Source organism: Paenibacillus sp. 481 (genome assembly GCF_021223605.1).
In the GTDB taxonomy this organism is placed as follows: domain Bacteria; phylum Bacillota; class Bacilli; order Paenibacillales; family Paenibacillaceae; genus Paenibacillus_B.
In genome coordinates this window covers 2,477,843-2,535,513 of the sequence record NZ_CP075175.1, presented here as the reverse complement: position 1 = coordinate 2,535,513, position 57,671 = coordinate 2,477,843, and the positions used below count along the sequence as shown (strand labels likewise).

The 57,671-nt window shown below is 45.0% G+C and carries 57 protein-coding genes and 3 pseudogenes (2 of these 60 running past the window's edge); 31 read left to right on the top strand and 29 right to left on the bottom strand.

Annotated features, from left to right (window positions below):
* The 3 genes in view from cydD to KIK04_RS11090 are tightly spaced (each overlapping or abutting the next) and all read right to left on the bottom strand, a layout consistent with a single transcriptional unit that may run on beyond the window.
* A protein-coding gene (gene cydD, locus KIK04_RS11100) for a thiol reductant ABC exporter subunit CydD (protein WP_232278282.1) crosses the window boundary here: on the bottom strand, positions 1 to 1,505 show its 5' portion. Its footprint begins 304 nt before the window's first position; 1,505 of the gene's 1,809 nt are visible here — the first part of the coding sequence; its start codon is at positions 1,503 to 1,505; the stop codon falls past the left edge of the window.
* Positions 1,505 to 2,521, bottom strand: coding sequence for a cytochrome d ubiquinol oxidase subunit II (cydB, locus tag KIK04_RS11095; protein WP_232278281.1), 1,017 nt, complete (start codon positions 2,519 to 2,521; stop codon positions 1,505 to 1,507). The genes cydD and cydB overlap by 1 nt, the downstream gene beginning before the upstream one ends.
* A complete protein-coding gene (locus tag KIK04_RS11090) occupies positions 2,505 to 3,917 on the bottom strand; it encodes a cytochrome ubiquinol oxidase subunit I (RefSeq protein WP_232278280.1) in 1,413 nt (470 codons plus the stop codon). Before KIK04_RS11090 ends, cydB begins: the two co-directional genes overlap by 17 nt.
* Before the next feature lie 306 nt (positions 3,918 to 4,223).
* Between KIK04_RS11090 and KIK04_RS11085 the strand changes: the two genes are divergently transcribed.
* The 4 genes from KIK04_RS11085 to KIK04_RS11070 all read left to right on the top strand — a co-directional run bounded on the left by KIK04_RS11085 (position 4,224) and on the right by KIK04_RS11070 (position 8,517).
* Positions 4,224 to 4,838, top strand: a complete 615-nt coding sequence (locus KIK04_RS11085) for a PH domain-containing protein (protein ID WP_232278695.1) — start codon at positions 4,224 to 4,226, stop codon at positions 4,836 to 4,838.
* 685 nt (positions 4,839 to 5,523) lie between these two features.
* Positions 5,524 to 6,729 carry an MGDG synthase family glycosyltransferase gene (locus KIK04_RS11080; protein WP_232278279.1) on the top strand — a complete coding sequence of 402 codons (1,206 nt, stop codon included), beginning with the start codon at positions 5,524 to 5,526 and terminating at the stop codon, positions 6,727 to 6,729.
* Between the two features lie 192 nt (positions 6,730 to 6,921).
* Entirely contained in the window at positions 6,922 to 8,178 is a 1,257-nt protein-coding gene (locus tag KIK04_RS11075) for a serine hydrolase domain-containing protein (protein WP_232278278.1), read from the top strand.
* Between the two features lie 207 nt (positions 8,179 to 8,385).
* Positions 8,386 to 8,517, top strand: coding sequence for a DUF4023 domain-containing protein (locus tag KIK04_RS11070; protein WP_232278277.1), 132 nt, complete (start codon positions 8,386 to 8,388; stop codon positions 8,515 to 8,517).
* A 166-nt stretch (positions 8,518 to 8,683) separates the two neighbouring features.
* On the opposite strand, the pseudogene KIK04_RS11065 reads toward KIK04_RS11070, so the two are convergent.
* Positions 8,684 to 8,833: pseudogene (locus KIK04_RS11065) on the bottom strand (ABC transporter); the annotation flags it as partial.
* A gap of 200 nt (positions 8,834 to 9,033) precedes the next feature.
* Here KIK04_RS11065 and KIK04_RS11060 point away from each other — a divergent pair.
* Together KIK04_RS11060 and KIK04_RS11055 are read left to right on the top strand one after the other, a co-directional pair.
* Entirely contained in the window at positions 9,034 to 9,372 is a 339-nt protein-coding gene (locus KIK04_RS11060; protein WP_232278694.1) for an ArsR/SmtB family transcription factor, read from the top strand.
* Between the two features lie 79 nt (positions 9,373 to 9,451).
* Complete coding sequence (locus KIK04_RS11055; RefSeq protein WP_232278276.1) at positions 9,452 to 9,970, top strand: SRPBCC domain-containing protein; 519 nt, start codon at positions 9,452 to 9,454, stop codon at positions 9,968 to 9,970.
* A gap of 209 nt (positions 9,971 to 10,179) precedes the next feature.
* Here KIK04_RS11055 and KIK04_RS11050 read toward each other — a convergent pair whose 3' ends face one another.
* Positions 10,180 to 11,010, bottom strand: coding sequence for a GNAT family N-acetyltransferase (locus KIK04_RS11050; protein ID WP_232278275.1), 831 nt, complete (start codon positions 11,008 to 11,010; stop codon positions 10,180 to 10,182).
* Between the two features lie 126 nt (positions 11,011 to 11,136).
* Here KIK04_RS11050 and KIK04_RS11045 point away from each other — a divergent pair, with 126 nt between their 5' ends.
* Complete coding sequence (locus KIK04_RS11045) at positions 11,137 to 11,592, top strand: MarR family winged helix-turn-helix transcriptional regulator (protein ID WP_232278274.1); 456 nt, start codon at positions 11,137 to 11,139, stop codon at positions 11,590 to 11,592.
* Between the two features lie 26 nt (positions 11,593 to 11,618).
* On the opposite strand, the gene KIK04_RS11040 is transcribed toward KIK04_RS11045, so the two are convergent.
* A complete protein-coding gene (locus KIK04_RS11040; protein ID WP_232278273.1) occupies positions 11,619 to 11,819 on the bottom strand; it encodes a cold-shock protein in 201 nt (66 codons plus the stop codon).
* A 447-nt stretch (positions 11,820 to 12,266) separates the two neighbouring features.
* Between KIK04_RS11040 and KIK04_RS11035 the strand changes: the two genes are divergently transcribed.
* Entirely contained in the window at positions 12,267 to 13,178 is a 912-nt protein-coding gene (locus KIK04_RS11035; protein WP_232278272.1) for a TauD/TfdA dioxygenase family protein, read from the top strand.
* Positions 13,179 to 13,353: 175 nt separating this feature from the next.
* Here the strand turns inward: KIK04_RS11035 and KIK04_RS11030 are convergent, their stop codons facing one another.
* A complete protein-coding gene (locus KIK04_RS11030; protein WP_232278271.1) occupies positions 13,354 to 14,064 on the bottom strand; it encodes a hypothetical protein in 711 nt (236 codons plus the stop codon).
* Positions 14,065 to 14,283: 219 nt separating this feature from the next.
* On the opposite strand from KIK04_RS11030, the gene KIK04_RS11025 reads away from it, so the two are divergent.
* The 4 genes from KIK04_RS11025 (at position 14,284) to KIK04_RS11010 (ending at position 18,776) form a co-directional block, all read left to right on the top strand.
* A complete protein-coding gene (locus KIK04_RS11025) occupies positions 14,284 to 15,177 on the top strand; it encodes a lipoate--protein ligase family protein (RefSeq protein ID WP_442951166.1) in 894 nt (297 codons plus the stop codon).
* A gap of 285 nt (positions 15,178 to 15,462) precedes the next feature.
* Positions 15,463 to 16,677 carry an esterase-like activity of phytase family protein gene (locus KIK04_RS11020; RefSeq protein WP_232278270.1) on the top strand — a complete coding sequence of 405 codons (1,215 nt, stop codon included), beginning with the start codon at positions 15,463 to 15,465 and terminating at the stop codon, positions 16,675 to 16,677.
* A 311-nt stretch (positions 16,678 to 16,988) separates the two neighbouring features.
* Complete coding sequence (locus KIK04_RS11015; RefSeq protein ID WP_232278692.1) at positions 16,989 to 17,081, top strand: DMT family transporter; 93 nt, start codon at positions 16,989 to 16,991, stop codon at positions 17,079 to 17,081.
* Between the two features lie 357 nt (positions 17,082 to 17,438).
* Complete coding sequence (locus tag KIK04_RS11010) at positions 17,439 to 18,776, top strand: sodium-dependent transporter (protein WP_232278269.1); 1,338 nt, start codon at positions 17,439 to 17,441, stop codon at positions 18,774 to 18,776.
* Between the two features lie 143 nt (positions 18,777 to 18,919).
* Here the strand turns inward: KIK04_RS11010 and fahA are convergent, their stop codons facing one another.
* From fahA to KIK04_RS10985, 5 genes and pseudogenes are all read right to left on the bottom strand, one after another.
* A complete protein-coding gene (gene fahA, locus KIK04_RS11005) occupies positions 18,920 to 20,200 on the bottom strand; it encodes a fumarylacetoacetase (protein WP_232278268.1) in 1,281 nt (426 codons plus the stop codon).
* Positions 20,201 to 20,297: 97 nt separating this feature from the next.
* The gene (locus tag KIK04_RS11000) at positions 20,298 to 21,281 is read right to left on the bottom strand and encodes a hypothetical protein (protein ID WP_232278691.1); all 984 of its coding nucleotides are present in this window, start codon (positions 21,279 to 21,281) and stop codon (positions 20,298 to 20,300) included.
* Between the two features lie 424 nt (positions 21,282 to 21,705).
* Positions 21,706 to 22,059 (bottom strand): annotated as a pseudogene (locus KIK04_RS10995) (ArsR/SmtB family transcription factor); the annotation flags it as partial.
* Position 22,060: 1 nt separating this feature from the next.
* Complete coding sequence (locus tag KIK04_RS10990; RefSeq protein WP_232278267.1) at positions 22,061 to 22,489, bottom strand: SRPBCC family protein; 429 nt, start codon at positions 22,487 to 22,489, stop codon at positions 22,061 to 22,063.
* Between the two features lie 208 nt (positions 22,490 to 22,697).
* Positions 22,698 to 23,330, bottom strand: a complete 633-nt coding sequence (locus KIK04_RS10985) for a polysaccharide deacetylase family protein (protein ID WP_232278266.1) — start codon at positions 23,328 to 23,330, stop codon at positions 22,698 to 22,700.
* 156 nt (positions 23,331 to 23,486) lie between these two features.
* Between KIK04_RS10985 and KIK04_RS10980 the strand changes: the two genes are divergently transcribed.
* The 3 genes from KIK04_RS10980 to KIK04_RS10970 all read left to right on the top strand — a co-directional run bounded on the left by KIK04_RS10980 (position 23,487) and on the right by KIK04_RS10970 (position 26,501).
* Entirely contained in the window at positions 23,487 to 24,203 is a 717-nt protein-coding gene (locus KIK04_RS10980) for a glycosyltransferase family 2 protein (protein WP_232278265.1), read from the top strand.
* Between the two features lie 247 nt (positions 24,204 to 24,450).
* Positions 24,451 to 25,167: a glycosyltransferase family 2 protein gene (locus tag KIK04_RS10975; protein WP_232278264.1), complete on the top strand. Its 717-nt coding sequence runs from the start codon at positions 24,451 to 24,453 to the stop codon at positions 25,165 to 25,167.
* Between the two features lie 287 nt (positions 25,168 to 25,454).
* A complete protein-coding gene (locus tag KIK04_RS10970) occupies positions 25,455 to 26,501 on the top strand; it encodes an LLM class flavin-dependent oxidoreductase (RefSeq protein ID WP_232278690.1) in 1,047 nt (348 codons plus the stop codon).
* Between the two features lie 191 nt (positions 26,502 to 26,692).
* Here KIK04_RS10970 and rlmN read toward each other — a convergent pair whose 3' ends face one another.
* Together rlmN and KIK04_RS10960 are read right to left on the bottom strand one after the other, a co-directional pair.
* Positions 26,693 to 27,796 (bottom strand): dual-specificity RNA methyltransferase RlmN, encoded by a 1,104-nt coding sequence (gene rlmN, locus KIK04_RS10965; protein ID WP_232278263.1) that lies wholly within the window; start codon positions 27,794 to 27,796, stop codon positions 26,693 to 26,695.
* 142 nt (positions 27,797 to 27,938) lie between these two features.
* Positions 27,939 to 29,384 carry an ATP-binding protein gene (locus KIK04_RS10960; RefSeq protein ID WP_232278262.1) on the bottom strand — a complete coding sequence of 482 codons (1,446 nt, stop codon included), beginning with the start codon at positions 29,382 to 29,384 and terminating at the stop codon, positions 27,939 to 27,941.
* A 207-nt stretch (positions 29,385 to 29,591) separates the two neighbouring features.
* On the opposite strand from KIK04_RS10960, the gene KIK04_RS10955 reads away from it, so the two are divergent.
* The 3 genes from KIK04_RS10955 (at position 29,592) to KIK04_RS10945 (ending at position 33,039) form a co-directional block, all read left to right on the top strand.
* Positions 29,592 to 30,998, top strand: a complete 1,407-nt coding sequence (locus KIK04_RS10955; protein WP_232278261.1) for a choice-of-anchor I domain-containing protein — start codon at positions 29,592 to 29,594, stop codon at positions 30,996 to 30,998.
* A 320-nt stretch (positions 30,999 to 31,318) separates the two neighbouring features.
* Positions 31,319 to 31,651, top strand: a complete 333-nt coding sequence (locus KIK04_RS10950) for a PadR family transcriptional regulator (protein ID WP_232278260.1) — start codon at positions 31,319 to 31,321, stop codon at positions 31,649 to 31,651.
* The gene (locus KIK04_RS10945; protein ID WP_232278259.1) at positions 31,648 to 33,039 is read left to right on the top strand and encodes an FtsW/RodA/SpoVE family cell cycle protein; all 1,392 of its coding nucleotides are present in this window, start codon (positions 31,648 to 31,650) and stop codon (positions 33,037 to 33,039) included. The genes KIK04_RS10950 and KIK04_RS10945 overlap by 4 nt, the downstream gene beginning before the upstream one ends.
* 98 nt (positions 33,040 to 33,137) lie before the next feature.
* Here the strand turns inward: KIK04_RS10945 and KIK04_RS10940 are convergent, their stop codons facing one another.
* Complete coding sequence (locus KIK04_RS10940; protein WP_232278258.1) at positions 33,138 to 33,974, bottom strand: YitT family protein; 837 nt, start codon at positions 33,972 to 33,974, stop codon at positions 33,138 to 33,140.
* A gap of 118 nt (positions 33,975 to 34,092) precedes the next feature.
* Positions 34,093 to 34,917, bottom strand: a complete 825-nt coding sequence (locus KIK04_RS10935) for a hypothetical protein (protein WP_232278257.1) — start codon at positions 34,915 to 34,917, stop codon at positions 34,093 to 34,095.
* Between the two features lie 236 nt (positions 34,918 to 35,153).
* Between KIK04_RS10935 and KIK04_RS10930 the strand changes: the two genes are divergently transcribed.
* From KIK04_RS10930 to KIK04_RS10920, 3 genes are all read left to right on the top strand, one after another.
* Positions 35,154 to 35,840 (top strand): helix-turn-helix domain-containing protein, encoded by a 687-nt coding sequence (locus KIK04_RS10930; RefSeq protein WP_232278256.1) that lies wholly within the window; start codon positions 35,154 to 35,156, stop codon positions 35,838 to 35,840.
* Entirely contained in the window at positions 35,815 to 36,216 is a 402-nt protein-coding gene (locus KIK04_RS10925; RefSeq protein WP_232278255.1) for a toxin-antitoxin system TumE family protein, read from the top strand. Before KIK04_RS10930 ends, KIK04_RS10925 begins: the two co-directional genes overlap by 26 nt.
* Positions 36,217 to 36,444: 228 nt before the next feature.
* On the top strand, positions 36,445 to 37,536 hold the full coding sequence (locus KIK04_RS10920) for a saccharopine dehydrogenase family protein (RefSeq protein ID WP_232278689.1): 1,092 nt from the start codon (positions 36,445 to 36,447) through the stop codon (positions 37,534 to 37,536).
* Between the two features lie 78 nt (positions 37,537 to 37,614).
* Here the strand turns inward: KIK04_RS10920 and KIK04_RS10915 are convergent, their stop codons facing one another.
* A complete protein-coding gene (locus KIK04_RS10915) occupies positions 37,615 to 38,592 on the bottom strand; it encodes a ring-cleaving dioxygenase (protein ID WP_232278254.1) in 978 nt (325 codons plus the stop codon).
* Positions 38,593 to 38,779: 187 nt separating this feature from the next.
* Between KIK04_RS10915 and KIK04_RS10910 the strand changes: the two genes are divergently transcribed.
* The 3 genes and pseudogenes from KIK04_RS10910 to KIK04_RS10900 all read left to right on the top strand — a co-directional run.
* Entirely contained in the window at positions 38,780 to 39,970 is a 1,191-nt protein-coding gene (locus tag KIK04_RS10910; RefSeq protein ID WP_232278253.1) for an NAD(P)/FAD-dependent oxidoreductase, read from the top strand.
* Between the two features lie 59 nt (positions 39,971 to 40,029).
* Positions 40,030 to 40,923 carry an RNA polymerase sigma factor SigJ gene (gene sigJ, locus KIK04_RS10905; protein ID WP_232278252.1) on the top strand — a complete coding sequence of 298 codons (894 nt, stop codon included), beginning with the start codon at positions 40,030 to 40,032 and terminating at the stop codon, positions 40,921 to 40,923.
* Positions 40,898 to 41,239: pseudogene (locus KIK04_RS10900) on the top strand (PD-(D/E)XK nuclease family transposase); the annotation flags it as partial. The gene sigJ and the pseudogene KIK04_RS10900, both read left to right, overlap by 26 nt.
* A gap of 251 nt (positions 41,240 to 41,490) precedes the next feature.
* On the opposite strand, the gene KIK04_RS10895 reads toward KIK04_RS10900, so the two are convergent.
* From KIK04_RS10895 to KIK04_RS10885, 3 genes are all read right to left on the bottom strand, one after another.
* Positions 41,491 to 42,570, bottom strand: coding sequence for a saccharopine dehydrogenase family protein (locus tag KIK04_RS10895; protein WP_232278688.1), 1,080 nt, complete (start codon positions 42,568 to 42,570; stop codon positions 41,491 to 41,493).
* A gap of 131 nt (positions 42,571 to 42,701) precedes the next feature.
* Positions 42,702 to 43,019, bottom strand: a complete 318-nt coding sequence (locus KIK04_RS10890) for an ArsR/SmtB family transcription factor (RefSeq protein ID WP_442951150.1) — start codon at positions 43,017 to 43,019, stop codon at positions 42,702 to 42,704.
* A 181-nt stretch (positions 43,020 to 43,200) separates the two neighbouring features.
* Entirely contained in the window at positions 43,201 to 43,557 is a 357-nt protein-coding gene (locus KIK04_RS10885) for a nucleotide excision repair endonuclease (protein WP_232278251.1), read from the bottom strand.
* 181 nt (positions 43,558 to 43,738) lie between these two features.
* Between KIK04_RS10885 and KIK04_RS10880 the strand changes: the two genes are divergently transcribed.
* From KIK04_RS10880 to KIK04_RS10870, 3 genes are all read left to right on the top strand, one after another.
* Positions 43,739 to 44,227: an RNA polymerase sigma factor gene (locus KIK04_RS10880; RefSeq protein WP_232278250.1), complete on the top strand. Its 489-nt coding sequence runs from the start codon at positions 43,739 to 43,741 to the stop codon at positions 44,225 to 44,227.
* A 2-nt stretch (positions 44,228 to 44,229) separates the two neighbouring features.
* On the top strand, positions 44,230 to 44,958 hold the full coding sequence (locus tag KIK04_RS10875) for a zf-HC2 domain-containing protein (protein WP_232278249.1): 729 nt from the start codon (positions 44,230 to 44,232) through the stop codon (positions 44,956 to 44,958).
* Positions 44,959 to 45,442: 484 nt separating this feature from the next.
* The gene (locus KIK04_RS10870) at positions 45,443 to 45,715 is read left to right on the top strand and encodes a CD3324 family protein (protein ID WP_232278248.1); all 273 of its coding nucleotides are present in this window, start codon (positions 45,443 to 45,445) and stop codon (positions 45,713 to 45,715) included.
* 160 nt (positions 45,716 to 45,875) lie between these two features.
* Here the strand turns inward: KIK04_RS10870 and KIK04_RS10865 are convergent, their stop codons facing one another.
* Positions 45,876 to 46,733 (bottom strand): LysR family transcriptional regulator, encoded by an 858-nt coding sequence (locus KIK04_RS10865; protein ID WP_232278247.1) that lies wholly within the window; start codon positions 46,731 to 46,733, stop codon positions 45,876 to 45,878.
* 132 nt (positions 46,734 to 46,865) lie between these two features.
* On the opposite strand from KIK04_RS10865, the gene KIK04_RS10860 reads away from it, so the two are divergent.
* Together KIK04_RS10860 and KIK04_RS10855 are read left to right on the top strand one after the other, a co-directional pair.
* Positions 46,866 to 47,387, top strand: a complete 522-nt coding sequence (locus KIK04_RS10860) for a GNAT family N-acetyltransferase (RefSeq protein ID WP_232278246.1) — start codon at positions 46,866 to 46,868, stop codon at positions 47,385 to 47,387.
* Between the two features lie 233 nt (positions 47,388 to 47,620).
* The gene (locus tag KIK04_RS10855; protein WP_232278245.1) at positions 47,621 to 48,640 is read left to right on the top strand and encodes a phosphotransferase enzyme family protein; all 1,020 of its coding nucleotides are present in this window, start codon (positions 47,621 to 47,623) and stop codon (positions 48,638 to 48,640) included.
* Between the two features lie 101 nt (positions 48,641 to 48,741).
* Here KIK04_RS10855 and KIK04_RS10850 read toward each other — a convergent pair whose 3' ends face one another.
* The 8 genes from KIK04_RS10850 to KIK04_RS10815 form a co-directional block, all read right to left on the bottom strand.
* Positions 48,742 to 49,035, bottom strand: a complete 294-nt coding sequence (locus KIK04_RS10850) for an RNA polymerase alpha subunit C-terminal domain-containing protein (RefSeq protein ID WP_232278244.1) — start codon at positions 49,033 to 49,035, stop codon at positions 48,742 to 48,744.
* A 64-nt stretch (positions 49,036 to 49,099) separates the two neighbouring features.
* Positions 49,100 to 49,771 carry a YdeI/OmpD-associated family protein gene (locus KIK04_RS10845; protein WP_232278243.1) on the bottom strand — a complete coding sequence of 224 codons (672 nt, stop codon included), beginning with the start codon at positions 49,769 to 49,771 and terminating at the stop codon, positions 49,100 to 49,102.
* 263 nt (positions 49,772 to 50,034) lie between these two features.
* The gene (locus KIK04_RS10840) at positions 50,035 to 50,859 is read right to left on the bottom strand and encodes a Cof-type HAD-IIB family hydrolase (protein ID WP_232278242.1); all 825 of its coding nucleotides are present in this window, start codon (positions 50,857 to 50,859) and stop codon (positions 50,035 to 50,037) included.
* Between the two features lie 93 nt (positions 50,860 to 50,952).
* Complete coding sequence (amyS, locus tag KIK04_RS10835; protein WP_232278686.1) at positions 50,953 to 52,488, bottom strand: alpha-amylase; 1,536 nt, start codon at positions 52,486 to 52,488, stop codon at positions 50,953 to 50,955.
* Between the two features lie 330 nt (positions 52,489 to 52,818).
* Entirely contained in the window at positions 52,819 to 54,024 is a 1,206-nt protein-coding gene (locus tag KIK04_RS10830; protein ID WP_232278241.1) for a hypothetical protein, read from the bottom strand.
* Positions 54,025 to 54,037: 13 nt separating this feature from the next.
* Complete coding sequence (locus tag KIK04_RS10825; protein WP_232278240.1) at positions 54,038 to 54,871, bottom strand: hypothetical protein; 834 nt, start codon at positions 54,869 to 54,871, stop codon at positions 54,038 to 54,040.
* Positions 54,868 to 55,557 carry an ABC transporter ATP-binding protein gene (locus tag KIK04_RS10820; protein ID WP_232278239.1) on the bottom strand — a complete coding sequence of 230 codons (690 nt, stop codon included), beginning with the start codon at positions 55,555 to 55,557 and terminating at the stop codon, positions 54,868 to 54,870. Before KIK04_RS10820 ends, KIK04_RS10825 begins: the two co-directional genes overlap by 4 nt.
* A gap of 53 nt (positions 55,558 to 55,610) precedes the next feature.
* Positions 55,611 to 55,988 carry a GntR family transcriptional regulator gene (locus KIK04_RS10815; RefSeq protein ID WP_232278238.1) on the bottom strand — a complete coding sequence of 126 codons (378 nt, stop codon included), beginning with the start codon at positions 55,986 to 55,988 and terminating at the stop codon, positions 55,611 to 55,613.
* 309 nt (positions 55,989 to 56,297) lie between these two features.
* Between KIK04_RS10815 and KIK04_RS10810 the strand changes: the two genes are divergently transcribed.
* Both KIK04_RS10810 and KIK04_RS10805 read left to right on the top strand, forming a co-directional pair.
* Positions 56,298 to 57,170 carry a phosphotransferase family protein gene (locus tag KIK04_RS10810; protein ID WP_232278237.1) on the top strand — a complete coding sequence of 291 codons (873 nt, stop codon included), beginning with the start codon at positions 56,298 to 56,300 and terminating at the stop codon, positions 57,168 to 57,170.
* A gap of 61 nt (positions 57,171 to 57,231) precedes the next feature.
* Positions 57,232 to 57,671: the 5' portion of an HAD family hydrolase gene (locus tag KIK04_RS10805; RefSeq protein ID WP_232278236.1), read on the top strand. The gene runs 229 nt beyond the window's last position; 440 of the gene's 669 nt are visible here — the first part of the coding sequence; the start codon lies at positions 57,232 to 57,234; its stop codon lies off the right edge, out of view.

The window sequence follows — 57,671 nt, the reverse complement described above, 5'->3', positions numbered from 1 at the left end:
TCCTGGCCGCCGCTTAGTTGGCGGCCTCCGTTGCCGATAAGCTCATCGCAACCGTTAGGCAAGCCGGCTACAACTTCGGCAAGCCCTGCGGCTTGAATCGCTCGCTCCACCTCTGCCGGCGAAGCATCTTGTGCATAGAAGCGAACATTGTCCGCTACTGAGCTATGAAAGACGTACGGATGCTGCGGAATATAGGTCGTCAGCTTGCGCCACTCCGCATCGGTCAAAGCATTATCAGGTACTCCACCGTCTTTCCCGACTTTCCCATCCTTCCATTCCACATGGCCCGATGTCGGACGTATAAATCCACTAAGCACGTCTATAAGCGTAGACTTGCCTGCACCGCTGGCACCGATAATGCCAACCTTGCTCATGCCTTTAATTTCAATAGACACGTCGCACAAAGATGCTCGTCCTGACTGCTCATGCTGAACGCCGATGTTGTGCAGCACAAGCGAGCTTTCTTTCGTCCATGTCAAACCCGACACGTCTGTCTTGCTCGTGCTGTTATCCGCCGTGCTTGCACGAACATATACGTCGCTCCCGCCTTTATCTTCCCGACCAATAATAGACTCAATCGCCTTGCCCGCCTCTTTTCCTTTGAGGGTGGCATGATAATCCGCCCCGACCATACGGACGGGCAAAAAATACTCCGGCGCCAATATAAGCACAAGCAGCGCCGTATCCAACATAAGCTGCCCCTCAATAAGCCGCAGCCCCAAGCTGACCGCCACCGATGCGACCGATAACATCGTAAAGAAATCGAGCGCGAACGAGGATAAGAATGCTACGCGCAACGTTCGCATCGTTGCCGAGCGATACTGATCGCTGACGCGTCCGATCATATCGCTGTGGGCACGACTCTGACCGAGAAACTTCAGCGTCTCCAAGCCGCGCAGCGAATCGACAAAATGATTCGATAGCACGCGGTATGACTTCCACTGCTGATCCATATGCTTCTTCGCAGCGAGACCGACCAGAATCATAAATACGAGCAAGATCGGCATCGTTACAGCTAGAATTAGAGCTGCTATCTGGTCCCGCATGCATACATAACCGAGTACAACGAGCGGCGTAATCGCCGTTCCGACCATGCGGGGAATAAACAGCTCTAAATACGTACGGAACTGGGTCACTCCATCCAAGACGAGCGTCACGATATTACCCGTTCCTTCCGTCTGGGCGAACCGTGGGCCGAACTGAAACAGCTTGTCCATCAGTTTCCGACGCAGCTCCCGAGCCGTCCCTTCTGCATAACGGTAAGCTACCTTCTGTTGAATCAAAGCCGTTACCTGACGCACGACGAACCCTGCCACGAACAGTCCGATACTGCTTGCTTGCTCCTCCAACGACTCGCCAGCAAAGAGCGCGGACACAACGTCAGCCAGTCCAATTGCCACCGCAATAATGGACGCACTATGAACTAGCGTAAGGAGTGTCATCACAAGGAGAACAGGCTTTATTCCTTTGTAGTTGAGTAGGTTATGCTTACCGTGTTTGCTCATCAGTGCTCCAGATGTCCTTTCTCATGAACGCGTTTCTTGAAAATAATATAGCTCCAAATTTGATAACCAAGTACGAACGGCAGCAGCGTAAGCGCCACAATCGTCATTATTTTCAGCGAGTAAGCCCCAGAAGCCGCGTTATGAATCGTTAAGTCAAATGCACGATCAATGGAACTGATCATCACCCGTGGGAACAGGCCGATAAATACCGCTGCTACTGCTAATACAATAACCGTACCTGTCATACCAAAAGCCCAACCATCTCGCTTCTTCGACATAAAGAAACCTGCAAGTACAAACGCCACCACACCCGCAACCGCCATACCCGTCAAAATAGCGCCTCGAACTTCAAACACATCCGTCATCATGTATGTCATGACACCGAACAGGACAAGTAATGCCGCTAACGGAATAAGTAGCTTCTGTCCAAGCTGACGCGCCCGCTCTTGCAAGCTGCCGACCGTGCGAAGCGTCGTAAACATTAACCCATGCACAAGGCAAAGCATTGTCACCGTGATGCCACCAACGAGTGTGTAGCCGTTCACCATATCGAACAATCCAGCATTCATTTGCATCTCGCCATCAATCGGAAGCCCTTTGATTAAGCCCGCAAAGACGACCCCGAATAAGAACGGCGGCAGCAAGCTGCCAAAGAAGATAGCGTGGTCCCAGTTTTTAACCCAACGCTCTGTCTTGCCCTTCCCACGGAACTCAAAGGCAACTCCACGTGCGATCAAGGCGAGCAACAGCACGACAAAAGGCGTATAGTACCCGCTGAACAACGTCGCATACCAGTTCGGGAAGGCAGCAAACATTGCCCCGCCTGCGGTTATTAGCCACACTTCATTCGCATCCCAGAACGGGCCGATTGAATTAATAAGTACACGACGCTCCCCATCTGTCCGCGCCAGGAAGCGCGTTGACATACCGACGCCGAAGTCGAATCCCTCTAAGAAAAAGAAACCTATGAACAGTACAGCGACAAGAATAAACCACAACTCATTTAGCGCTAACATGTTGTCCCTCCTTGTCATACGGATCATTCATTGTTGTTTCAACCTTATCCAGTGCGCTCGGCCCTTTTTTAATGACCCGTAAAAATAGTGTTACGAGCACTATGCCCAAAATCGTATACATGCCCGTAAACGAAACAAGTGAAAATAACACTTCGCCTGAGCTAACATTCGGCGATATACTATCCTCGGTGCGCATCAACCCGAACACTGTCCATGGCTGACGACCGATCTCCGTCATAATCCAACCAGATGCATTTGCAATATGCGGCAGGAAAATACCGACTACCATCATGCGCATAAACCATTTGTTAGGCCGCTCCAACTTCTTGCGTGCCGATAAATAAACGCCGTACATCGCCAGCAGAATCATCGCTGTCCCGCAGCCAACCATGATGCGGAAGCTCCAGAACGTTGTGCGTACCGGAGGAATGTAGTTGCCCGGACCATACTGCTGCTCATATTCGGCTTGAATTTCCTTCATACCTTTTACTTCGCCGGAGAACTTGCTATAAGACAAGAAGCTAAGCAAGTATGGAATTTTGAGTTCAGCCGTATTTTCCTGCTTCTCTGGATCGATAGCCGCGAACACCGTCCACGGCGCCGGATCTGTACTTGTTTCCCATAAGCCTTCACTCGCTGCCATTTTCATCGGCTGTGTCTTCACTAAATACTGGGCTTGCTCATGACCGAACAACGCGACTAACAAAGAAGTGATCAACGCGATGACGATACTGATTTGGAATGACTTTTTAAAGAAATCGAAGTCTTGTCGCTTCAACAGCTTCCATGCACTCACGCCCGCAATCAGAAATGCTCCTGTCGCCAAGGCCGAGAATACGGTATGCGGGTACTCGACTAGCATCTGACCGTTCGTAATTAAGGCGAAGAAATCATTCATTTCTGCCCGACCATTATTCATTTCAAAGCCGACTGGTCTTTGCATAAATGAGTTTGCTACCAAGATCCAAAATGCTGACATCATCGTCCCGAACGATACGAGCCAAATACACGCGAGATGAACCTTTTTCGATAACCGATCCCAACCAAATATCCATATACCAATAAAAGTAGACTCCATGAAAAAGGCTAGCAGCGCCTCGATCGCCAACGGCGCACCAAACACGTCCCCAACAAATCTAGAGTAATTCGACCAGTTCATCCCGAACTGAAACTCTTGTAGGATACCGGTAACAACACCGACAGCGAAGTTAATGAGAAACAGCTTGCCCCAGAACTTCGTCATCTTTTTGTACTTCTCTTCTCCTTTGACAACGTACATCGTTTGCATAATTGCAATAAGAAATGCCAATCCGATTGAAATCGGCACGAAAATAAAGTGAAAAATCGTTGTCGCTGCAAACTGAATACGTGACAGCATAACCATGTCTAAATCCATTGCTATCCCAGCCACCTTTCCCCCTAGTTGTTCGACAAGACCATAGGTCTTGATGTCTAAATATCTCGTTTCATGTATCATTGTGTCAGATTGGGTAGGTGTTAAATGTGATTTTTATCACATAAGATATGATTAGGCATGATTAAAATGTGAACTTTCGCACAGTCGTTCATTCCGCCTCTTTTTCAACCCCCGTTCAACAAAATGTTAGGAGTTCTTTCAAAATTTATGATATGGTAGAAGGGTCATTCAGGATCATTCGAATCCGTGTAGACACCACTTCAGAAATGAGAGGAATGGTCATTGATGTTTGGAAAAGTAGCTTCGGATTTACTAGGATTAAGCGACGTAGGGGCAGTCATTAAGCCAGAAAACTATGACAAAGTTGATGCTGACGATTACGTCATGCATGAAGATAACGAGAAGATTTTCTTCCTAATTAAATCCAAAACAGATGAGTACTGCTTTACAAACCAAGCACTCATTCATCTCGACGGCACAAGTGCGACCAGCAAAAAGCGTACGCTGCATCGTTATAGCTACAGCAATCACTCGATTTCTAGCGTATTGCTCGAAACGGCTGGCACGGTCGATTTGGATGTGGAACTCAACTTTAAGATCGGCGCTCTCGCTTTCAAGATCGACATCCACAAAAAGCACATTGAAGAAGTGAAAGACTTGTACAAGGCGCTCATTAAGATTTCGGAAATTACGTACGAGAACAACTTAACGTTGCAATTTGCGAAGCAGAGCTTAGAGCTGGCGTCCACGACTGTGGGGAAAATTAATAAGCTCGAGGGCAATTTGGTTGAGCAGTTCGGTGCATTGAACCAGACTGCATTTTCATGGCTCGTCAATACGCAAAGGCAATATCGAGTCAAAGATTTCGGCTTCGTATTTGAAAAATATATTAATCAATAAAGCATGCGAGGGATGTCTCAACTGTCATTTGATATGACGGCAAGACATCCCTCTTTCCATTTTAGCGAACAAACAGAACTCGTTTCTTTGCGGGGATGGGAAGCCCCAAAAATGTAGTCCCTCATCTGCTACTTGCCTACTCCATTAACTTCCGTTCCTAAACACCTTTATTAACATGCTTTAAATGGCATAATATAATAGAGCTACTGAGATACTCGTCATCACGATAGGAACTGAAATCAATCCTTTACCCGAATCATCTATAAAAAAATAGAACGAAAACATACATGAACATCATACGATCGTAGCAATTTCAATCAGAAACAGATGCATGATATACGCTCCCTTTCTCCTAATTAAATATAGTCCACTACGGAAACAATAATGATTCATAAGACGTTTATGTATTTATAGGGATCTAATGTGGAAGTTATTAGGATTTACACTTATAAAATTTGTTACAATGAAGAAGAAATTGGTGAAATAATAGGTGTATGGATGACCTAGTGAACTTAAATGGAAAAACTGTATTCTATTGTCTGATCAAGCCCGACGAAAGTCTAGGTTCAGAACCGAACCATAGTCCGTTCCTCACATCCCGCCAGTTGATTACGATATAACTAAGAATGAATCGGACATTACGCCGGATAGCGGTGCTTAAATAGACAAAAGGGGTTGTATAACGATGTTGAATGGGATTAATATGCCATTACCAACACAGAAAGCGAAAGTGCTTGTCCTGACCGGTTCAATTGGCCACGGGCATTTGCAAACGGCCAACGCCATTCGCGAGATAGCCGAGAAATGGTTCCCACATGAGGCTGATGTTCATGTTGTTGATTATATGGAGCAAGTGTCTCCTTACTTACACGAGGTAAGCTCGTACTGTTTCGTGCAATGGGTGAAATTATTCCCGAGCATGTATGGCTACTTATTTGAAAAGACACGCAGAGATCGCAAGCTGTCGCAAATGTTAAAAAGCGTACGCTTCAGCAGCCTGCGACCGTTAGAGAAGCTGATCAATCAGATGCAACCTACGGTCATCGTCAGCACGTTCCCAGCCGCGAGCGCAGCTGTATCCAAGCTGAAAGAGCGCGGCGTGACGAATTGTCAGACGGCAACGATTATTACGGATTACACTGACCACAGCTTCTGGATATATCCTTTCACTGATTTGTATATGGTCGGTTCGACAGATGCGAAGGCGCAACTGGTTAGCCAAGGTATTCAACCGTCGCGAATTGAGGTAACGGGCATTCCTGTCCGTCCTGCCTTTTACGACGACTATGATAAGCAAATTCTGCGCCAACGTTACGGCCTTGATCCATCCAAGATGACGGTGCTGTTAATGGGCGGCGGTTGCGGATTGCTCGATCCAACGCTATTAACCGATCTGGAAGAAGCGGAATGGGCTGAGGACATGCAGTTTGTTGTCGTTTGCGGCAACAACGATAAGCTTCGCCAGCGCCTGAGCAAGTGGGCGACCACCTCTGCGCTGCACGTGCACGTGGAAGGCTATATCGAACCTATCCATGAGTACATGGCCATGTCCGACTTGATGATAACGAAGTCTGGCGGCGTGACGACAACCGAAGCGCTAGCACAGCGGTTGCCGCTTATTGTTCATAAGCCGCTGCCCGGGCAGGAGCGCGACAACGTCCGCTACTTACTGCGCAACGGGTTGGCACGCAGCGCGGAGCATACCCAAGATCTGCTTGAGCAGCTTGCTGCTTTCGCGGCGCATCCGGAAATGCTTCAGCGCATGAGTGAGCGCGCACTCGTGGAGCGCCAGCAGAACGCGACAGGTGCTTTGTCCGCTATTTTACGGGTACAGCAGCAGCCACAGCAGGCGGTTGTCGTTAAGAAATGGTACCGCCGCTCGGTCGTATAATGGGGGAACAACCATGTGGGGATGTCTCGAAAGTCATTGAAAATGACAGCGAGGCGTCCCTTTTTATTTATATATCGACATAACATATTCCCTTTTTTTACGTTTTCGATCCATTTGAACAACATGTGATATAAATAATCTGCTTACACAGAAAGGCTATTCTGCGTTTCAACAAAGAGAGGAGAACAATCCATGAAAAAAATATTGCTTAGCGTTGCAATTAGTTTAACGCTGCTCGGCTCCGGAGGTAGCCTTGCGCTTGCGCAGTCTGCGACCACTGCTACTGTCCCTTACGAAATTCCGCTATATTGCAGCCAGTATATTAGTCCTGACTATGATTTTAGCAAAGTTGCACTCATGTACAGCAAAGAAAAGCGCTCTGAATTATTCCGCAACATGAATACGACCTCACCGCATGAGCTCGTTGACGTTGGCCCGAAGAAAGTCCCCTTTTTAAAACAAGCACAAGATATTAGCCAGCTCACCTATACCTACAGAGGTAAAACCACTCCATTGTCAGATCTGCTGACACGAACGGAAACGAGTGGGTTTATAGTCATTAAAGACGGAAAAATCGTCAATGAACAATATTTTAACGGTAGCTTCGATTGTTCGCGTCATCTGTCGATGTCGGTATCTAAGTCCGTTACTTCCGCTTTAATCGGCATCGCCATTGATGAAGGCAAAATTAAAAGCGTCGATGATCTCGTCACTGATTATTTGCCACAGCTCAAGCAGACTGGCTATGACGGCGTTACGATTAAGCAAGTGCTGCAAATGTCCACCGGCATTAAGTTTAATGAGCGATACACCGATCCCAACTCAGACATTAACAAATTAAACACGCACTTAATGACCGAGAAAAAATCGTATGAGGACTATATCCTCACCCTACAACGTGAATCTACCCCAGGCATATTCAACTACAAGAGCATTAACACCCAAGTGCTCGGTATGCTTATTCAAAAAGTTACAGGTCAAACCCCAGCTAAATACTTGGAAGATAAGATTTGGAAACCAGCTGGTATGGAAGCAAGTGCTTACTTTATGACCGACTTGCACAATACGAGCATGGTAATGGGCGGATTTAATGCCACACTGCGCGACTATGCAAAGTTCGGCTTAATTTATATGAACAACGGTCAATGGAACGGCAAGCAATTGATTTCTGAAAAATGGATTAAAGAATCGGTAACGCCACCCGTCGACCGTCCTGATATGCAACCTGGAGTTCAAGGCAAGCCATTTGGCTACCAGTATCAATGGTGGATTCCGAAGGACAATAACGGAAGTGAGTTTTTTGCATTAGGCATATGGGGGCAATACATTTACATTAATCAGCAGGAAAAAGTCGTTATCGTGAAGGCGAGCACCGACCCGAATTTTTCGAGAAACGCTTATGAAATCATAACGGCATTCCGCGCTGTTACAGAGACATTGAAACAATAGTACCTAAGCATGCCCTATCTGCGTCGTATCCGTGTCGTGTCGGTGTTGTATCCGAGTTGTATTCGTCTCGTGTCTTCCAGCTGCACATGAATCGGAATTTGGATGGGGATAGTAAGGATGGACGCAGTCGAATAGACAATTGTACAAAAAGACAAAATAAGCGAATGAAGCGCACCAAGAAGCACCGTACACAAGGAGGATGCACCGATGTCAGACACCCATGAGTTTGTGGAAAAAGTACACGACACGCAGCAAAAAGCGCAGAAGAATAAACAGCACTACGGCAAGGGTAGCCCCGGCAATAATTTGCCTGGCAAGCAGCATAGCACGAATAAGTAACCCGCCGCTGCCATGCTCTTGGCCTTGATCTTGACCTTCACCTTTACCGAATAAGAAACGACCTGTCCCAACTACAGGCTAAGCTAGGGAAGTACCCTAGACATCCTTAGTAATCGAGGACAGGTCGTTTTATTTAGTGGCACTCTCAAGCCACCTATTTAAATGCTTATTTTACAACTGAAGCAATTTGTTTCACCATTTCCTGTACGGAAATAAATCCGCCGCCAGACAAGTACCAGTAGTTCGTATCCAAGTACTTAATGTTGCCTTCTTTAAATGCTTTCGTGCCTTTAACCAAGTCGTTCTCAATGAATTGTGTCATTTTTGTGACAAAAATCAACTATGAGGAGTTTTATCTTATAATGCTCTGCCGACTGCCCCGAATTCTAGCGGCGAAATTCATTTAAAATATTCCTTTACAGGAATATTCCCTTTATGGTATATTTAATTCAACAAGAAAATACAAACATTAAATGAAGTACGAGTACCATTACAGCAAGTGAACGGAAGATGACTATGAATGCTAGCGTTATGAGTGCCTTGGCAGAGCCTAATCGTATGCAGATTGTTGAACTGTTGCGCGAGCGTCCGCTCACCGTAGGGGAAATCGCCGAACGGCTGCAACTGCGCCAGCCTCAAGCATCCAAGCATTTGCGTGTTCTAAGTGAAGCTGGCATCGTTGAAGCCCAAGCGGACGCGAATCGCCGAATCTACAGGCTGCGACCGGAACCTTTTCGGGAGCTGGACGATTGGCTGGAGAACTACCGCGTAATCTGGGAGGAACGGTTCGACCGTCTTGAGGACTATTTGGAGAAGCTGCAAGGCAAGGAAACTCGGAAAGAGCAGCAAGACTAAGCGCATAATGATGGATGAGATTATGAACGTTGTGGCAGAATGATTTGAACAAACCAATAATAATGAGGAGGAAGTTAAAATGACAAATCAAATCGTTTCTAAGGTAGAGGGTAATGTGCTTTTTCTGGAGCGTGAATTCAACGCTCCGCGCGAGTTAGTGTTCCAGGCGTTCACGCAGGCGGAGCATCTCCAACATTGGTGGGGACCTAGAGGCTGGACGATCCCGGTATGCCATGTTGATTTCCGCGTAGGCGGGGTTTGGCATTATTGCATGAAGTGCGAAGATAAGAACCAGGGTGATTTCTACGGCATGGAATCATGGGGCAAGGCTGTATATCAAGAAATCGTCGCTCCAGAGAAGATTGTGTATAGGGATTATTTCTCCGATGCGGAGGGTAACGTAGCGGACACTATGCCTTCAACGCTCGTAACACTGACTTTCGTCGAAACAGAGAACGGGACAAAGCTGATTAACCGCGGGGAATATGCAAATCCGGAAGGATTGCAGCAAGTGCTGGATATGGGCATGATGCAAGGCATCACAGAGACGTGGGACAAACTCGGTGAGCATCTGGAGTCGATTCAGAAGAGCAGTTAAGCAGGGAACTGTCTAGCTGAGACGCGAGGCTACAGGCATGAACGAAGCTTTTGCTTCTCCAACATGAAAAGAGGGATGTCCCGCCGTCATTTTGAATGACTGTTAAGACACCCTCTTTTTCTGATGTCTACTAGTAGCAACCAACCTTTTCTACATCATCCCGCTTTGAGGAAATGGACTGCACGCATCAATAGTTCGAATCGGGTGTATTATTCTCCTTGAACCGCAAACGTAATGTCATGAATGAGGCCACTCTCCACAAAACCAACTTTCTTATAGACGTTATTCGAGTCGGGATTGCTCATATCTGCATACAGCATTGGGGTAAGATTTTGCTGCAAAATGAGCGTACATAATGAAGCAATCAGTCCACTCGCGTAGCCTTTCTTACGCTGTGCAACAGGCGTGGAGACTGCGTTAATACGCGCATGTCGCGGTGAGCGGTGCGAAATATTAGCCATCGATACGGGTTGTCCGTCAACCACCCATACGTATAGATCATCCTGACGGATCATTTGCTCCGCAGAGCCGAGCAATGCTTCTTTTTGTTCCGAAATGCCAAAGGCTGATTCGTAAAAATCAACTAAACATGTCGCCACCATATCGATATGCGCTGGCGTCGCTTTTTCCATTACGCCGGTTATATTGCTAGGATAGGTGACTTGAGGGCAATAATAAGCCTGCATCACCATATTTGTCTCCGCCTTCAAATGATGAGCAGCCGCATATTGTTCGGCAAACAGGTTAACAGTGTCAGGATCACCACACAAGGCTGGCAATATCGGTGTGCGGCTCTCTGTTAAATACGTGCATAATTGCGTTACAATATTCTGCTTGTCCCTAATGGAAATTCCGCTTGTTACCCATAGCCATGCCTTTCTTCCAGTCGCTTGTGCTATAAATACTTGTTCATCTACTGACTTGATGAATAAAGACGGTTGCGACTCACAAATGATATGTAGCAAATTAAATTGCACTTCATTTTCCATAAAAGTCTGACTATTTAACAGTTGATCATGAACTGAACATGGTACAAACATGCTAACCCTCCTCACGAGTGTTTGATGGACTGCGATTGACTCCTGCGTAGAGATATTGTATATTTTCATCACAATTTATTTGTGAACAATTTATTTGCTGTACCATGTAAAGGAGGGCTGTCTACGGTGAATGAACATGATTATTTAAAGCTTGATAATCAGCTTTGCTTTACGCTGTATGCCTGTTCAAGAGCGATATCGAGAATGTACAGGCCTTTTTTAGATGAATTGGGCCTTACATATCCGCAATATTTGGTGCTATTAGCGTTGTGGGAACAACAAGAAAGCTCTGTAAAACAACTTAGCGAAATTCTTGATCTGGATTCGGGTACGTTAACACCGATGTTGAAGCGAATGGAAGCTGCGGGATTGTTACAAAGGCAGCGCTCAAGTAAAGATGAGCGTGTTGTTATGGTACGTATTGCACAGAAGGGGCTTGATCTGCGAGAACAAGCGTTATGTATTCCAAAGACGCTGTTTCAGTCTAGCGGAATGACCGTAGAGCAATTAGAAGCTTTACAGGCTCAAGTGAAGCAAATGATGGGCAGTATTAATGACGGATATATAAAAAACAACCCCTAACCTAAGTTAGGGGTTGTTTAAGGATACTACAATTTTGTAACGTTCTCAGCTTGTGGACCACGGTTGCCTTGAACAACGTTGAACTCAACGCGTTGGCCTTCGTCCAAAGTTTTGAAACCGTCGCCTTGGATTGCGGAGAAGTGAACGAATACATCGTTGCCGCCTTCAACTTCGATGAAGCCGAAACCTTTCTCTGCGTTAAACCATTTAACTGTACCTGTTTGCATGGGTAATACCTCCAAATAAATAAAATAATATGTTTCTTTTTATTCTCCGAGAAAAATAAAAAATTCACACATTGAAAAAGATTCATCTCACACTATGATACCTTTTTCGATATGTGAATTAGGTTATCAATGTAGGGACTAAACTTAAGTTCATCTTAGCACACCTGAAGACAGAATGCAATTTTTTTACTATGCCCTTTTACAACCTTTAAATGATCATATTACCTATGAGCAAGATGCATGATGTTTTTCCTATACTTGACAAATCAATTACTACGCTTTAATATTACACTAATCCGATGAAATTAGTACAATTAAATTGGTTTTACGCGCTGACCAGACAACTGGAGGCCGGGATGCAACGCTATATCTTTAGCGATTGCCCCGGCCTTTATTGTTCTCTCACACCATATTGCACCCTTAAATACGAGTGAGGAGGGCCTGAATATGACGGTCGAAAAAGTAAAAGACACGGTGGATACTGCATTCGAAGTGCATCCCGTCACAGCTCGTATCGGAGCCGAGGTAAAAGGGATTCATTTATCCCCTAACTTAGATGCAGCAACGGTTCATTTCATTCGGCAAGCGCTGCTCACGCACAAAGTATTATTTTTTCGCGGGCAGCAGCAGTTCGATGATGCCGCTCAGGAAGCTTTTGCTCAATTGCTAGGACAGCCATTTGCGCATCCTACAGTACCGACCAAGCAAGGCACGAATTACGTGCTCGAGCTGGACTCCCACCATGGTGGACGGGCAGACGTATGGCATACGGATGTCACCTTTATTGATGCTTACCCTCAAGCCTCCATACTGCGAGGCGTTGTCATCCCCGACGCAGGTGGCGATACCGTATGGGCTAACACAGCTACCGCTTACGAGTATTTGCCGCAAGAGTTACGCGAGCTTGCCGATCAGTTATGGGCATTGCATTCAAATGCTTACGACTACGCTGCCAGAAGACAGAACGTGTCTGCTGATGAAGAACAGCGCTATCGCAAGGTGTTTACGTCAACTGTCTATGAAACCGAACATCCTGTTGTACGCGTTCACCCGGAAACGGGAGAGCGGACCTTGGTACTCGGTGGTTTTGTCAAACGAATTCTAGGCTACTCGCAGCCCGATTCTGCACATTTATTAGCCATTTTTCAAGATCATATTACTCGGTTAGAAAATACAGTGCGCTGGCGCTGGGCTGTGGGCGATGTGGTCATTTGGGATAATCGTGCTACCCAACACGTTGCTGTGAACGACTACGGCGATAAGCACCGGGTCGTGCGCCGCGTTACGCTTGCTGGCGATGTGCCTGTTAGTGTTGATGGACGCAACAGCATTACCCGTCACACTCTCCCTCTTAACTAAGCGACTAGCTCAGAATCGAATTCACCCTGCACGTACACCGCAGCAAAAATCCTCAGACAATGATTCTCTCCGAATATGCGAGCTGCCGTGTTCACATCAGAGCACGGTATTTTTTTGCCCAACCGTACAGTTGAGCAGGTCCATATTATTGCCCGTTTCGAAAATTTTAAACGATTTACGGCCTCCACTGTGCAACTGGCGCCTTGTTAGCCCCTAGCCAGCCAGATCCGCCATCAGACAAAATCACTTTCGTAAGTGGTTCACGTCCTACATTCCAATAGTTTACGGTCATCGTTACGGACTTGCCATGACCGGGTACCATAATCCAGCCGTCGTTAGCGTACTTATTGTTGTTGCCGAAAGCATACCACTGGCCCTTGTACACCTTATTGGTATAGTTCGTTACGGTGAAGAACGATTTTGTGCCCACTCGCTTCTCAAATGTAATGATGATGCCTTCCTCACGCTCGCATTGTGTTGTCACGTATTGCAAGGACTTGTAGTCTCGATTGGCGATGTCCATGCGAGTGGGCACATTTTTGCCTGAATATGTCCCCCATTTCGTGATATCGAACTCGACCGTCGTTTCACTGCCCGCAGGAATAGAAGGAATAACACTATCTTTTACAACTCGCGCTTGGCTGGCGTCTACGTGGTTACGTGCAACCCAGTAAGCGCCATTGCGCACATAATTTTTAGCTGTTGGATTTTTAATTGTCCACATTTGTTTCGTCGCCGTCGATGAGCAATCGTAGCGAAGTTCTAAATCCGCCTCTGTGGCTGCTGAAGACGCTGTTGCGTACACGCTGCTTTGTACACTTACTGAGGTAACGATAACAGTGAGAAGTGCGAGCAACCATTTTGCTGCTGATGACCTATTTTTCATGTGAATTCCCCCTATTTTTTACATGGTTATATTTAGCTTTCTGACTATACCGTGCATCTTGTACGCAGTCAATATAACGACATTGTCCTCCAACGGCGGAATTGTGATTTGTCAAAAATTCGTGCTAACATAAAGGTGTTTCAGACATTTTCACACGTATTCAACAGGGTATTCAGGAAAGGGAAGGGGAATTTCTGCGTGACGAACGGGCGAGTACATGTGGACCAGAACATTCGAGACAGCCAAACTAGTAATGAAAATAACGATATTCAGGGACTCGATCAAGACTTCGAACAGGGGCTCGAAAATATGCTTATCCTTGATCGAACAAATGATTTTACGGAACAGGATGTATTGTATTCGTTCGCCCTAGATGAACTGCTGTGCAAGCAGACGGGCAAAGGGGGCCCGCCGATCTGTCATTTATGGCGGCATCCGCGCGCGTTCTCGATGGGGCTACGAGATAGCCGATTGCCGCTGGCTGCACAGGCTCAGCAATGGTTGGAGGCGCAAGGCTATTCTACAGCGATCCGCAATTCCGGCGGAGCTGCTGTGCCGCTTGACCTTGGCGTGGTCAATGTCTCACTCATCTTGCCTAAGACGGGGCAGGAGGATGTCCATTTTCATAGCGACTTTGAGCGTATGTATCGCTTGATCCAGTTGGCTTTGCATGCAAGTGGAGGCAAGGTGGATAAAGGAGAAATCGAAGGGGCGTATTGCCCTGGGGATTACGATCTGAGCGTTGGCGGACGCAAGTTCTGCGGAATTGCGCAGCGGCGGCAGGCCCATGCTTACATTGTGCAAGGATTTATCGTGGCCGCCGGTTCTGGCCGAGAACGTGCGCAGCTTGTGCGCGAGTTCTATGAGCGGGCTGCTAAGGGGGCAGAGAATGCTAAGTACCCCGTGGTCGTTGAAAATAGTACAGCTAGCTTAGAAGAGCTGATTGAGCTTGGCCCCGATGCCGCGCATGTATTTGCTGAGGGTATTAAGCGGGTTGTTCGGGAGCGCCAGAATCCAGCTGTATTGGAGCAAGCTGCGGAACGATTCCACCTGCCTGAAGCGGGGCAAGTTCGCGAAATGGCCGAAGTGCTGCGACGACGTTACGCCATTTAGCCATTTAGGCGTTTAGCCGTTTAAGTGAACCGCACAGCTATTTATTTACACCGTATGGAATGGATTGTATGATAAACTCAGCAAAACTCATCATACTTTCCTCTTCTTTTTTTCTTACACTTACATTTAAACTCACATCATGAACAACACATCACTCATTCTATGAAATTCAAATTGTACTTCTCATTTAATAGGAGAGATTTTTAAATTTTGCTTCGAAAGGGGGTGGCTTTCTCTACAGTCTATAGAAGTTATTCATATGGATACATAAATAGGGAGGCGACAATGACGTTGAACAAAACCGCGAGAAAACGCTTTATATTTGCTTTGATGGCAGTAATGACCTTTAGCTCTCTGCCCACTGCATATGCTTCGATTGCGGATTGTGGGCATGGCTTTGCGGTCACAGCAGAGTATGAATGGAAAAAGGCAGCCACCCTTGGCAAAGGCATTCGTGAAGGGGGCTTGTCTGGACTTGTGCGTATACCGTCCGATCCGGCAAACGTGTTTTACACGGTTGCGGACCGCGGGCCGCATGGCGAAGTGGGGGCACATAAGCGCGGCACGACTACAAGTTCAAGTGATGCGACTTCATCGCGGCTGTACAAAATTCGTGTCAGCCATGGGGAAATCGAAGTGCTGGAGACAATTAAGATTCGTCAGCCTGGAGTTCGTACTGAGGGACTTCATTTGGAGGGGATTGCTTACAATCCGAATGATGATACGTTCTGGCTTGGCGAGCATTACCGCCCTTCTTTAGTGCAAATAAAGCGCAACGGAACGATTGTAGGGCGCTATGTACCAGAAGGTACGAAGGAGCAGCTGCGGCAAGCGGGGGTAAGAGAGCAAGGGAATACGGTTGAAATGATCCCCGCTTCTTATCGCAACCTTGCTCAACAGCGCGGCTTTGAAAATGTGACGATTTCTCCTGACGGCAAATATTTGTTCGCGACAACGCAAAGTTCGCTGGCAGCTGGACAAGCGTCACGGCATTTTCGTGTCTTGAAATTGGACTTAAAGAAAAAGAAGGCCGTTGCTGAATATGTCTATCAAACGGATCGTGCAGCTGACTATAAACATGTACAACAGCAAGATATTGTGCTGAGCGAGTTATCTGCGCTGTCGACTAGTAAGCTGCTCGTCAATGAGAATGATACTTATGAAGGTACTAAGTCGAAATTGAAGCGCATTTATAGAGCTGATTTTGAACATGCGACGAATATTCTTGGGAGCAAGGTGAGCGACAATTTGGAGAAGCTGTCACCTGCTGATTTGAAAGCAAAAGGGATTGTCGTTGCCTCGAAAAAGGGTGTCGTTGATCTCGTTACCCTCGGGTATGCCAACATTAAGCCCGAGGGCTTAACGGTTATCGATGAGTTTACGCTGGCACTCGTAAATGATAACGACTATGGCGTAAATTATGATCGGTCGAGCAACTTGGTTCAAACGGGCGTGCCTACCAAGCTGCAAATTATTAGTTTGCTGGAAGGGATGAAGTAGCTTCAGCCGCGTTACACGTATAAGGGATTGTTAGGCGGCACCCGCGGAAGCAGGTGCCGCCTTTGACATGCTGCGATCATGTTGGTGGCTTAGCAAATGCCATCTCAAGCTATAATGCTTATTGTGCTTGGGAGCTGATTTCCATCCTGTTCGTCAAAGGAATGCCTGCGCTACGAAGCCAAGCTTCCAACTTCCGAATTTTTGTGGTCACATTGGGATTGCACATAATCCAACCGCTCTGCGGCGCGAGATATGTTGCCCTCAAACACGTTACGGAACATCCCCATTGGAGCTCCTATTTGTTTCTTATCGTGACACTCGGTACGAGTTTTTCATTATTGTCGTTTGCAATGAATAACATTTCAATGGGAACCGCCTACGGGGTTCAAGTATCCAAGCCATAGTAGTGCATCCAACACAAGCAAGTGGATAGATTCCTAATACGATATTAAAGAGTGAATGCCATAAATCCGGTCTGTTGTGGAAGGCATAAGATATTGTAAGTACCGAGGAACTTTTTCATATGTCCCCTGAATGCGATATAGAAATGTTGCCACAACAACGAAATAACACTCTTTTTAAAAATTGACTAGTATACCAGATAACAATTTACTTGTAAGTATGTTCAATATCTAATCAACATATGTATAAGTATGTATACCCCCAGTAGATTAACGTACTTTTGTAGTGGACAAAAAAACCCTTTTGCTGATATATTGTTAAAAAATATAATCGACTTATGAAAAAGGTGGGTAAACAATATGCAGCAATCCAATGTTGAACGCTTTACCTCAACAGGCTTTATCTTAACCGCAATTGGTAGCTCAATCGGCCTCGGGAACATGTGGAAGTTCCCCTATATTACGGGTCAGTACGGTGGCGCAGCCTTCTTCTTGTTGTTTATCGTTTGCCTACTCATTGTTGGACTACCTGTGCTATTGGCTGAAATGGCGATAGGCCGCAGCGGTCGTGGGAATGGGGTTACTTCTTTTCTAGCGTTATCTTCTAATAATAAAAAGTGGGGCTCCCTTGGTTTCATTTCTGTTCTTGCGGCGTTTCTAGTCTTGTCCTTCTACTCCGTTGTAGCAGGCTGGACAATGCATTACGCGGTTCTATCCTTCTCTGATTTATTGTACACCGATCATTTATTTACAGAACGTTTTACTAACTTTACCGCGGGATATATGCCGCTAATGTGGCAGACCGTTGCCATGGTGGGTACGGGTATCGTAGTTGGTAGAGGCATTTCAGGCGGTATTGAGAAATTTAATAAAATATTAGTGCCAGGGCTCGTTATTATTTTGATTATCTTAATGGGTAGAGCTCTTACGCTTCCTAACGCGATGGCAGGGGTTGAGTTTTTCCTGAAGCCTGACTTCTCCAAGCTTACTGCTGAATCCGCGCTCGTCGCACTCGGCCACGCCTTCTTCTCCCTCTCTCTCGGGATGGGAATTATGATTACATACGGTAGCTATATGAAAAAGCAGCAATCGCTTAAATCCGCGGTATTCGCAGTAGGTGTAGGTGATTTGCTGTATGCTCTCATTGCGGGGTTAATTATTTTCCCGACTTCATTTGCTTATAATATTGAACCTACACAAGGCGCAGGACTTGCCTTTATGGCTCTGCCAGCCGCGTTCGCTGCAATGCCGTTCGGCCATTTGTTCGGCGGCCTGTTCTTCCTTCTCTTAGCCATTGCCGCTCTGACATCAGCGGTATCTATTCTAGAGGTTCCTGTTGCTTACGCGATGGGCAAATGGAAATGGACTCGTGTCAAAGCAACGGTCATTACCACGTTCGCTTGTTTCTTAGTCGGTGCCTTGTCCGCTCTATCAGGAACGAGCTTGCTTGCAGACTTTACGTTGTTCGGCAAATCATTTATGGATCTAGTAGACTTCCTGACATCGAACATCTTGCTTCCGTTTGGTGGACTCATCGTGACTATCTTTGCGGGCTATGCTTGGAAACAAGTGCGTCAAGATACAGGAATTGATGGCGCTTGGTTTAAATGGTGGATGTTCTTGCTGCGCTACATCGCGCCCGTGCTCATTTTGGCTATTTTGCTCTATTCAGCAGGCATTTTGAACTTTTTTAATTGAAAATAAGACATGAAAAAGCGGATGCGGCTCCCTCTTTATAGTGGGCAGCATCCGCTCTTTCTATCATCTAAACGTCGTATATTTAATCCTCTGCGAAGTGGCAGTGGTTTCACAAGTGCGGGATTATCATGTGCGGGTTAGTCCTATGCCGGATTATCATGTGCAGGTAGCACACGCCCCGTCACTTCACCGAAACCAACGCGATACCCTTCACCCTGACACCAGCCAGTAATGGAAACCTCGTCGCCATCCTCTAACCAGATACGCTGCTCACCGTTATGCAGCTGAAGCGGCTCCGTTCCACGCCATGTAAGCTCCAACATACACCCGAGCGAGTCCTTTGTTGGACCGCTAATCGTTCCCGAAGCTAATAAGTCCCCCGGGCGTAAATTACAACCACCCACGGTATGATGAGCAATTTGTTGAGCCATGCTCCAATACAAATATTTAAAATTGCTAGCTGAAATCGTTTGCGATGTTTCGATCCCCTCGCCTGTCAGCCCAACCTGCAATTGAATATCAAAAGCTCCGGCGCCAGCCTGTTGCAAATAAGGAAGCGGCGCTGGTTCCTGCTCTGGTCCCGCTACACGAAAAGGTTCCAGCGCTTCAAGCGGAACGACCCATGGCGAGATAGATGTAGCGAAATTTTTCGCCAAGAACGGGCCTAATGGCTGGTACTCCCAAGCCTGAATATCCCTTGCGCTCCAATCGTTGACGAGCACAAGTCCAAAGATCTGCTCTTCGGCCTGCTCGATCGGAACCGATTGTCCGAGCTCATTACCAGGCCCAATGAGCCAGCCTAGTTCCAGCTCAAAGTCCAGTTGCCGTGAGGGACCAAAAAGCGGAGCCTGTGCATCGGCCGGCTTCATCTGGCCAAGCGGGCGGCGCACATCCGTACCGCTCACGACTACAGAGCTAGCTCGCCCGTGATAACCGACGGGCAGATGAGTCCAGTTCGGCATAAGGGCATTCTCTTTGCCGCGAAACATCGTTCCGACATTGGACGCGTGATACTTGGAAGCGTAGAAGTCGGTGTAATCGCCAATTTGAGCGGGCAACAGCAGCTCTACATCGTGAATAGGATGCAGTGCAGCAGCTCGCAGCACAGCATCATCACGTAAAGCCGGCTCATCTGCGCGCAGCAGCTGCTGCACTTGCGCTCGAACTTTGCGCCACGCCGTGCGTCCGAGCGCCATAAAGGCATTCAGCGAAGGCTGGCTGAATATATCCTTTCCCGCCACCGCCGTGGCATGAAAGTGCCCCGCCTTATCCAAGGCAGCTAAGTCCAACACATAGCTGCCGATGGCTACGCCAATTCGCGGATCCCCTCCGCTAAGCGGGCGGAATACGCCGTAAGGCAAATTGTGAATCGGAAAGTGGGATTGCGGATCCACTTCTATAAATGACCGTTCCGTCGATACCATATGTAATCCTCCTCAGTCCTATACTGTCCACGCTTAACCAGTAGTTCAACGTTCTGCATCAAGGTCCTGACTTAAGGCTCTCATTCAAGACTCTCATTTAAGATAAAATGTGCACTCTTCTCAAATCCTCTCGCGGCTCATCAAAGCTGCAACTGCCGAAAGAGCATACTAACTTGCGCAAATGCACGATTGCACGGCTAGTTACTACATGCTCACGCCAAGTAAGCCCCTTGTCTGTAAAACAAAAGTGATCTGGGTTCTCGTCAGTTAAAATGTCTTTTATTTCTTCGCTGCACAAAAGGTTGTATTTAGCGAGCATTCCCGCAGCAAATACATTCACAAAGCCGTGCATCTTCGTCCCCACTTCATCTCGGTGCATACGAAACGGATGATGAAGACCTGCGGTAAACTTCAATGGAATACCTCGGTTACGGCATCCTAAAATGACGGACGCTACCTGCGAAGGCTTCGGAAATGCATCTGCGGTAACGCCTCCCGTACGCAATTTCGCTCCGAGCCAAGGCTCCGTGCTGGCCTTATTTGCATTTTGAATACCGATCGCGTCAATTGTCTTATACAGTTGACTTTCCCAGCACCTTTCGTCCCAACCTTTGCGCGGAATAAGCTCACAAAATGGGTACACGCCTTGCTCTGACGTCTTGGCTGCAATGTACTTCAGCAGTTCCGCGTCTTCTGTGCTCGGCGGGAGAGGAAGCTCTAGTACTTCTACAGTTGCAGCATGACCATGCATACTCGTAAATTCGGCAATGAGCTGAAGATCTGCGTTGAGCCCTGTACGACAAGCTTCTGAATCTTCGCTCTTGCGTCCAAGAGCAGAAATACGTAATGGAGCATTACGGGAAAATAGCGATACATAGGAATGAAGCTCCGCAAGCCGCGACGCTGGAATAATAAAGCGTCCCAACATCCACTTATCTTCGCTTTTTAAATAAGCAGCATAATTGCGAATCGCTTCATCAAGTGACAGGCTTGCAGGTGGAAACAGACCTGCATAATCAATCAATTGCGCCATAAGGGCACGCAAGCTTTTATGTTGCGTCATGTTATCCGTGTTGCTCATCACCCATCATCCTCCTTTTACAGATCGCTTGTTCACTCCTTATCGTGCATTCCTCTCCTACCACTGGTTTATTCTTTTACTTATTCCAACTAGACCTTATTCCTTCATTTAGTGTATCGCACGTTGCGTACATTCAATTTAATATTCCAATAAGTGCCACGGATCATCTGGGCCTACTTGGACATCCCTTACATATGCTTGTTTCTATCTCTATAACTTAACAAGAGGCGTCCTCAAAAAAGGCGCCTCTTGTTGTACACTTTCGATTCTGTTTACTTACAACTTAGTTATCTTCCGTCCCATTACGCCCACGATTACTCATGACACTCATGTCATCTACGTCACCCGTGTCTCTCGCGTCACTCATGTCACTCATGCCACTCGTATCATTCACTTGTGCGCCAACTCGCTCAACCACCTCAAGCGGAGCAAAAAAATCTCTACCATCCGACTCATCGGACTCCACGAAGCGCTTGAGGATAGACAGCTTATTTTCCCAGTATCGCTCATAATAAGCGAGCCAACGTTTCAGCTCCAGCAGCGGCTCCGGCTCCAGCCGATAGCGAGTTTCACGACCGACCTTACGGTCTTTGACGAGTCCCGCATCCGCTAAGATGCGCAAATGCTTGGAAACAGCCGTCCGACTTATCGGAAAATGGCCGCTTATAACGGTAACCGACATCTCCTCGTCCGCCAGCAGCTGTAACAGCTTGCGGCGGGTCGGGTCTGCTACTGCCTGAAATACGTCATGTTTAGGTGCAGCCGAAGACGCGGCCATCTTAGGCCTCAACGTAAGCGCTCAGCGCCTTTACGATGCCAACCCAGCCTTGGCCCATACGCTCACGAACGACCGTATGCGGCTGACCGAACTCTGTCACTTTATTCGCATCCCAGCCTGCATGGATGAGAGTGAACTCGGTTTGTCCTTCACCGAGATCAACGAGTTGAAACGTAATCTTCCAATCTTGTGCCCAATCAAAAGAAAGTCGATTAGGCGGTTCAATTTCGGTTACTTTGCAAGGTGACATTCCAAACTGACCTGCATTCAAATGAAATTCATAGCCTTCTATAGGTTTAAAATCGTTCGGCATAAACCACACCGCGATTCCTTCTGATGTCGCAACCGCATCCCATACCTTTTGTATAGATGCGTTCAGTACGATCGTTTGGCGAATCTCCTGCAATGTTTCTGGGGTGTTCTGTTCCATCAAGTGCCTCCTACTAAGTTGCGATGTTTTAGGTTGTGCTGTCGTCGCTAAAATATCCCGCGTAACGAGTAGTGCATAACAAGAAGCGCGTTGCGAGTATTTCGTAGCGGTCAACTGCACATCAGATATGAAACGATTAGGTTTCACATCCCTCCCCTTCATTATATGAAACCTTTTGGTTTCACGTCAAACTCTCCCCTACATTTACCTACCGTGTAACAGGGGTCAGAGTAGCGTTCAGCCGTCTAAACACGTAGCCTTTATGCCGCAGAAAGCGAATAATTCGGGGGAGATAGCGGGCGGTTGCCGGTTTATCGTGCAGAAGAATAATTAATTTGGAGTCCGATTTACTTTGTTTAATAATCCGCTTTTTTAACAAGCTGACAAATTGTGCACTTGGATACCTCCAATCATCGCTATCCACATTCCAATCCCACAGACGGTACCCCGCCTGCTCTACAGCTTTCAGATAAGCAGGCTTCATATACGGAACACTTCCGTACGGCGCTCGAACAAGCACCGTATCCTTGCCTGTTACCTCCCGCAAAGTTCTGCGGGTCTGGTTGAACTCGCTCAGCACGGAGTCGCTGGATGCGTAAAACACGCTCACTTGGTGTGTAACGCCGTGCAGCCCAACGGCATGTCCATTGCGGACAATACGCTGCGCAACTCCCGGCCATTGACGGATTTGCGGCTCCAGCATAAAGAACGTCGCTTTTACTTTATGACGCTGCAAAGTGCGTAAGATGCGTTTCGTTACGAGCTTCGGTCCATCATCGAACGTAAGATAAGCCACTTTTTTTTGCGCTTGGTCACCCTTTGTTTTAGCGTGCTTGTTCATACGCTTCCCTCCAAGTTCTCATTTTCCACGTTGTACCCTATCCATAAGCCGTTTTTATTTTATATACAATTCATACATATATAGTGATTCCATTTTGCAAAAAATTGAGAAAAGGCCTAAGGCGATGAAATTCATTACGAGGGAGGGATACAACATATGACTACCAGCTCACATTGGAGTCCAAGTGGGGTTTCCATTATTACGTGCACCAATCGTGCCCGCTACATGAAAAATGTGTTTCACAACTACGACAAACAAACATGGAAGCATAAAGAGCTCATTATCATTTTGAACAATGATGATATGAATGTTCATACGTATAAACAAATGGCCAAAAGATATGCACATGTATCCGTCTATCAACTGCCTGAAAAAACTTCGTTAGGCTCCTGCCTCAATTTCGGTGTGTTCAAAACCAAATATAACTACATTGCCAAGTTTGATGACGACGATTTTTATTCTACCTCCTATTTGGCTGATTCCATGGACGCATTATGGCGGTCGAAAGCAGATGTAGTTGGCAAGAAATCTTTCTACTGTTGGCTTGGCGGCAGGAAATTGCTCATCCTGCGCTCTCCAGGGGCCGATCATAAGTATGTGAGTATTCTCCCTGGCGCCACCCTCGTGTTCCGTAAAAGAGTATTTGAACATGTTCGTTTCGCGAACATAAGTGTTGGCGAGGATGACCAGTTCTGTCGTGATAGTCGGGCCAAGGGCTATACCCTTTACTCAGGCGGGAAATATAATTTCACTGCGATTCGTCGAAAAAATGCAAGCGGCCACACATGGAAAATTACAGAACAAAGACTACTGCATAAAAATGTGAAAATCGTATACGGGGTGCGTCGATTTAAGAGATACGTAAGTAGATAGTTTTAATAGAAGGCGGTCTCATCGTCCTCATTTTTGGCATGCTAGGGGCCGCTAAACTCTTTTTTTTTGTAGATTACATACATATTGCTGGCTTGCGAAAGTTATATGATCCTCTTTTCCACGATGTATCCGGTTCGTGTGCCGTTTCGATTTTGCTAGAAATGTATAGCATATTAAATGATGATTCTATGAAAATAGAAAATATTCATAGTCGGACAAAGGGAGCACGAAGGAGGTATCATCCTGTATGGCTAAAAAGCAACAACCTCAACCGAAGGGCGTTTCGATTATTACGTGCACTAGACGAGCCCACTTTATTCACAATGTTTTTCGCAACTATAATCGACAAACGTGGGCTAAAAAAGAGCTGATTATCATTTTAAACAAAGATGATATGAAGATTGCCGTCTATAAACAGTTGGCTAAAAAATATAAAAATGTATCCATCTATCAACTACCTGAAAAAACTTCGTTAGGCCACTGCCTGAATCTGGGCGTCAGTAAGTCGAAGTATGACTACGTTGCCAAATTTGATGATGACGATTATTACGCCCCTAAATATGTTGCGGGCTCGGTGCGTGCGATTGAGAATTCTAAGGCTGATATTGTGGGAAAACGCGCTTATTATTGCTGGCTTGAGGGTAAGCGGACGCTTGTTCTTCGCTTTCCTAAAACAGAGAACAAATTTGTACGAGTTGTCGCAGGGGCCACCTTATTTATGAAAAGGGAAGTGCTGCGAAATGTCCCCTTCTCTAATGTTAGCCTCGGGGAAGATGTGCAGTTCTGTACGGATAGTCGGGCCAAGGGATATCGGCTTTACGCGGGTAGTAAGTACAATTTTGCTGCCATACGTCGTAAAAATCGGGCGGGTCATACGTGGAAAGCGAAGGATGATTATATTTTGAAAAGGAATGCTAAAATTGTTCCCGGTGTGCGCGACTTCAGAAAATACGTAACGAAATAACAGGGAGCTGCGCTTGATTGGACAAGGAGGGCACTTTAACTTCGGATTCATGTTTATGATTATGATTTCCGAGTTGAAGTGCTCTTCTTTTTGATGTGTCGTGGGTGCGTCTTTGGTGTGTCGTTGGTGTACCGTTAGTATATTCTGTGGGCACGCTCACTCGCTTACCGAGTAACTGAAACTGAGTTTGATGCAATTAAGTCGACATGTTACACTTTTTGATGAAGATGTTGTACACATGGTTTACATGAAATGAATGTCCATTTTCAAGAGAGGGTGACATGAATATGTTTGAAGACGGCACGACACATAGGCAACAGAAACAAGTTCATGATGTTCCTTTTTCCATATTAGATCTTGCCCCGATCGTTGCTGGCAGCACGGCGGCTCAATCGTTTAGCCATACGCTTGACCTTGCCCGTCATGCTGAACAGTGGGGCTACCACAGATATTGGCTCGCTGAGCATCATAATATGCCAGGTGTAGCTAGTTCAGCCACCTCTTTAATTATCGGCTATGTCGCCGCCGGAACGAATACGATTCGGGTAGGGTCTGGCGGCATTATGCTACCTAACCATGCGCCGTTAGTTATTGCGGAGCAGTTCGGCACACTGGAATCAATGTATCCAGGCCGGATTGATCTTGGTCTTGGACGGGCCCCTGGTTCTGACCAGCTTACCGCCCGTGCCCTGCGGCGAGGCCTGGACAGTACGGGGCAAGATTTCCCGCAGCTGTTAAGTGAGCTGCGTGCTTATTTGAACCCAGCAGCGTTCGGCACGACGGGCGTGCGCGCTATTCCAGGCGAAGGGCTGAACATCCCGCTTTGGCTGCTTGGGTCCAGCGGCTTTAGCGCTCAGCTTGCAGGCCAGCTTGGGCTACCTTTTGCCTTCGCGAGCCACTTTGCACCGGACTACTTGCTACCAGCTCTAGAGCTGTATCGCAATAGTTTCCGCCCTTCGGAAGCGCTGGACAAGCCTTACGTGATGGTCGGTGTAAACGCCATTGCGGCTGACACCGATGAGGAAGCTCGCTGGCTTGCTACTTCCCAAGAGCAGCAGTTCCTTAACTTGATCCGTGGAGTTCCCGGACAGTTGCAGGCTCCGGTTCCTGTGGACAGCATGGACAGCCTCTGGAACGAGCAGGAAAAAGCGATGGTTCGTAAAATGCTGCATTACTCCATCACAGGGGATAAGACGACTGTGCAGGACAAGCTTCAGTCGTTCCTGAACGAAACGCAGGCTGACGAATTGATGATTACGGCTCATGTTCATAATCATCAAGCCCGTTTGCATTCTTATGAGATCATGGCAGAGATGATGAAACAAAGCCTATAGCAATTTGATGCATGAGTCCTTGAACTGCTTATCATACAGTTCAAGGACTTTTTTGCCACAGCCGATAGTAAATCTCGCTGACGATGTCTTTAACATCCTCTTTATTCGTAAATTGAACATAAAAAAATAAGTAAGCAACAGCCTCTTCGATGTGCCATATACACATCTTGAGAATATCGCTTACTTACTTGTTAAGAGCTACAGGAAGGAGCCTTGTCCTTCTCACTACCTGCTTCCTGTGCCTTCTTCATTTGCTTGCTTCGCAGCTGACCGCACGCGGCATCAATGTCTGTGCCGTGTTCAAGACGAACGCTGCTATTGACGCCAGCTTTTTTCAGCACATCATAGAACTCTTTCACGGAATCACGTGAAGTTCTTTGATATTGGCTATGCTCATCTACCGGATTATACGGAATTAAGTTTACCTTTACCGTATTCAGCCTGTCCTTGATAAGCTCCGCCAATTGAGCCGCATGCTCCCGCTGATCGTTAACGTCCTTGAGCAAAATATACTCCAACGTCACTTTTTGATTCGTTGTCTTGAAATAGTAGTCCATCGCGTCCATTACTTTCTCAATCGGAATGGCGCGGTTAATTTTCATAATTTGCGTACGTAGCTCATTGTTAGGCGCATGTAACGAAATCGCAAGGTTTACCCGTAAGTTCAGATCCGCGAATTCCACAATCTTACCTGCAAGGCCACTCGTCGATACAGTAATTCGTCTCGCACCGATGGCGAGTCCTTTATGATCCGTAATGACACGTAAAAAGTCTACCATGTTGGTGAAGTTATCAAACGGCTCACCAATACCCATGACAACAAGGTTGCTTACCTTCTCCCCTTGTCCCACACGATCAAGGTGATGCTGTACCTTCATCACTTGCTCGACAATTTCGCCGCTCGATAAGTCGCGGCTCTTCGCAATTAATCCACTCGCACAGAAGCTGCACCCGATGTTGCAGCCGACTTGCGTCGTCACACAGACCGACAAACCGTATTTATGACGCATCAATACGGTTTCAATTAAGTTCCCATCCTGCAACCGGAACAGAAATTTAACCGTTCCATCTGCGGATTCTTGCTTCACGTGCTCACTTAAAGTTTGAATCGCGAAATGTTCTCCCAAAACGGCGAGACAGTCTTTATGAACATCGGTCATATCTGAGAATTCGGTTACCCGCTTGCGATAAAGCAAATCCCATACTTGTAAGGCCCGAAACTTCTTATGCCCATGTTCCGCTAGCCATGTCGTCAATTGCTCTAGTGTTAATCCATAAATGGATTGATTATTCATCGTTATCCTCTTTTCGAAACGTAAAATTCGTAATATATGTTCCTATTCTACTCAAACATCCGAGTCTAGGCAGTCTGTTTATTATTGTCCCAAAAATTTTTTATTAACACAAGGGCTCTAGACTGCCTCTTATCACATCGCGTTAAACAGTTCGCTTGGAGCGGTGCTTCTCCGCATGCCCCAACAAATACAGGAACGCAAACGCAGGTATTCTCATAATGGGTGCATGATCTAATAATCCATAATCGTCACCATTTTTAGTGATGAGCAACGATGCAGCTGTTCCTTCTCGCTTTGACCATTCAACTATGGCCTCATTTTCCTTGATTCGTGGATGTTCACGGTATTTAATTTCTATTAATATTTTTGCATTTGGCATCATTACCACGAAATCAATTTCTTTCTGTGAGCTAGAATCGCGGAAGTAACCTACTTTAGGATTATAATTGTAATAAAATGTATGAACATGTTTGTATACGGCTGACTCAACGATCATTCCCATTTGATCAGCATCTTGCAGAACTTCTTCCCCTTGAAGTAATACTGCATTTCGAATTGCTGCATCCGCCAAATATACTTTGGGCTTTGCTTTCAACACCTTTTTTCCAGACATATCGACAGGATAGCTCGTATATATCAAATTAGCTAACTCCAAAAACTCCAAATATTTCAATGCGGTGGGACGTGTAATATCCATGTGATTTGAAATCGTTGTAGCTTCTATGATGTTTCCTGTTGTCATACATAAATATAAAAATATCCTCTCTAGCTCATCAATATGCCTCACTTTAAAAAGGGAAACCATGTCTCTCTTTAGAACTTTATCCACTACATCTTCTCTAATAATTCTTTGTCCATATGACACATCATCTGACTGGGCTATTTCAGGGAATCCTCCAATTAACAAATAGCGATGGAAATGCTTCTCCAAGGGCTGGAGTTTCCCCATAAAATCATGCAGCTCCGGCACACTCATTGCACTAAGTGATGTTGGTTTAATATTTTCATTTAATACAGGTGTGTCAATGCGGCGGAGTTCTAAATACTCATAAAAAGACAGGGTCGGTATTTGAATTTGCACCCATCTACCCACTCCACTTTCAGGCATTTTATCATTCAATACAGGGCTAGCTGATCCCGTAGCCATCACTCGAAATGAGGGATTATTGTCATAAATGGTTTTAAGCCACCCGCTCCACTCATGAGCATATTGAATTTCATCTAAAAATAAATAAATGTTCTCGCCCAGTGCTACATTATGCGTATATACTTTAATGATCCTGTCTATTTCGGACATTTTTAATAAAGGATGGTCGAACGAAACGTACAATATGTTTTTGGAGGGAACATTTGAGGTTAGCAAATCGTTAATCGTTTGATACATAATGGTCGATTTACCAACACGACGTGGTCCCGTAAGAATGACATGACGACGTATGGTTTGATGTTCAAAGCTCTTCTTTGCATCGAAATATGCAAATCTCTTGATAGGTTTTGCAAAATCATCATTAATTTGTCCTGTATCCCACCATCTATTGTAGCCTCTTAAAACCTGTAGTACATTTTCATCGGTAATTAGATCTTTCATGGCCGGTATCCCCTTTTTAATTTCATAATTATATTATAAATTATATCTCTAATTATGATAAGTATACTTTACACTTTTCATTAAATTTTTATCTTTTATTATAAAATTAAAAATTGAATGAATACTGAATTACATTATTTACTTTTGCCCATGTGTTCAATAAACTTAGAGATAGAACGTTAATATGATGAAGAAGGAGTGTTCCGATTGACTAATAAGTATTGGATCCTTTCTTTAACTGCAGCTTACATCATCGCATCCACAGCAACGCTCGCCCCTGCAGCCCATGCTCATTCCGATGACACCAAGCTTCATCAGGAATCGTCAGCCCAAGTTGTCCCTCAGGTAGAGGAGGACGACATTCAGCTTGAAGTTCACCGCAAGAGTGGGTTTCAACTAGCAGCCACATTTGCTATGCCAAGCAAGACAGCAGAGATTATTTCCTCCACACCCGATGGCAATTTCCTTCTCGTTTCAGAAGCTAACCTAGGCACTGTCAGCATCGTATCCATTGAGAATTTAAAGAATATTCATGTTGTAAAACAAGTCAGTTTAAAATCCCTTTCAGACAAAGCGGAAGTGACAAGCGTTGCCGTGTTGCCAAACGGTAAGTATGCACTCGCTGCGGTTCGCAAAGGCGATGATCTTCTTAACCCTAACAAAGGTGCTGTCGCTGTAATCGATATCGCGGCTGGTACTGTAGTCAAAACATACGAAGTCGGCATCGGACCCGATGCTGTCGCTATATCCAAAGACGGCTTGACCGTCGTTGTAAGTATCGAGGATGAGGAAGCTGATCCGGTTACGAATGAGATTGATTTTAGCCGCGTAAAGCGCCCTGGCTCGGTAGCCATTTTGTCGTTCCCGAACGGCGATGCCCTTAACGGAACGGTAACGGACGTTGCGATTGACCTGACGAATGCAGGTCCAACGGTTACGTATCCGAAAGATCCGCAGCCAGAATACGCGGACATTAGCCCAGACGGCAAGCTTGCAGCCGTGACGCTGCAAGAGAACAATGCCATTGCGATCATTGACCTGCAAGCCAAGACCGTACAAAAAGTGTTCGGCCTCGGCACTACGAAGCATAAGGCCGACTTGAAAAATGATGGCGTCGTGTCATTTGTTGACGATTTGACGGCACGTCCGGAGCCAGACGGCATCGTGTTTAGCCCCGACGGCAAATATGTGTTTACGGCCAATGAAGGTGACCTTGGCAAGGATGAGTTTAAAGACGGCGTGAAATCAGGTGGCCGCAACGTTATGGCTTGGGACTTGAATGGCAACGTCGTATATGACAGTCTGGCGCTTGTTGACCGTGCGAACGCGAAGCTCGGTTTGTACCCTGACGACCGCAGCCCTAACCGCGGTAGCGAAGTGGAGAATTTAACGGTAGGCGAGTTCGGCGACAAGCAAATTCTAGCCGTAGCCTCGGAGCGCGGAAACACCGTGTTGTTCTTCGATATTACGCGACCAACGAAGCCGAAATTGTTAAGCGTTGTCCCTGCTGGTGGCAAAGCTCCTGAAGGCATTCACAAAGTGAACAAGCGCAGCTTGTTCGTAAGTGCGGATGAGAAGTCGGGAACGTTAAGCTTCTACTCGCTGAAAGATTAATAACTAGTTCACCCCCTTCCCATACTATAAAAGAGGCTGGACCAGAAATGGTCTACTCGCTTGAGGCATACCTCTCATCGAGCTAAGTCATGCATAAAGATGAAAGAATGGCATTTCAGAGTGTTAGCTCTGTGATGCCATTCTTTTTTTAATCCATAACGGCCTACTTAAATAGATGATGAGCAAGCAAAAGCCGCCGATCGCAAAATCCACCTAAAAATTCTCATTAAATGACGACTTGTATAATAAACGATTATGATCTATATTAATACCTAGATATTCGATGTATAGATTATCGATGCATAAGGAGGGAACATAAGATGAAAATTAAGAAGGAGTTAATGAAAGGAAGTACGGTTATTCTCATACTGACATTGCTTGATCGAAAGGACATGTATGGGTACGAAATGACGAAGGAAATAGAGCTACGTTCAGAGGGAGTATTCACATTTAAGGAAGGTACATTGTATCCCATTTTACATACTCTTGAGGTCGACCAATTAGTGGAGTCTTATTGGAATGAAGAGGGTGGACGCAAGCGTAAGTACTACAAGTTAACGGAGGAAGGACGGTTACAATTAGTCGATAAGAAGCAGGAATGGAAACTGTTCCGATCGACGGTCGACCGTGTAATTGGGGAGGGTGGATTATGAGTGACAGGGTTAATGGGTTTGATAGCCACCCACTAATTGTTCAATACTTGGATCGTGTGTGTGGGCATATAAAGGCCAAAGCTGTGCATGAGGACATACGACATGAATTATTGGCTCATTTAGAAGAGTTAGCAGAAGAACGAAGTTTCCAAGACGACATTTCTCTAGATGAAAAGGTATCAGGCGTTCTGAAGAAGATGGGCGATCCTGAGGAGGTAGGCAAAGGACTGCACACTGCACATAAACCCAAGCCAGAATGGGGCGTTATTGCGCTGGTAGCAAGTATGGTGTGTATCGCCTTAATTTCCATACTAGCTCTGGCTCTATCCAATCTAACTGGAAATTTGTCTATCAAGCAAGATTTATTATATGGTTTCATAGGTATTGCTGTTATGATCGCGTTATATTTTTCCGATTACCGTAAGCTGCTTCGTTTCTCATGGCCGCTTTATGGGTTAACGCTATTGGTATTGGTCGCTAGCTACCTGCTTCATTTATATATGTTGTTCGGAGTACCGCGTGATGCCTTGAGTGAGTCTCACTTGACTACTTTCTACATGATTTACGTCCATCTATTTGATTTATCACCGTACCTATTCCTTATTTCTTTTGCTGGCATTTTGCAGTTACAGAAGGAAAGGAAGCAAGAGGGAGGTACGCAAAGTCCATTTGCGAAGCTTATGGTTAATACAGGCTTGTTTGCGCTATTGCCCATTTTAATGTACACACAATCAACGTCGTTGAATTACTTTGTTACTTATTGTGCAGGTCTAGCTGTTCTGTTGGTTGTAGCAGGGAATAAGAAATTACGCCGGTCTGTTGGTGTATCTGCTACAGTACTAATGGGATTAATCGTGTACTTCGGTAATACTAGCATTGGTTCCCATTGGATTATGATCACAAGTTACTTAAATTCGTTTAGACATTACTTCACAGGCCAATATCACTATTCCGTAAGTGATCATTCTTTGAAATTGCTTGAATCGGCAGGGTTGTGGGGACAGGGGTTCGGTATGACACTTCCGTATTCTCCCGATAGCGGATTCCAATTCACTTATGCCGTATATAGCCTCGGATGGGTGTTTGGTATTATTGTCGTTCTAGTTTCCATTTTATTTATTAAAAGAGTGTTACTTATGGGGGCATTGCTTAAAGATGGATATGCTAGAGGGCTAGTCACTGGATTAATTACCGTATTGGGCGTGCAGTTAATATGGAACTTATTGATGTGCATGAACTTACTTCCAGATAATGCAATCAATTTGCCACTTATGAATTGGGGCATGATAACGGTCATCTTCGAGTTTGCCATAGTAGGACTAATGCTAAGCGCGTATCGAAGAAAAGACATGCTTAGTCAGCGTCAACTGTCAGGGTCAATTGAATAAAGCCTATCATCGAAGGAAGCCAACCATTAACAAAAGGAGCTCAATATCCGCCGCTAAGTGGAAAATGAGCTCCTTTTTATGTACACATTCGACTTCTTTTACTTCGCGATATCTACAAACCCTTCGCCAAATACGTCGCGTACATCATGGATCGTAATAAACGCATCTTTATCAATCGCTTTAACGATCTTTTTAAGGGTACTGACCTCTTGCTTGCTAATAACGATATACAAAATTTCTTTGCGCTCTTTCGTATAATGCCCGTGTCCATACAGTACGGTCACGCCGCGATCCATTACGACATTTACTTGTTCAGCAATTTCATGCTGCTCCTTGGACACGATCATAACCGCTTTTTTCGGATTAAGCCCTTCAATAATGAAGTCCATCACTTTCGTACCCACATAGAGCATCACAATCGTAAACATAAGACTTTCCGGACCAATAATAAAATAGGAGGAGAATACCACAATCAAATCAAAAAACAATAACGCATAGCTAATGTTCCAATCCAAATACTTATTCATAATCCGCGCTAAAATGGTCGTTCCTGCTGTTGTCCCACCAACACGTATAATCATACCTATACCTACACCAGCGAATACGCCGCCATAAATAGCGTTAATAATTAATTGATCTGACGGAAGGCGCCAGCTCGCTGTCAAATGGAGAAAGAGCGAGTTAAAGATTACCGCAATAATCGTGTATACCGTCGTTGTTTTGTCCAAAAATTTATAACCCGCAATTAGCAGCACGGCGTTAATCATTAAACTTAATAGCCCCGGGGACCATTCAAATAAATAGTAAAGAATAATCGTGACCCCTGTAACTCCGCCCTCACCTAACTTATTCGGAATGACGAACAAATTGACGGCTAATGCAAAAATTAATGATCCTACCATAATCATAAAAATATCTACAATTCGTTTATTCATCGTTATGACCTTCCTTGTTGTCTTTGATTTATTCCGCATTGCCCAACATATGGGCCCTCATCTATATTAGCATACAAAGACAAATCCACTCCTCATCTTGGAGTGGTTTTATAAAATTTTATGGTTCCCACGAATTGTTCAATCTTGTGCTTATCTTCTCCAACAAATAATTGGCGGCGCGATCTTTTTCAGGCAGCAGCTTGAACAGTTTTTTTATTGAGACCGCCAGCTTGGGGGCTTCCTCTTTCAAGTCTTTTTGAGCAGCCACCAGGTCTTCTTCAGCCAGCACACTGTTATCTTCAGATAACTTCTTCTTCGCTAACCCATCCACAACTTTGGTGATGGAAGTTTTGTGTTTATTATAGCCCAATTCATCAGAAATGTTGTCCTTGCTGAGCTTTATTTTGACAAACTGATGAATGTAGAAACCGTACTCACCTAGTGACATGGCTGCTACATGAATATTTTCCGTACCCGGTCCATTATGAGCCATATCAACAACAAGTAGCGATTGGACAATGTCAGATATGACTTCATGTATCGCTGTCGCCTGCTTCTGAAGCGCTTGATGGTTAGTGGTCATTTTCCGCATATCACTTAGGAAACATTGTCCGATATGAGCATACATCTCGTCCTGGCCCCTTGCGGATTGGCCCATTCCATGTTTGGCGTACTCTTCACTATATCGATCAGCAATCTTATCCATATCTGTAGAGGTTAACGTTGTGGAGTTACACATCTGTTCGATGACTTGTTCTTCCTTGGCTAGCTCAGCTTCTTCAGCATCCTGCTGTGCCTTATTTCTTAAAGCTAGTACGTCCGCGACTTCTATGTTAACGCTAGGAGTCTCTACAGGACTCTTCGTTATCTGTTCACTACCTGTACAACCTGCTGTGAGGAAAATCGTGATGAAAATCATACATGTAATTTTTTTTATATTCATATTATTTTCTCCCCATATTTAACCTACTTGTAGTTACGCAGTGTTCCATATTCTGTATCTCACCCTCAAATCCCTTCTGCTCAACTACATATTTTCACTACCCGTACAATGAAATAAGGTTTAAACCGAAGACCAAGGAATAATAATAGTAAAAATGACTAATTTTAAGTTTCTTTAAGTTAGTTTAAAAACATTGAAATAACTAAAACAAAGGTATAATATGGGAGTGTGAGGTGATGTTAATGCCAATTACTTATTCTGAAAAAAAATTATTTACCCAAAATTCAGACCATATCGCACTAGAGTTACTTAATCTAAGCAACTTTGACAACAGTGTCTTGTTGTTTAAAGTGTTGGCACATGCCATGAAAAATAATGACGATCTTATTCGCGCATTTGATGAATCCATCTTCGAAGATCCTGACACTTTCAAAGAAAAGTTTTCGATTTTGTTAGAGCATGCGCTTATTCAAGCCTGTAAACAAGAAGTAGAGCCTACACAAGCTGCACGTCAAGAATATAGCCCCAAAGAGTTGTCTACATTTTTGGGTGTCAGTGTGGTCACCATTCACAATTGGATCAAACAAGGGCGTTTTGAAGGGGTTGAACTTGTCGGTGCCAATAAACATAATCGTATTTCCGATGATACGATGTATATAACGCCAGCCAACAAAAAGATTTCGATCCGCGATATCGTCCAGATGTGGGAAAAGCAAGAGAGAGAACTTAGTCCTGTTCATTATGAAGACAATCAGAGTTATTACACTCGACAAATCGCATTGTATGAAGAAAAATATCAAGGCGAATTCGAACACACGCTCGGCGCACAACGTCTTTTGACTCCCGAAGAAGAATCCGATGCTCAAGTTTGGAGGCACTATTTAAGGAGGCAGCAACTTGAGTTTAGGAATACCGAAGAGTAACTTTAACTTTATTGAGATAAACTTTTCAGACATCATCTTGGAAATCAGGAATGGTGCGAATGGTCTTCCTAGCGACGCCAGAACGATCCGCAAGACGATAGTGTTTCAGGATTTATCGAAAATGTATTGTACCGAGATATTAGAAAATACACGGAGAGAGATTGAACTGTATTGGTACGATTGGTATGAGCATAATCAGCAACTAATCATGAAGTTTCATGCTCATTACCATCCAGACGGAACTCCTAAAGAAATTACCATTCATGATCCATTTCATATCCAAACCAACTCCTATCGAGGCCCTAACAATCAATTTCGTGAGCTTAATCAAATCCTAGAATTTGTTCGTGTAAGGCAACTAAGTCTGAAGAAGTAGATACAGCAACAAAGGAGAGCTCACATATCTGTAGCCCCTCCCTTGTTGACAATAAATTAGTTTAGAAACTATACTAAATAACGTAAGTTATGCTCACCGAAGTAACGGTCTATATTTTTTTGTTGATTTAATTTAGTTACTAAATCAAATACTCGTTTCCTCATATTCCGATTAAGACACATTTAAGGAAACAAACCCGTTTCATAACATCCAACACAAGGAGAGATCATCATGAAGGAACGTATTATCGTCATTGGTGGGTATGGTCATGTGGGACAAACGATATGCCAAGAGCTAGCCGAGCAGTTTCCAGGCAACGTGTACGCCGCTGGCAGAAGCCTAGAGAGAGCGGAGAGTTTTAGCCGCTCGACAGCAGGTAAAGTACAGCCTTTACAACTCAATATCGGGGATAATATAGACCCGTCTACGCTGGACCACGTCAAGCTCGTGATCATGTGCCTAGATCAGACGGATACTACCTTTGTTCAGACTTGCTTAAACAGAGGCATCCATTACATAGACGTGTCCGCTCATGCTGCATTTCTCTCCCAAGTGGAGCAGTTACATGTGGAAGCATCGGGGGCTGGTGCGACGGCCATTTTGAGCGTCGGCCTTGCTCCAGGGCTGACCAACTTACTCGCGCTCCATGCCAAAAATTATCTGGATCAATTAGACACCGTCGACATATCCATTATGCTTGGCTTAGGTGATAAACACGGGCAAGCCGCAATTGAGTGGACGATCGACAATCTAAACACCACCTTCGAGGTGATGCAGAACGGATATCCCGCAACCGTTGCAAGCTTTACGGAAGGCAGGAAGACCTCATTTGGAGCGAAAATAGGACGTAAAACCGCTTATCGCTTCAATTTTTCCGATCAGTATGTGCTTCCGCGCACACTTGGCGTCCCTACTGTTGCCACGCGGCTCTGTTTTGATTCGGCAGCTGTAACGCAGCTGCTCGCGGGCTTGAAAGTAGCGGGTATATTGAATGCATTAACGTATAAGCCCATCCGTAAAGTAGCCGTGCAATTGTTCAGCAAACTGCAATTCGGTGAAGAGCATTTTGCTGTCAAAGTAGAGGCGCGGGGTCACAAAGATGGCGTAGCTACGCTAGTTGAATACTTTGTCCATGGCAAGCACGAAGCCGATGTCACCGCTAGGGTAGCGGCAGCTGTAGCCGCTGAGCTTTACCGATCCTCATTTTCACACGGTGTATACCATATCGAGCAACAATTTCACTTACACCATATCTTAGGCCGTATTGAGCAGCTCATTTCGCTTGAAACACGAATCAATGGAACACCTTTAACGGTATAATTGAAAAAGGGAGAGCACATCCCTCCTCCTATAAAGAAGGACAATGCCTCTCCCCGCACTCCTACAAAATCACTCAACTTACTCTTGTGTAAATTGCTTCGTGCTGCGAACCGTATCAATGGGGCGAACCAATTTTTCGATTTCTCCACGTTTTGCTTCTAAAAATGGAGGGAGCGATAATTTCTCGCCCAACGTTTCGTAAGGCTCATCCCCCATAAAGCCTGGGCCATCTGTTGCAAACTCAAACAAAATTTGCGGCGCCACTCGCGCATACAACGACTCGAAGAAGAATCGATCCACATAGCCGGATGTGCGGAATCGGAAGCTTTCCAGACGCTCATTCCATTGATCCAGCTCCTTGCGGTCTTCCACACGGAAAGCCACGTGGTGAACTGTACCAAAGCCTTGTTGGGATCGCGGCAAATCCTCGTTATGCTCCACGACCACTTGCGCACCGTTACCACCTTCACCTATTTCAAATAGATGAAGCGCTCCATTCGCGGCTATTTCTCTGAACAACAACACTTTTTCCAATACTTCTTTAAAGAAATCAAAGTTAGCGACTCGAATAAAGACGGGCCCCAATCCAGTAATCGCATGCTCAAGTGGGATCGGACCTTTTTGCCACGGCGTACCGGACGGTACACCTTGGTTATGCTCATCGGAAATCAACTGGTACTGCTGGTCATCAAAATCAACAAACGAAAGTGTCTGTTTGCCAAACAACTCCTTAATTCCAAAATGCTTAACATTCAAACGGTCAAATCGTTTGACCCAATAGTCCAAAGCTGCATCATTAGGTACGCGGAAAGATGTTTTTGCGATCTCATCTGTACCGTGCTCGCCTTTTTGAATACCAGGAAAATCAAAGAACGTCATATCTGTACCTGCGCTACCTTTATCATCTGCAAAAAACAAATGGTACGTTTGAATATCGTCTTGGTTTACCGTTTTTTTGACCAAACGCATTCCTAACACATTTGTGAAAAAGTCATAGTTTTTTTCTGCGCTGCTCGTAATGGCTGTTACGTGGTGGATACCTTTTAGTTGGTTCATTTGACATTCCTCCAATATTTATGGTGTCATATTTTCATTTATATTATTATCTCGGTTTAGTTTATCTTTACTTCGAGATAAATGTAACACGATTATTTTTTGTTGTCAATAGTCTCACAGCAAGCCCGTCACACCTTATCCGGCTGTCTCGTTATATGTGTAAATCGAAACAGAGGAGATGGCTCTCATGAAATCGTTAACCTGCGTGATCGTCGGGGGTGGATATGCTGGCATACATGCCGCAAAAGCGATTCGAAAAAAGTGGAGAGAAGACAGCCCGGTGAAGCAACTGCGGCTCATTCTGATCGATAAACAGTCGTATCACCTCCGCAAAGTGCTGTTGTTCAAGCCGGCCGCGGGAGAGTCGGATATTGCCTTGCCATTGGCACGTCTGCTTGCCGCTGAGGAGGTTCAATTGATTCAAGGTACGGTCACGACGATAAACAGAGAAGAGCAACATCTGCTATGGCAAAATGAATGGGGCAAGGAGCAATGTTTGCACTATGACATTCTCGTCGTAGCAGTGGGCAGTATGGTTCGGCAGCCAGAGCAGGAGCAAGGCGGAATTGCTCTGACTGGCGTGGAAGCTGCGGCTGCTATTCGGGAAGCTTGGCGTACCAACTTGCAGCAAGCCACTCAAGTAAAGCAGGTAGAAGAGCGGCAGCGCTTGCTCACTCTAGCTGTCGCCGGAGCTGGTATTAGCGGCATTGAGACAGCCGCCGAGTTGGCTTATGCGATGCGCGAAGAAGCGAACAAGCTTAACCTCGACCCTCATATGGTGAAGGTGTATTTACTTAATGCACAGGATCGGCTGTTCCCAGAAGGTTCAGCCAAGATGGGACACAAGCTGGAACGTGCCTTGCATGATTATGGCGTCACGGTTCTTCATGGGCGAAGGGCTCTGCGTGAGCATGAAGGGGTGGTCACCTTATCCGACGGCCACATGATTCCGGTCGGCGTATGCGTGTGGACGCTCGGACTTGTGCCAAATCCTGCGCTGCGCAGCATGGGGCTGCCTCTAACACCGGGAGGCCAAATCGTCGTAGATGCTTCTTATCGCGTTGCTGGGGCTCGTGGCGTGTACAGCATTGGAGATTGCGCCCATATCGTTGATCCAATCAGTGGGCAAGCCGATCAAATGACCTGTAAAGAAGCGACTGCCCAAGCTGCCAGACTGGGCAAAATCGTGTTAGCCGACGTGGAAGGAAAGAGTCCTGCGCCTATTCATCAAAGCTTTATGGACTTCTATTGCGTAGGGTTAGGGCCGGAGCGTGGCATGGTATGGACACGTAAATGGGGACTCGATATTATTTTGACAGGCAAGCTCGCTTGGAAGATTCGGAGCTTCACTTGGAATGAGGCGAGCATGTTAAAATAAAGCAATTAGCGTGTAGTATTGTGTAGTATTCATACAGAAAGGAAGTGACTCGCGCAGCGATGGAAGTGTTATATGAAAAGTATTACGGGCTGTTATTTCACCTTGCCTACCAGATGACCGGATCAGCTGCCGACGCGGAGGATATTGTTCAAGACGTGTTCGTAAGAGTTCATGGATTAAGTATCGAGAACTTGGCAGAACCGAAAGCTTACTTGTGCAAAATGACGACGAACCGCAGCTTAGATCTGTTGAAGTCAGCTCGTAAAAAACGAGAAGTGTATACGGGGCCATGGCTCCCCGAGCCGATTCCGACCCCCACTTTAGACACGATGCAGTCCGTCGTGCACAAGGACTTGTTGTCATATGCGATGCTCGCGCTGCTGGAGCGGCTAACTCCGGCCGAGCGCGCCGTATTTGTGCTGCGCGAAGCGCTTTGTTTTGAATATGTGGATATTGCGGAGTTCGTCGGCAAGAGCGAAGCGAATTGCCGTAAAATTTTTAGCCGTGCTAGAGGCAAAATGGGAATCGCTGAGGATGAGCAACTCCTCGCGCTAAATTCTGATAAGGAATGGGTGAACCGCTTCCTGTTCGCGCTTGAACAAGGCAACATGGATACACTGCTGTCGCTGCTATCCGAGGATGCTGTGCTGCTGTCCGACGGTGGCGGCAAAGTGTTGGCCGCACTGCGTCCGATTATTTCGCGCGACCGTGTATCGCGCTTCCTGCTGGGCTTGCGACGCAAAGCAGCTCAATCCGGAGTGGATTCTCGCATTGAGCTTATGTCGTTGAACGGCCAAACTTCGTTTGTGACCTATACGGACGGCCAAATCGTCACGATCGGATTTTTGCATATCGTGAATGGTGCGATTCGGAGCATTTATTTGATGAGAAATCCAGATAAGCTGGCGGTGGTTAAGCAGCACTGCTCCTGTGGAGAGTGGCGGTTTAGTTAATTGGCTCTTATTTTTAAAAGGTGTAGATAAATCGAGTTGGGAGGTACTGACCATGAATGAGCCCGTTTTGAAAAAAGCGATGGATACATTGGAGTTTCTTAGTCAGGATGCTGAAGCCCGACGTTTATACGAAGAGCGGCAAAAATTTTTACATGATGAGGCTTCTATGATAGAAGGAGCAATGGCCGAAGGAGAACGAAAAAAGGCTCTTGCGATGGCGACAGAGCTTCTAGCCCTCGGGGTCGAAATATCTATTATTGTTAAATCCTCTGGACTGTCCGAATCAGAAGTTCGTTCGCTCAAGAAGCTCAATTAAATAGCCTGTAGCGGTCTTAAATAATGCAAAGAGCAATAAGCGCAGTCTTCAGGACTATGCTTATTGCTCTTTGCTTTTTTCATTTCATCCCGTTATTTATAGCATACTTTCTTTATGTTGTATTTCGCTTGGAACTTACTAAGTATGTACATAATCCAAAGAACGTGGCATCGTTCTTTGGTTCTTGAGTGCTTAGGCACTTAGGTTCTTAGGTTCTTTGATGCTTCTCGATATGCCACTGCTTAAAATCGCTATTGCTTAAAATCGGAGCCAATCACAACCCCATTCTCGCCATAGAATTCGAACACTTCCGCCGAACTTAATCCTGAGTCCACTAGGTGTTCAGGGAAATAGATTTGGGGCTTGGACACATATCCTGATGATGGACGAAGCAAATTCTCTGCTTGAATAACAGCCCCCAAAGCCGTAAGATGTGTTTGCCCTAACGGATCGGTTACGGACATCGTTCGTTCTTCTAGCCTCCCGTAACTATTTTTACCTTGCACGTGAATAACTAAATGATGCGGGCTTCCGCTACCCGGATTATACAAAACACCTTGCCGCATACTACGGCTCATCATTTTCCAAATCCCCGTTCTTGCTAGTAAGACAAGCCCGAAGGTCGATGCTTTACTGTCGAATGCAATGCGGAAATTCGCTGTAGTAGCTTGAATAGCTGTGGGTAACGTCACATGATCAGGTGTATCCAAGCGGTAGCAATTCGTTTCATAATTGTTCGGAAACCGGACTTTGACTGGGTCTGTCATCGGATAGACAGAGCGCTTAACCTGCTTGTCCGTAATGCTAAATGGGATCGACATTCGATCCATGTATGCCGTTGAATCAGGCCCAGCCTTATCTTTAAGCGAGTATAGCGCATGGATATTGACCGCGATATCCCGCAGAGAATCGGAACTCACTTTAGCCAACAACGCCGCCGTTCCCCCCATCCACCCCGAAGCCAAGACTACAGATGATTGCAGGCTTATGTGACTCAAACGGTCGATTGATTGTTGGAAGCGCTCCGTCCACCGGGTAACATCCACGAGCGGAATTTTTCTGTTAATAGCGGCTAGGAGTAGCCGATCCTCGAGATCATTGACCACATTTATGATCAGTGTGGGATCATGGGCAATAGCTTCCAAAGGATTTGCAGCCGAGTTATCTACGCGAACGATGCGGACTCTAGGTGACTCAAAAGGCAAGGCAGCGTTTGTCCTTCTCCCTCCGAGCCATATTTCCAGTTCGGGATGCCGCTTATGTAGAATCTGAGCAATTTGACTACCTACCACACCATATCCACCTACGATTAACACCGACTTTTTTTCCATACCATTTTTCATACGTTTAGCCCCCTTGAGTTGTGTTTATGTTTATATAATTAAGCGTTTAAGTATTTAAACATTTAATCCTTAAAAAAGGGGACAACAAATTGTCCCTGCGTTCAATTGATTGAATTGCTTTACATGCACTCCTCTTCCACGAAGAGGACAAACTGCTTTAACAGACCAATCGCTTCATGGAATTCAAGATGGTAGTAGACTTCCGTACCTTTTTTCTCCACCTGAAGTAAGCCTGCTTGCTTTAATATTTTGAGATGATGTGACACGGTAGGACGTGACATCGGAATATGCTCCGCAATTTGCGTCACGTTCAACTTCTCTTGATTGATCAACAGCGATATAATCTGCTGGCGCACAGGATCGCCCAGTGCGTGAAAGTAAGGACTCAGCTTCCCAAGCATCTCCATCGTCATGTCCGTGCAGTTTGGTGTATTCATAATTCACTCCGTTAATATGTTTAATCATTTGAACATATAATAATATAGATGTCCCCATATTTCAACTACTGTTTTATTTAAATAAATGATTTTCCGCTCAAAAAAAGCAATAAGCGCAGCCCCTCTCGACTGTTCTTATTGCTTCATCAACCATTTACGACCATTCTACGATCGCGATGATTTACTTATAGAATACTTTCTCTATGTTGTATTTCGCTTGGAACTTATTAATGATGTACGTCTCGTAAATTTCTCTATCTACCGCGCTGTCGATCTCACAAATCTCAATTTTAGTAACTTCGTCGCGATATTTTTTCATAACGGATACCGAGTCTTCAAAGTGTTTCTTAATTCTCGGTCTTAGCTTTCTTGCTTTACCAACGAACAACAACTCATCCTTGGCGTTGTAGAACATAAAAATCCCGCCTTTTTCACGGGTAATCAGATGGAAATCTGTAAATCCGTAAATATGGCTCATTTGAGGATTATCTTGCTTCGTAATCGTGACATCGGGCGTTGGAACTGTAATGAGTATCACTTTAGCTCACTTCCTTTTTCTATATAGGTGTACATACTATCACAAAGCTTTATATAACACCAAGCTATTATAACAAGCAGCAGCTGTTCTATAACTATTTTATCCAGTTTGCGGCGAAGGTAAAATAACTGTGTAACGAATCTCCCATTAGCTAGTCTTATGTATGTAAGGAGGTGAACATGTGACCGACGTAACCGATATCAAGCAAGTTTATGATCAACACTTTCAGGACGTTTATACCTTTGTATTTTCACTGTCCCGCAATGCGGCCATCGCTGAAGAAATCACCCAAGAAACTTTTTTTAAAGCTTTGAAAACAGTAGATACGTTCAACGGAACTTGCAAAATGAAAGTCTGGCTTTTTCAAATCGCTAAAAATACATATTTCACATATTTGAATAAACAAAAACGATTCGAACCACATACCCTTGATGATCTATTCAGTCAGGATGATATTGAACAGCATGTTATCAACAAAGCCGAAGCTTTACGTATTCATCAAATCTTGCATCGCTTGGACGAGCCGTACAAGGAAGTGTTTACGCTAAGAGTGTTTGGTGAATTGCCTTTTAACCATATCAGTCAAATCTTTGGGAAAACAGAAAGCTGGGCTAGAGTCACATTTCATCGAGCTAAGCAAAAAATAGCTCATCAAGTTATGGAGGAATAATTATGAGTAATACGAGTAAAATGAGTAAACTTTCATGCGACATTATTACAGATTTGCTGCCGCTCTACAATGACAATGTATGCAGCTTGGCTACGAAAGAGGTAGTCGAGGAGCATATTACAAACTGCGATAACTGTAAAATGGTACGGGAGCAGATGGAAATGAGTATTCCCTTTAGCTTAACTTCGGAAAGCATGGAGCAAAATAAGACAGACGGTATGGAGCTGAAGCGTATCGCAGCCTTTTGGAATCGCTCCAAATTCATTGCCTTTGCCAAAGGGTTGATTGTAGCTACTACTATCTGTGCTGCGATATATTTAGGCTTTGTCGGTTTGTTCCAATGGAATATTACAAAAGTCCCTACAGACGTAGTCAAAATAACAGACATTTCCCAAATGAAAAATGGAAGTGTTGCCTTTCATGCTACATTGACGGATGGATATGATTTAAACCAAATTGCATTTACGCTTGATAGCGGTGGAAACTATTACGTGACACCATTACGTCCGATTATAAAATCCAAGGAATTTGCTCATATCGGACTTGGCAATATGTATCACACGGTCGATGTCAAACGACTGAATAACGAGCAAAAAGAAAAACGTGATCGCATCCAAATTGAAGCTGTATATTGGGGATCACCAGAAGATCGCATTCTCGTTTGGAAAAAAGGTGTTGTGCTGCCTCCGGCAAACGATGCACTTGAAGCGCAGTATAATTTTGAGCAATAGAAAGGTTATAACAAACTTTCTGGCGAATAAATCCAATATTAAATATAACATATTGAGAGGTGTCGCCATTGGTTGATTCACAGCAGAACTAAGCTGAAGACAATCTCCTTTTCCAAGGACGAAATTGAGCGTAAAAGCCAATTCAATAACTTCTGCCTCGTGCTTGATGGGCAATAACGAGCGACATCTACAAACGGCTGGCGATTCTGGAAGTACATTAACGATTCCGGTCAGGAAAGATATATTGACGATTTCAGAAAAATAAAGGGGACACTTACGCGGGAAGGATGGTCTAAATGATAGCGTCTAAAGTGATGTGTGCCGTAAGGTTTAAGGTCTGCTCCATGCAAGGTCTACACTATAAGCAACGGCGGTTGTTTGTATGGAGCTAGCACGCAGTTACCGCCTTAGTCCTTGAACGATGGTTTGTAGTCTAGACTTTGCTACCTTAAGACATTTACAACGTTTAAGGAGCAGAGCGATCATGAAATATGTAAACGCAGATAGCGTATTTCCTAAGCCCTTACTGAAGGAAATTCAAAAATATATTCACGGCGGAATGGTATACATCCCCACCCTAGAAGGATCTCGTAAGAAGTGGGGCGAAAATTCAGGCAGCCGCACGTACTTAAACCGTAGAAATGATGAGATCCGGCAACAATTTACGGGTGGTGCAACGATTGATCAACTGGCTGATCAATTCTGTCTTTCCTACGATAGCATTAAAAAGATCGTTTATGCTGTCGACAGAAAATAAAGTATGTTCTTCACACTTTGGTGTTAAGTTGAGTTCTATACAAGCAATACAAGCCACACGTGTATGTGAATTAATGAATAAATTGCAATGCTAAAAGGAGAAGGACGTAGCCCAAGTGAAGACGCGGGAGCGTCCTTCTCCTTTTAGCACCAAGTCAAGCTCAAGTTGCATCGACCCCGAGCAGTTCCAACGCCAGCTGGATGTGGGGTTGCTCGCGCTTCTCAGTCAAATAACAAGCGTAGCCCTTGATAAGGGGTAACTCAACAGGCAGCGGGATTTGATACAGCCTGTTTGACTGAAGGTACGGATCAGCCATCGATTTGGGCAAAAAGCCGAACACCGAATTGCTCAACAGCATCGCGAGCATACTGGACGAATGATCGGTTTGCAGAGCTGGAATAAAGCCCGGCTCAACAAGGTTGGTGAACCATTCCGTGAAAGGTTTGCCCCAATCGATGTGGCAATAAGTCGGTGCGGAAAAATTGGGTGCGCAGAGCTCGGCCGCCCCATCCCCACCTACAAGAATGATTTCGTCTTCGAACAGCAACCGTTTCGAAATACCTTGATGGTCGGGCGGGTCCAGCTTGATCGCAAGGTTGACCGTCCCATCGAGCAGCAAATCACGAATCATATAACTCGGGTCGATATAGCTCAAAAATTTGACGGCGACATGCGGATGCCTGTCTCTGAAGTCGAGAATCCGATTCAAGTATCGGTACTGCCATACGGAGCCAGGACCGCTCACCACAATATGTTCCCGATATTGTTCGGATAGTGACAATTTGCTCTCCTGGATGAGCTGAAGCATACGTTCAGCGTAGGGCAGAAAAGCGATGCCCGATCGCGTCAGCTTGACGGTTCGATTGTCGCGATCAAACAATCGCTTGCCAACGACTTGTTCCAACGCCCGAATTCTCGCCGTCACAGCAGATTGAGAGATGTGCAGATGTTTCGCAGCGGTGGTGAAGTTGAGCGTTTGGCACACCGCAATAAACGCCTCCAAATGAGACTGATCCATGCGCGCTCCTCGATTCGATTTATTTATTACTGCAACGCTTAAGATTTGTTATACAAATTATTCTAGGCCAACTATACTTTCATTACAAGCTAGTTATGGCAAGGAAAACTTAGGTGTGGGAGGGCAATAATTATGAATAATGAGTTGTTACAAATCGAACTGGTGAACCATATTGACGATTATATCGAGGATCTTGCAGACCTTCTCATACAAGTAGTAAAAGACGGCGCTTCAATCGGTTTCTTACCGCCGCTCTCGCCCCGTGAAGCTCGGGATTATTGGGCTAACCTCTTGAATCCGGACATAAAGTTATGGATTGCAGTGCTGCATGGACGTGTAGTAGGTACTGTGCAACTCCATCTCTGCAATAAGCCAAACGGGAACCATCGCGCGGAAATTGCGAAGTTGATGACACGGCCACAAGACAGGAGAACGGGGGTTGGTCGTGCCCTTATGCGTACGGCAGAAGTAGCAGCGCGGAGTGAAGACCGCACGCTGCTCGTACTCGATACGCGGGAAGGAGATCCCTCAAACTTGTTGTATCGTTCTATCGGATATGAACAGGCGGGAACAATCCCTTCATTCGCGAGATCGGCAAACGGAAATCTCGATGCGACGGTTCTTTATTACAAACTACTTGAAACGAATGCCTGAGTGTGGACCAAGCACTAAGCGGCGGAGACGATAGCCCAGCCCAGCTCAACCCATTCACCTTCACCACTTTTGTGCCAAAGGCTACCTTTGAACCGATCCCCCAACGTTGTTATTTTCCGTGGCGACTTTTTTGTGTAAAAAATCGTTTATAACGGTTTATTATCTATGGTCATAGCGCGGAACTTATTAAACTTACAGTTGTGAGTGATGAATTCGATTCAGGGGGATCGCATATGCTGGAATTTTTACGATTTGATACAGACGAAAATAGACGTTCTCTGCTAGCCCGAGCGCGTAAAGTCGTGTTGTTAGCGCTACAGCAATACGAATTGGAATGGGATCGCATTCAATTCATCCAATTATCCGATACCGTCACCTATAAAATCGAGGGCTCTACCGGGGAAAGTTACTTATTACGTATTCATTCCGACCGATTAAGTAAGGAAGAGATTCGTTCAGAACTTATTTTTCTCCAAGCGTTAAATAAGTCGGCTGATCTAACCGGGCCCGAAGGTGTAGCAAGCTGTGATGGCTCATACGTATTGGAGATCCCGACCGAAAAGGGATATCGTCGCCCCTATGTCACGATGATGCGGTGGGTAGAGGGAGAGCATGCAAGTGGGGATTTAACGGATAGCCATGTCTATAAAATGGGCGCAATGATAGGCAGGCTTCATGAGGCGTCTATAAGCTTTGTTCCCACTGCCGATTTTGTGAGGCCTGTATGGGGAGCAGACCATTTTGAACGTAAAATGATGAAGTTGGAATCGTATTACGGCTCTTTTCTGTCGGCTGAGGGGTGGGCGTGTTACCAAGCAGCCGCTGAAAAAGTGGTGTCCGCGCTTGCCGCTATGCAGCGGAATGGCGGTAACTACGGATTTATTCACGGGGATTTGCATTCCGGAAATATGGTGTTTAAAGATGACAGCCCTTATCCGATTGATTTTGGGATGTGCGGTTACGGCTATTATTTGAACGATATAGCGGCCGCCATGTTAGAACTCCGGCCACCTCAACGACAGTTATTTATTCAAGGTTACGAGAGTGTGCGAAGGCTGGAACCGGACTATGTGCGGCATCTGGAATGTTTCTTTATCATGGTTATGATCGAGAATTATGGTCATCATTGCTCTGATCCTAGGGAAACATCTGGTTTAATTGCCGAGCAGCCTTACGCCCAAGCGTATATAAGAACATTTTTAAGTGACACCCGCTTTTTATTCGAAGTCATCGAACCTGTGGACATCGTTTGACTGACCGTGGGATTGGTATGATCCAATCCCCTATATATTTTGGTACGTGATGAGGCACACGACTACGCGTATGCTTCAATACATATAATTTTACTTGGCATTTAATTTTTGAACGATAACCCCGTTTCGCTCAAAGCAGCCCTAAGCTTAGGTAAAGATGCTGGCCCCATGCCGTGGAACTGTAAGATCTCTTTTTCACGATATGTTGAGAGCTGTTGTAAAGAGGTTATTCCATTGTGTTCTAACGCTCGTCTGGCTGGTGCCGAAAGAAGCGCTAGGAATCCGCCTTCGGGTTTGCGTTCTTGCTCACAGACGGGACAAGAAGGACAATCGCTACTTTTATAATATTGGTGTCCGTTATTGCACGTTCTTAAACTTTTTTTTGAAGTTGCCAATTTGCATACTCCTTTTTTGTTTCGCGTTCGGTTTCCTTGTTTGGTTTCGTGACTACTTAAGATCCTAAGAATGGTCTTTGCGATACAATTCTCGGCTCTTATAGCCTGCCTGAAGAATCATCTTCATCTCTTCACGGCGCTTCCCTCTAGTTGCTTCCTGCTTCGCACTATACACATAACGCGCCCAATCTTTACGATACCCGGGGGTAAGCGATTGGTACATGGCAAGCAGTTCAGGGGAATCTTCCAAGTCCGTCTCCACACTTGGAATCAGCAAAATATAATCATCTACACATTGGCTTGCGGCTGCAGAAGTCTTGCCTTTTCCCTTGGAGTCCTCTTTGAAGCCTACTACGGTGAAGACCTCATCCAAACCGACCATACGCGCAAATTTAATGTGGCTAGTCCCAATAAACCCCTGTTCATCGCTACCTAGCCCCTCCATCAATTCATCACGATGAATATATGTGGCGTATACTTTGTTGCCCTTCTTAGGATACGCCGTAAAAAGGTACCCATTTTTATCGAGATGCTGCTGCTCAATCACACGATTCACGAGTTCCTTTAATGACTCCATATCTAACACAAAAGCAAATATAAGATCATACGCCCGCTCCTTGAGCGCCGTATCATAGTCTGTCAGCTCTGCAAAATAATCATTTCCATCAGGTTGATTCAATATAGCTACTTGCTTGTACTTTTGTAAGTTCAGTTTCTCTACGATTGATTTAGACAATTATGCTTCATCCCCTACATGTATTCGAGTGCTTCTTCCTTGATTAATTATATCCTAAATAATGATTCAAAATAAATCGAACAGAGGGCCCGTTTAGGCGGAGTACAAACCCGTAGCCCCCAATGTATATCGGCTCCATATGCCCCATGTGCCCAATGTGCCCCATTCATCTCACAGCACTATGTGTGCCAATATACAAAAAAGACGCCTAGCTAACTAAGCTAGACGTCCCTTGTTGAGTACTTAATTAAATCATTCTTTCGTTACGTAGTCGGAACCAAATCCTTTAGTACGAACTTTTCAACCGCCTTGGCCACGCCATCGTTCATGTTCGTATCCGTAACGTAGTCGGCCAGTTGCTTAATTTCGTCTGGTGCATTGCCCATGGCAACCCCAAGGCCTGCAAATTCAAGCATAGCCACATCATTATAGCCATCGCCCATCGCGATAACTTCCGAGCGCTCAATCCCGAGCTGCTGAATCAGCTGATTCAAGCTTGTCCCTTTGTTCACGCCATCTTCCGTAAACTCCAAGAAGAAAGGCTTGGAACGCATCACGTTCAGCTTCCCTGCCAGCTTCGCTTTTAACTTCTCCTCGACACGGACAAGCTTCTCCGGTTCAGCTACCATTAACACCTTAACGACTGGCACTTGAACCGCCTCTACGAAACTAGACGCCTCTACCACTTTCATTCCTGTAATTTCGGATTCAATCGCCGTATATTCATTCGGCGCTGCCGTCACAATATGATCGCCTACATACGTCAGGGCAGACACGCCTTCTTCCACGCTCATTTCATACAGATCATGCGCCATCTGCGGCGTCAGTGTACTGCTGAATGACTCCTCTTGCGTCTTCCAATTAATAATCTTTGCTCCGTTGAAAGACAGAATGTAGCTGCCATAACGTTCTAGATGCAGCTCATCCGCCAGCGCTATCATCGCATAAGTAGGCCGTCCTGATGCTAGTACCACCTTTACGCCCGCTTCTTGTGCAGCCATTAGCGCTTGCTTGTTGCCGGGAGAGATCGTCCCGTCATCGCGCAGCAATGTATCGTCTAAATCCAACACAATCATTTTATAGGTCATATCGCAACATCCCTTTTATGTGATTTAGTAGAGTCGTTAATTAAGTTTACTATATCATTTCTAAAGGGACGATGTGCTTGGTTATTTTAGCATTTACTGCTCCACATATACCGAGACGGAGCCGCCATTTACATGGAACTCGCCCCATCCATCTGCATTAATCGTGACCGTGTTCGTTTGATTACCGGTCAGATCATGCCACACTTCCCCTGCATGCTGCTTACCAACATTCATCCACTTGGAACCACCAGGTCCGTCTGTAATTAAGGTTGCCAAGCCTGACTTCGCACGGGTGCTAACACCTTCTCGTGTCCAACCAATAACGTCCTGATGATCCAAATAATCATGCTGCTTGCCGTATGCATAGTCCTTGCGGGCTTTCAGGATCGGATCGAGCTTATCTTTCATAGCTGGAATCTCATAGCTGCTGCTACCGTTGGTTCCGTAGTAGTCGCCATAGAACACCGATGGATATCCTTGCTCACGTGTCAAAATAAACGCATACGCCAAAGGCTTAAACCAAGGGCTCACAACCGATTCCAACGCCTGTCCAGGCTGAGAATCATGGTTTTCAACAAGTGTAACTGCGAGTGTGGGATGATTCGCCACCACAGTTCCATTCAATATATTTCTCATATCATAATTGCCATGTCCCGTCGAAGCATAATGGAAATTATAATGCAGCGGCGCATCAAACACCGATTGATTATAGTTTGTTTTCGCCAAATAATTGTTCAACGCATTTACATCGTTCTGCCAGTATTCCGCTACCGTAAACATCTCTTTTCCAGTTTGCTGCCTAACATGGTTCACCCAATCACGAAGATACTCGTGCTTAATATGTTTAACCGCATCTAAACGAAAACCATCTAGATTCAGCTCATTCGCATACCATGTGCCCCACTTTTTCATCTCATTAGCCACATCAGGATGCTCAAAATCAATATCCGCAAACATGAGGTAGTCATAGTTTCCTTTTTCGCTTGAGACTTCCCAGTCCCATGCCTTGCCGATACCTCTGAACTTATAAATACGGCTCAAATCTTTTCTATCATCCCAATCAGTACCGTTAAAATGGTACCACTTCCACTTGAAATCGGAATATGTATTTCCTCGCCCAATAAAATCAAAGCCTGTCCACGCATCGATCTCATAGTCACCAGAAGTTTCGCGGTTCCGATTGTTCGGGTCGACTTCAACAGCTGTCACAGCCTCGGTATAATCGGCTCCGCCTTTATGGTTCATGACAACGTCGCCGTACACATCGATATTTTGGCCATGTAAAGCCGTAATCGCTTCTTTCAGCTCTGCTTTTGTGCCATACTTAGTGCGCACTGTGCCTTTCTGATTGAATTCCCCTAAGTCATACAAATCATAGGCCCCATATCCGACATCTTGCTGTGACGTCCCTTTGAATGCCGGTGGAATCCACACCGCTGAAATCCCTTTAGTCGCCAAATTTGCAGCATCGTTTTGCAAGCGCTTCCAATGAGTTCCATCACTAGGAAGGTACCATTCAAAATACTGCATCATCGTCCCATTGTCTGTCGTAGCTGCTTCTGCCTTCTGTCCGTAAAAAGGAAGCATCATTCCAAGCGCTAAACAGGTTACAAGTACTCGTTTAACTATTTTCATCTTGACTCACACCCCTTATTCTAAGTTGTGAAAACGTTTGCACTGGAGCTACTAATCATTATAATTTTTGTGCCCGATTGCGTAAAGGGAGAAGATATTGATGTCGTAAAGGCCTACTCTATTTGCGCCATTGGGCTATTCTATTGGGCTATTGAGCTATTGGGCTATTGAGCTATTACGCTATTGCTTTATTAGCCCTTTTTGCTCAACACCTTATTCCGTACAACAAAAAAACCTCCAACTCCACAATAAGGTGGAATGGAGGTTCTTATCCTTTTCATCTCTCTCCCTGATCAGGTAGAGCTCTCTTTAATGTCTCTTTATTTATTGTAGTGTAAAATTGTTCAACCCCAAATTATTCGTTTCATTATTGTCCTTGCGGGAAACGGCTCCCTGATACACAATCTTTCCTGTTTCCAATTCGGCAACGATGACTTTAGGAGCTACATGTGACCTGACTAACAAGTACAAACGGTTATTAGCGATTCGCGATACATTCACATCGTGACGATTTGCTTGCAGCGCGATACTAACTTCATTTTTGACCTTGTTATCCGCTATATTGTAATAAAGGATTTTTGGCCCCTTTTCATTTGACCACAAGGCGAAATATAAATCGTCACCAGACTGTCGGATAAACAGATCTTCAGGATTTTTCTTTTTATTCAAAAAAGTATGGATCTGAGCATGATCGACTTTCTTTAATGTTTCGCTTCGTTTATCGTAAACAACTAGCTCCCGGTGGACAACATTATTGGTATCCGATTCTGGACTTTTTGTCTCTCCCTTTTTAAGGTGGGTCAATTCAAAGACAGCATAGTTTGTTTTCTTATAAGGGTCCGGTTTATACACTTCCTCAACACTTATCTGAATGTCCTTGTCTTCGGAAATGTTGGGTAGGAGCATTCGATCTTCCACAAGACGCTTCTGATCCAAATCTACGGTATATTGGCGGACTTGTTCTGAGTTGGTTGACTGACCACGTCCCCAAACATTAGCAAGCAGTTTCATAGTCTGTCCTTTAATTTGAACATCAGATATGTGAATTATTTCTTGCACGTTCTTTTTCGGTAATTTGATATCGAAGGAAGAGCTAACATTCTTACTCTTATCGAGTAAGGAAACCGTGAATACATCTGACTGCATTCCCAAATTGTCATCGTGATTCTCATCCACGTATCCTAGAATAGTATCGCTCTGGTAAAGGACACTTATGTCCGTTTTTCCTCGCATAAATTGTCGGTGCTCTTTAACCAATCTTCTCAACTCTTCATTGTGATTACGATGTGTATATAACGTTTCCCAGTAGGATATCAATTCATTTCGATATGTACTTCCTTGCGTGTTAATAGAGAGAATTTCCATTCCAAAGTCAGCTTTTACATCGAGTGAGGTAGCTTCCTTCTCATCACCAGCCATTGTTTTCAAATAAAACTCCGGTCTGTTCCCACCAGATTCCGTGATGTAATACATACCCGTGGATAGCGCGATAAAAGGTATAAGCACCGCAAGCTTCCAATAACGTTTCATTGGTTGCACCTCCTTAAATAGTTATCTTTTTTCGTAGCAAATAGGAACTCAACCACAGCGAGCCACAAATAATTAACGCCCCAACCATAACTCTCATAAGGAGAACTTCAATAGGATAAAAGTAGTCCGGATACCATACCCATGACACGAAAGTAGGAAGCGCAAATAAAAGACCGGCAGCAATTCCATAAACAACACCTGCCACAATTCCTTTAAGTCGGAAGCTTCTTTCCAACAGAATCGCTGTAAAGACAACAATTACACCCACGACACCTGCTCCATAATACAGTACAAATTGCATGAAATATGGAGGGATAAATATACTTAAGAGCTCGTGACCCCCAATGATTTCCACAACAGATAAGCTAGTCCTTAATTCGCTTGGAATCATAACATTGTACGTCGCAAGCTGAAGAGGAAGCAGCAGCAATTGAAAAGTAACTAAACCCAAGACAAACAGGAGGATAGCACTCAGCTTGGCCAAATATATATTCATTCTTGAAGTTGGCAGCATAAGAAGCCGGTAGGCAAACGTACTCTTACCGAGCCATTCCCGGTACCAGATCAGAAAGACATATAGCAGCAGGATGGCTACACACAACATGATCGGACCTGCAAACCACAAGGATTGGAATCCATGTTCCACATTTATCTTCCCGAATCGAGCCACATATTCGTTAACCGATAACGAATGTAGATACATGGCTCGATTGGCACTGCTCATCAAATGATTCGCAGACAAGAAAACCCCAACAAACTGCAACACTAGGGTCACAAGGCCTAACACCATATAAAATTTGCTAAACCGATTAATCTCCCAGTTCAAAAGTTTCAAATAGTGCTTCACGGTACATACACCTCTCTCATTACATCTACGACCGATTTCCCTTCCTTTAATCTCACATCCTCAGCACTAAACTCCTTCATGACCCTGCCCTGATCCAGCAGGACGACCTTATCAATCAAATGTTCGATATCGTGGATTTCATGCGTCGTAATAATGACCCCACGATCCTCAATTAAATGACTCGTGAACACATTCGTAATCTGCTCCCTGCTGAAAATATCGATCCCCGAAAAAGGCTCATCCATAAGCACATAATCGGTATCCAGAGACAAACCGATCAATAAATTAACTTTAGCCGCGTTTCCTTTGGATAAATCACCGATTCGATCCTCTTTTTTTAGCTTAAAAAAGGACATCAGTTCCTGCATGCGCTGACTGTTCCAATTGGAGTAGAAGTCCTGCATAAATTGCGTTGCTTCACCGATTTTCATATGAGAAGGCATTGTCAGCGTATCTGGGATAAAGACAACTTTTTCATAGAGCCGCTTATCCAGTGGCTGACCATCGATCCGAATTTGACCGCTGTTTACTGGAGTCAATCCCATAATGGCTTTCATGACCGTGGACTTACCCACCCCATTAATACCGACCAGACAAGTGATTTGCCCTTTTTCTGCCGTGAACGACACTTCGTCCAACACTTTTTTTCTCCCATACTTCTTGCTAATCCGATCCAGTTCTATCATCTAGCAACCTCCTTAGCGTTTGGCCGTTGTGAAACCTTATTCGTAAGCAAGTACTACTCTTTTACACGTTGCAATTCATATTTTTCTCTCACGAGGTGCAGCAACTCATCAATGGGCACTTCAATTTTTTTGACCGATTCCACAAATACATCAATGGCTCCACTAAGCAGTTCCGCTCTAATCGAGCTCAATACCTGCTCATCCATCGTAATCCGGCTGGGGGAATTACCTTCTGTCGTAATCAACTTTTGTTCCTCCATTTCCTTATAAGCTCTTTGTACGGTATTGGGATTAATCTGAAGCAGACCAGCCAGTTCCCTCCGGGATGGTATTTCCTTGCCTGCTGCTAGCTTGCCTGTTGCGATTTCTTCCTTGAAATATTGAACAACTTGCAAATAAACCGGATCGCGATTGTTAAACATGACGTTCATATAATCAACTCCTAACTTCCTTTCTTGCTAAACCTGATCTCGATACACGTCTGCAAGTGTGTGTATTAACTAGTTCATACACTAATGAGTGTACTATACATGTAATACACTACTTTTGTCAACGATTACCTTTCACAGGCAACTGCTGCGGGTAATAAGTAATCCAACCTGTTACGTGTACCTGTTTGTACCGTACGGTGTAAAGCGTTCATTTTTAAATGTCGCAAAATGGTACTTACTTTGATAAGATACATCTTGTAATTGGTATATTTTTTAATACAAAAACCATTGTAGACTGGAGGATTGTATATGGTCACGGCATACGTTGAACGCATTCAAGAGGTTTACCCTGATTTGCACATTTACGATGTTGAACCGAATAATATCGGCCAAAACAACGACGTACTTATCGTGAGTAAATCGCTCGTATTTCGATTTCCTAAACATGCACCAGGCGTAGAACAATTAAAAAGAGAGACCGATTTATTAAAATTGGTTGGGAGCATCGTAACATTGCCTGTTCCCGATCCTACGTATCAGTCTTTTGACAACATGGAAGTCGGCAAAGCCTTTATGGGCTATCGATTCATTGAGGGCGCTCCTTTTTGGAAACAAGATTTATTAGACATCAACAACCCAGATGCCGAACATGCCATTGCCCTTCAGCTCGTTACTTTCCTGATGCAAATCCACGCTATAGATACCCAAGCAGTAGCCCATTCTCAAGAGGAATGTGAAAATATTCATGACATGATGAGCAAATTGTTCAGCCATTTCCAAGAGAAGCTATTTCCCTTTATGCGTGTAGAGGCCCAACATGAAGTGTCGAATAATTTTACTACCTTTCTGAGCAATCCTCATAATCGGAATATCAAGCAGACCTTTATTCATGGCGACTTCGGTACAGGAAATATCATCTGGAGTCCGGAGGAATGTACAATTGCCGGAGTAATTGACTTTGGCGGCTCTGGTCTAGGTGACCCCGCCTATGATTTCGCGGGAATCCTCGCTGGGTACGGAGAAGACTTTTTCGAAAAATGTATTCGCTTGTATCCCAATGGGCGGGAAATCGCTGAGCGCGTTCATTTTTATCGAAGTACGTTTGCTTTGCAAGAAGCTTTGCATGGGGTAGAGCATGATGACGTAGAAGCTTTTGAAAATGGGATCAAAGAGTATCGATAAACACTCACCTTTCTCATGTAAATAATACTTCCCTATATCGACTAAGGAGCGTGTTCTGTATATGTCAATTCAAGTCGTGTTATTTGATTTTGATGGAACCCTTGCTGATACCTTACCCTTATCATTCCATGCCTTTAAGGCCGTATTTAAACAATACGATAACAGAGACGTGACCAACGATGAGCTTATTGCGATGTTTGGGCCAACTGAGGAAGGCATTATTAGTGATAACTTCCGAGATAAAGCTTCCGTTCCACAAGCCATTCACGATTACTACTCCTTATATGAACAAGGTCATTATGATTCAAGCCTCAGCGACCAAGCCATTATCGATTTACTTCAATTTTTAAAAGAGCAAAACGTGAAGATTGGCGTTATAACCGGTAAAAGTAGACGTGCTTTTCATGTTTCATCCGAGGCTTTGCATTTACTGCATTTTTTTGATATCGCGATTACTGGTGATGATGTTGAAAAAGCAAAGCCCGACCCTGAAGGTATATT

Coding starts and splice junctions, on each gene's coding strand:
- KIK04_RS10945 (WP_232278259.1), top strand. CDS start 31,648: ATGAGTGACAGGGTTAATGGGTTTGATAGCCACCCACTAATTGTTCAA.
- KIK04_RS11035 (WP_232278272.1), top strand. CDS start 12,267: ATGACGGTCGAAAAAGTAAAAGACACGGTGGATACTGCATTCGAAGTG.
- KIK04_RS10970 (WP_232278690.1), top strand. CDS start 25,455: ATGTTTGAAGACGGCACGACACATAGGCAACAGAAACAAGTTCATGAT.
- KIK04_RS10865 (WP_232278247.1), bottom strand. CDS start 46,733: ATGGATCAGTCTCATTTGGAGGCGTTTATTGCGGTGTGCCAAACGCTC.
- KIK04_RS10950 (WP_232278260.1), top strand. CDS start 31,319: ATGAAAATTAAGAAGGAGTTAATGAAAGGAAGTACGGTTATTCTCATA.
- KIK04_RS10895 (WP_232278688.1), bottom strand. CDS start 42,570: ATGGAAAAAAAGTCGGTGTTAATCGTAGGTGGATATGGTGTGGTAGGT.
- KIK04_RS10870 (WP_232278248.1), top strand. CDS start 45,443: ATGAAATATGTAAACGCAGATAGCGTATTTCCTAAGCCCTTACTGAAG.
- KIK04_RS11020 (WP_232278270.1), top strand. CDS start 15,463: ATGACGTTGAACAAAACCGCGAGAAAACGCTTTATATTTGCTTTGATG.
- KIK04_RS10820 (WP_232278239.1), bottom strand. CDS start 55,557: ATGATAGAACTGGATCGGATTAGCAAGAAGTATGGGAGAAAAAAAGTG.
- fahA (WP_232278268.1), bottom strand. CDS start 20,200: ATGGTATCGACGGAACGGTCATTTATAGAAGTGGATCCGCAATCCCAC.
- KIK04_RS10940 (WP_232278258.1), bottom strand. CDS start 33,974: ATGAATAAACGAATTGTAGATATTTTTATGATTATGGTAGGATCATTA.
- KIK04_RS11060 (WP_232278694.1), top strand. CDS start 9,034: ATGAATGCTAGCGTTATGAGTGCCTTGGCAGAGCCTAATCGTATGCAG.
- KIK04_RS10910 (WP_232278253.1), top strand. CDS start 38,780: ATGAAATCGTTAACCTGCGTGATCGTCGGGGGTGGATATGCTGGCATA.
- KIK04_RS10810 (WP_232278237.1), top strand. CDS start 56,298: ATGGTCACGGCATACGTTGAACGCATTCAAGAGGTTTACCCTGATTTG.
- KIK04_RS11030 (WP_232278271.1), bottom strand. CDS start 14,064: ATGAAAAATAGGTCATCAGCAGCAAAATGGTTGCTCGCACTTCTCACT.
- KIK04_RS10875 (WP_232278249.1), top strand. CDS start 44,230: ATGAGTAATACGAGTAAAATGAGTAAACTTTCATGCGACATTATTACA.
- KIK04_RS10890 (WP_442951150.1), bottom strand. CDS start 43,019: ATGAATACACCAAACTGCACGGACATGACGATGGAGATGCTTGGGAAG.
- KIK04_RS10860 (WP_232278246.1), top strand. CDS start 46,866: ATGAATAATGAGTTGTTACAAATCGAACTGGTGAACCATATTGACGAT.
- KIK04_RS10930 (WP_232278256.1), top strand. CDS start 35,154: ATGTTAATGCCAATTACTTATTCTGAAAAAAAATTATTTACCCAAAAT.
- KIK04_RS11000 (WP_232278691.1), bottom strand. CDS start 21,281: ATGAGCAACACGGATAACATGACGCAACATAAAAGCTTGCGTGCCCTT.
- KIK04_RS10815 (WP_232278238.1), bottom strand. CDS start 55,988: ATGAACGTCATGTTTAACAATCGCGATCCGGTTTATTTGCAAGTTGTT.
- KIK04_RS10960 (WP_232278262.1), bottom strand. CDS start 29,384: ATGAAAGATCTAATTACCGATGAAAATGTACTACAGGTTTTAAGAGGC.
- KIK04_RS10990 (WP_232278267.1), bottom strand. CDS start 22,489: ATGGAACAGAACACCCCAGAAACATTGCAGGAGATTCGCCAAACGATC.
- KIK04_RS10935 (WP_232278257.1), bottom strand. CDS start 34,917: ATGAATATAAAAAAAATTACATGTATGATTTTCATCACGATTTTCCTC.
- rlmN (WP_232278263.1), bottom strand. CDS start 27,796: ATGAATAATCAATCCATTTATGGATTAACACTAGAGCAATTGACGACA.
- KIK04_RS11090 (WP_232278280.1), bottom strand. CDS start 3,917: ATGGATTTAGACATGGTTATGCTGTCACGTATTCAGTTTGCAGCGACA.
- KIK04_RS11010 (WP_232278269.1), top strand. CDS start 17,439: ATGCAGCAATCCAATGTTGAACGCTTTACCTCAACAGGCTTTATCTTA.
- KIK04_RS11070 (WP_232278277.1), top strand. CDS start 8,386: ATGTCAGACACCCATGAGTTTGTGGAAAAAGTACACGACACGCAGCAA.
- KIK04_RS10985 (WP_232278266.1), bottom strand. CDS start 23,330: ATGAACAAGCACGCTAAAACAAAGGGTGACCAAGCGCAAAAAAAAGTG.
- sigJ (WP_232278252.1), top strand. CDS start 40,030: ATGGAAGTGTTATATGAAAAGTATTACGGGCTGTTATTTCACCTTGCC.
- KIK04_RS10975 (WP_232278264.1), top strand. CDS start 24,451: ATGGCTAAAAAGCAACAACCTCAACCGAAGGGCGTTTCGATTATTACG.
- KIK04_RS11080 (WP_232278279.1), top strand. CDS start 5,524: ATGTTGAATGGGATTAATATGCCATTACCAACACAGAAAGCGAAAGTG.
- KIK04_RS10830 (WP_232278241.1), bottom strand. CDS start 54,024: ATGAAACGTTATTGGAAGCTTGCGGTGCTTATACCTTTTATCGCGCTA.
- KIK04_RS11075 (WP_232278278.1), top strand. CDS start 6,922: ATGAAAAAAATATTGCTTAGCGTTGCAATTAGTTTAACGCTGCTCGGC.
- KIK04_RS10840 (WP_232278242.1), bottom strand. CDS start 50,859: ATGACCTATAAAATGATTGTGTTGGATTTAGACGATACATTGCTGCGC.
- cydB (WP_232278281.1), bottom strand. CDS start 2,521: ATGTTAGCGCTAAATGAGTTGTGGTTTATTCTTGTCGCTGTACTGTTC.
- KIK04_RS10915 (WP_232278254.1), bottom strand. CDS start 38,592: ATGAACCAACTAAAAGGTATCCACCACGTAACAGCCATTACGAGCAGC.
- KIK04_RS11055 (WP_232278276.1), top strand. CDS start 9,452: ATGACAAATCAAATCGTTTCTAAGGTAGAGGGTAATGTGCTTTTTCTG.
- KIK04_RS11040 (WP_232278273.1), bottom strand. CDS start 11,819: ATGCAAACAGGTACAGTTAAATGGTTTAACGCAGAGAAAGGTTTCGGC.
- KIK04_RS10855 (WP_232278245.1), top strand. CDS start 47,621: ATGCTGGAATTTTTACGATTTGATACAGACGAAAATAGACGTTCTCTG.
- KIK04_RS11050 (WP_232278275.1), bottom strand. CDS start 11,010: ATGTTTGTACCATGTTCAGTTCATGATCAACTGTTAAATAGTCAGACT.
- KIK04_RS11085 (WP_232278695.1), top strand. CDS start 4,224: ATGTTTGGAAAAGTAGCTTCGGATTTACTAGGATTAAGCGACGTAGGG.
- KIK04_RS10980 (WP_232278265.1), top strand. CDS start 23,487: ATGACTACCAGCTCACATTGGAGTCCAAGTGGGGTTTCCATTATTACG.